Source organism: Chthoniobacterales bacterium (genome assembly GCA_035274845.1).
GTDB lineage: Bacteria > Verrucomicrobiota > Verrucomicrobiia > Chthoniobacterales > UBA10450 > AV80.
In genome coordinates, this window is sequence record DATENU010000024.1 from 1 (window position 1) to 56,797 (window position 56,797).

General features: G+C 59.4%; 55 protein-coding genes, 3 tRNA genes and 1 riboswitch (1 of these 59 cut by a window edge). Of the genes, 31 read left to right on the plus strand and 27 right to left on the minus strand.

Going from position 1 to position 56,797, the window contains the following annotated elements; all coding sequences use genetic code 11:
• Positions 1-10: 10 nt before the first annotated feature.
• From ubiE to VJU77_17970, 6 genes are all read right to left on the minus strand, one after another.
• Complete coding sequence (gene ubiE, locus VJU77_17945) at positions 11-748, minus strand: bifunctional demethylmenaquinone methyltransferase/2-methoxy-6-polyprenyl-1,4-benzoquinol methylase UbiE (GenBank protein HKP05238.1); 738 nt, start codon at positions 746-748, stop codon at positions 11-13.
• Complete coding sequence (locus VJU77_17950; GenBank protein HKP05239.1) at positions 745-1,242, minus strand: hypothetical protein; 498 nt, start codon at positions 1,240-1,242, stop codon at positions 745-747. The genes ubiE and VJU77_17950 overlap by 4 nt, the downstream gene beginning before the upstream one ends.
• 12 nt (positions 1,243-1,254) lie before the next feature.
• Complete coding sequence (locus tag VJU77_17955; protein HKP05240.1) at positions 1,255-1,989, minus strand: succinate dehydrogenase/fumarate reductase iron-sulfur subunit; 735 nt, start codon at positions 1,987-1,989, stop codon at positions 1,255-1,257.
• 98 nt (positions 1,990-2,087) lie between these two features.
• Positions 2,088-3,896, minus strand: coding sequence for a fumarate reductase/succinate dehydrogenase flavoprotein subunit (locus tag VJU77_17960; GenBank protein ID HKP05241.1), 1,809 nt, complete (start codon positions 3,894-3,896; stop codon positions 2,088-2,090).
• 73 nt (positions 3,897-3,969) lie between these two features.
• Positions 3,970-4,368: a PRC-barrel domain-containing protein gene (locus VJU77_17965; protein ID HKP05242.1), complete on the minus strand. Its 399-nt coding sequence runs from the start codon at positions 4,366-4,368 to the stop codon at positions 3,970-3,972.
• Positions 4,369-4,425: 57 nt separating this feature from the next.
• Positions 4,426-4,938: a PRC-barrel domain-containing protein gene (locus VJU77_17970; GenBank protein ID HKP05243.1), complete on the minus strand. Its 513-nt coding sequence runs from the start codon at positions 4,936-4,938 to the stop codon at positions 4,426-4,428.
• Between the two features lie 108 nt (positions 4,939-5,046).
• Between VJU77_17970 and trxA the strand changes: the two genes are divergently transcribed.
• Together trxA and VJU77_17980 are read left to right on the plus strand one after the other, a co-directional pair.
• The gene (gene trxA / locus VJU77_17975) at positions 5,047-5,514 is read left to right on the plus strand and encodes a thioredoxin (GenBank protein ID HKP05244.1); all 468 of its coding nucleotides are present in this window, start codon (positions 5,047-5,049) and stop codon (positions 5,512-5,514) included.
• Between the two features lie 7 nt (positions 5,515-5,521).
• Positions 5,522-6,325, plus strand: coding sequence for a polyphosphate kinase 2 family protein (locus VJU77_17980; GenBank protein ID HKP05245.1), 804 nt, complete (start codon positions 5,522-5,524; stop codon positions 6,323-6,325).
• Between the two features lie 63 nt (positions 6,326-6,388).
• On the opposite strand, the gene VJU77_17985 is transcribed toward VJU77_17980, so the two are convergent.
• Entirely contained in the window at positions 6,389-7,576 is a 1,188-nt protein-coding gene (locus VJU77_17985) for a LuxR C-terminal-related transcriptional regulator (GenBank protein HKP05246.1), read from the minus strand.
• Positions 7,577-7,776: 200 nt separating this feature from the next.
• Between VJU77_17985 and VJU77_17990 the strand changes: the two genes are divergently transcribed.
• Together VJU77_17990 and VJU77_17995 are read left to right on the plus strand one after the other, a co-directional pair.
• Complete coding sequence (locus VJU77_17990; protein HKP05247.1) at positions 7,777-8,193, plus strand: MerR family transcriptional regulator; 417 nt, start codon at positions 7,777-7,779, stop codon at positions 8,191-8,193.
• Entirely contained in the window at positions 8,190-8,792 is a 603-nt protein-coding gene (locus VJU77_17995; protein ID HKP05248.1) for an HdeD family acid-resistance protein, read from the plus strand. The genes VJU77_17990 and VJU77_17995 overlap by 4 nt, the downstream gene beginning before the upstream one ends.
• A gap of 19 nt (positions 8,793-8,811) precedes the next feature.
• On the opposite strand, the gene VJU77_18000 is transcribed toward VJU77_17995, so the two are convergent.
• Entirely contained in the window at positions 8,812-9,618 is an 807-nt protein-coding gene (locus VJU77_18000; protein HKP05249.1) for a hypothetical protein, read from the minus strand.
• 158 nt (positions 9,619-9,776) lie between these two features.
• On the opposite strand from VJU77_18000, the gene VJU77_18005 reads away from it, so the two are divergent.
• Together VJU77_18005 and VJU77_18010 are read left to right on the plus strand one after the other, a co-directional pair.
• Complete coding sequence (locus VJU77_18005; protein HKP05250.1) at positions 9,777-10,388, plus strand: YdeI/OmpD-associated family protein; 612 nt, start codon at positions 9,777-9,779, stop codon at positions 10,386-10,388.
• A 29-nt stretch (positions 10,389-10,417) separates the two neighbouring features.
• On the plus strand, positions 10,418-11,584 hold the full coding sequence (locus VJU77_18010; protein HKP05251.1) for a TIR domain-containing protein: 1,167 nt from the start codon (positions 10,418-10,420) through the stop codon (positions 11,582-11,584).
• Positions 11,585-11,714: 130 nt separating this feature from the next.
• Here VJU77_18010 and VJU77_18015 read toward each other — a convergent pair whose 3' ends face one another.
• Positions 11,715-12,068, minus strand: a complete 354-nt coding sequence (locus VJU77_18015) for a hypothetical protein (protein ID HKP05252.1) — start codon at positions 12,066-12,068, stop codon at positions 11,715-11,717.
• Here VJU77_18015 and VJU77_18020 point away from each other — a divergent pair.
• Positions 12,067-12,288, plus strand: a complete 222-nt coding sequence (locus tag VJU77_18020) for a hypothetical protein (protein HKP05253.1) — start codon at positions 12,067-12,069, stop codon at positions 12,286-12,288. The two genes, VJU77_18015 and VJU77_18020, sit on opposite strands and share 2 nt — an antisense overlap.
• A gap of 51 nt (positions 12,289-12,339) precedes the next feature.
• Here VJU77_18020 and VJU77_18025 read toward each other — a convergent pair.
• The 4 genes from VJU77_18025 to bamD form a co-directional block, all read right to left on the minus strand.
• Positions 12,340-12,420: transfer RNA gene (locus VJU77_18025), tRNA-Leu, on the minus strand.
• Positions 12,421-12,576: 156 nt separating this feature from the next.
• Positions 12,577-13,455: a tetratricopeptide repeat protein gene (locus VJU77_18030; GenBank protein HKP05254.1), complete on the minus strand. Its 879-nt coding sequence runs from the start codon at positions 13,453-13,455 to the stop codon at positions 12,577-12,579.
• Between the two features lie 6 nt (positions 13,456-13,461).
• Positions 13,462-13,968, minus strand: a complete 507-nt coding sequence (locus tag VJU77_18035) for an LptE family protein (protein HKP05255.1) — start codon at positions 13,966-13,968, stop codon at positions 13,462-13,464.
• A 4-nt stretch (positions 13,969-13,972) separates the two neighbouring features.
• On the minus strand, positions 13,973-15,211 hold the full coding sequence (bamD, locus tag VJU77_18040; protein ID HKP05256.1) for an outer membrane protein assembly factor BamD: 1,239 nt from the start codon (positions 15,209-15,211) through the stop codon (positions 13,973-13,975).
• Between the two features lie 83 nt (positions 15,212-15,294).
• Between bamD and VJU77_18045 the strand changes: the two genes are divergently transcribed.
• Positions 15,295-16,251: a DUF72 domain-containing protein gene (locus tag VJU77_18045; GenBank protein HKP05257.1), complete on the plus strand. Its 957-nt coding sequence runs from the start codon at positions 15,295-15,297 to the stop codon at positions 16,249-16,251.
• Between the two features lie 32 nt (positions 16,252-16,283).
• Here the strand turns inward: VJU77_18045 and serS are convergent, their stop codons facing one another.
• Together serS and VJU77_18055 are read right to left on the minus strand one after the other, a co-directional pair.
• Positions 16,284-17,552 (minus strand): serine--tRNA ligase, encoded by a 1,269-nt coding sequence (serS, locus tag VJU77_18050; protein HKP05258.1) that lies wholly within the window; start codon positions 17,550-17,552, stop codon positions 16,284-16,286.
• Between the two features lie 11 nt (positions 17,553-17,563).
• Positions 17,564-17,692 carry a hypothetical protein gene (locus tag VJU77_18055; GenBank protein ID HKP05259.1) on the minus strand — a complete coding sequence of 43 codons (129 nt, stop codon included), beginning with the start codon at positions 17,690-17,692 and terminating at the stop codon, positions 17,564-17,566.
• Between the two features lie 44 nt (positions 17,693-17,736).
• Between VJU77_18055 and VJU77_18060 the strand changes: the two genes are divergently transcribed.
• The 14 genes from VJU77_18060 to VJU77_18125 all read left to right on the plus strand — a co-directional run bounded on the left by VJU77_18060 (position 17,737) and on the right by VJU77_18125 (position 31,602).
• Positions 17,737-18,789 carry a DUF4126 domain-containing protein gene (locus tag VJU77_18060; GenBank protein HKP05260.1) on the plus strand — a complete coding sequence of 351 codons (1,053 nt, stop codon included), beginning with the start codon at positions 17,737-17,739 and terminating at the stop codon, positions 18,787-18,789.
• A gap of 162 nt (positions 18,790-18,951) precedes the next feature.
• The gene (locus VJU77_18065; protein ID HKP05261.1) at positions 18,952-20,319 is read left to right on the plus strand and encodes a DUF2851 family protein; all 1,368 of its coding nucleotides are present in this window, start codon (positions 18,952-18,954) and stop codon (positions 20,317-20,319) included.
• A complete protein-coding gene (locus VJU77_18070; GenBank protein ID HKP05262.1) occupies positions 20,316-20,900 on the plus strand; it encodes a prepilin-type N-terminal cleavage/methylation domain-containing protein in 585 nt (194 codons plus the stop codon). The genes VJU77_18065 and VJU77_18070 overlap by 4 nt, the downstream gene beginning before the upstream one ends.
• 51 nt (positions 20,901-20,951) lie before the next feature.
• Positions 20,952-21,022: transfer RNA gene (locus tag VJU77_18075), tRNA-Gly, on the plus strand.
• A gap of 128 nt (positions 21,023-21,150) precedes the next feature.
• Positions 21,151-21,729 (plus strand): hypothetical protein, encoded by a 579-nt coding sequence (locus tag VJU77_18080; GenBank protein ID HKP05263.1) that lies wholly within the window; start codon positions 21,151-21,153, stop codon positions 21,727-21,729.
• Positions 21,730-21,838: 109 nt separating this feature from the next.
• Complete coding sequence (locus VJU77_18085) at positions 21,839-22,957, plus strand: histidine kinase (GenBank protein HKP05264.1); 1,119 nt, start codon at positions 21,839-21,841, stop codon at positions 22,955-22,957.
• On the plus strand, positions 22,950-23,726 hold the full coding sequence (locus VJU77_18090) for a LytTR family DNA-binding domain-containing protein (protein ID HKP05265.1): 777 nt from the start codon (positions 22,950-22,952) through the stop codon (positions 23,724-23,726). Before VJU77_18085 ends, VJU77_18090 begins: the two co-directional genes overlap by 8 nt.
• Before the next feature lie 114 nt (positions 23,727-23,840).
• Positions 23,841-24,644 carry a hypothetical protein gene (locus tag VJU77_18095; protein HKP05266.1) on the plus strand — a complete coding sequence of 268 codons (804 nt, stop codon included), beginning with the start codon at positions 23,841-23,843 and terminating at the stop codon, positions 24,642-24,644.
• Positions 24,645-24,742: 98 nt separating this feature from the next.
• Positions 24,743-25,510, plus strand: coding sequence for a class I SAM-dependent methyltransferase (locus tag VJU77_18100; GenBank protein ID HKP05267.1), 768 nt, complete (start codon positions 24,743-24,745; stop codon positions 25,508-25,510).
• A 168-nt stretch (positions 25,511-25,678) separates the two neighbouring features.
• Positions 25,679-27,316: a hypothetical protein gene (locus VJU77_18105; GenBank protein HKP05268.1), complete on the plus strand. Its 1,638-nt coding sequence runs from the start codon at positions 25,679-25,681 to the stop codon at positions 27,314-27,316.
• A gap of 12 nt (positions 27,317-27,328) precedes the next feature.
• A complete protein-coding gene (gene serA / locus VJU77_18110; protein HKP05269.1) occupies positions 27,329-28,921 on the plus strand; it encodes a phosphoglycerate dehydrogenase in 1,593 nt (530 codons plus the stop codon).
• A gap of 149 nt (positions 28,922-29,070) precedes the next feature.
• Positions 29,071-29,334, plus strand: coding sequence for a GlsB/YeaQ/YmgE family stress response membrane protein (locus VJU77_18115; GenBank protein HKP05270.1), 264 nt, complete (start codon positions 29,071-29,073; stop codon positions 29,332-29,334).
• A 133-nt stretch (positions 29,335-29,467) separates the two neighbouring features.
• The gene (locus VJU77_18120) at positions 29,468-30,430 is read left to right on the plus strand and encodes an EamA family transporter (protein HKP05271.1); all 963 of its coding nucleotides are present in this window, start codon (positions 29,468-29,470) and stop codon (positions 30,428-30,430) included.
• Positions 30,427-31,602 (plus strand): VIT1/CCC1 transporter family protein, encoded by a 1,176-nt coding sequence (locus VJU77_18125; GenBank protein ID HKP05272.1) that lies wholly within the window; start codon positions 30,427-30,429, stop codon positions 31,600-31,602. Before VJU77_18120 ends, VJU77_18125 begins: the two co-directional genes overlap by 4 nt.
• An 18-nt stretch (positions 31,603-31,620) precedes the next feature.
• Here the strand turns inward: VJU77_18125 and VJU77_18130 are convergent, their stop codons facing one another.
• Both VJU77_18130 and VJU77_18135 read right to left on the minus strand, forming a co-directional pair.
• Positions 31,621-31,869 carry a GIY-YIG nuclease family protein gene (locus VJU77_18130; GenBank protein ID HKP05273.1) on the minus strand — a complete coding sequence of 83 codons (249 nt, stop codon included), beginning with the start codon at positions 31,867-31,869 and terminating at the stop codon, positions 31,621-31,623.
• A 228-nt stretch (positions 31,870-32,097) separates the two neighbouring features.
• Positions 32,098-32,346: a GIY-YIG nuclease family protein gene (locus tag VJU77_18135; protein HKP05274.1), complete on the minus strand. Its 249-nt coding sequence runs from the start codon at positions 32,344-32,346 to the stop codon at positions 32,098-32,100.
• 388 nt (positions 32,347-32,734) lie between these two features.
• On the opposite strand from VJU77_18135, the gene VJU77_18140 reads away from it, so the two are divergent.
• Positions 32,735-33,322: a DUF4410 domain-containing protein gene (locus VJU77_18140; protein HKP05275.1), complete on the plus strand. Its 588-nt coding sequence runs from the start codon at positions 32,735-32,737 to the stop codon at positions 33,320-33,322.
• Positions 33,323-33,372: 50 nt separating this feature from the next.
• Here VJU77_18140 and VJU77_18145 read toward each other — a convergent pair.
• Positions 33,373-33,445: transfer RNA gene (locus tag VJU77_18145), tRNA-Ala, on the minus strand.
• 57 nt (positions 33,446-33,502) lie between these two features.
• Complete coding sequence (locus tag VJU77_18150) at positions 33,503-36,805, minus strand: hypothetical protein (protein ID HKP05276.1); 3,303 nt, start codon at positions 36,803-36,805, stop codon at positions 33,503-33,505.
• Positions 36,806-37,123: 318 nt separating this feature from the next.
• On the opposite strand from VJU77_18150, the gene VJU77_18155 reads away from it, so the two are divergent.
• The 3 genes from VJU77_18155 to VJU77_18165 are packed head-to-tail and all read left to right on the plus strand — an operon-like array spanning position 37,124 to position 39,156.
• Positions 37,124-37,777, plus strand: coding sequence for a thioredoxin domain-containing protein (locus VJU77_18155; protein HKP05277.1), 654 nt, complete (start codon positions 37,124-37,126; stop codon positions 37,775-37,777).
• A 7-nt stretch (positions 37,778-37,784) separates the two neighbouring features.
• A complete protein-coding gene (locus VJU77_18160) occupies positions 37,785-38,255 on the plus strand; it encodes a vitamin K epoxide reductase family protein (protein HKP05278.1) in 471 nt (156 codons plus the stop codon).
• Between the two features lie 19 nt (positions 38,256-38,274).
• On the plus strand, positions 38,275-39,156 hold the full coding sequence (locus tag VJU77_18165) for a farnesyl diphosphate synthase (protein ID HKP05279.1): 882 nt from the start codon (positions 38,275-38,277) through the stop codon (positions 39,154-39,156).
• 23 nt (positions 39,157-39,179) lie between these two features.
• Here the strand turns inward: VJU77_18165 and tsaD are convergent, their stop codons facing one another.
• Together tsaD and VJU77_18175 are read right to left on the minus strand one after the other, a co-directional pair.
• Positions 39,180-40,223, minus strand: coding sequence for a tRNA (adenosine(37)-N6)-threonylcarbamoyltransferase complex transferase subunit TsaD (gene tsaD, locus VJU77_18170; protein ID HKP05280.1), 1,044 nt, complete (start codon positions 40,221-40,223; stop codon positions 39,180-39,182).
• Positions 40,224-40,249: 26 nt separating this feature from the next.
• Positions 40,250-41,551: a S41 family peptidase gene (locus VJU77_18175; GenBank protein HKP05281.1), complete on the minus strand. Its 1,302-nt coding sequence runs from the start codon at positions 41,549-41,551 to the stop codon at positions 40,250-40,252.
• 186 nt (positions 41,552-41,737) lie between these two features.
• Here VJU77_18175 and VJU77_18180 point away from each other — a divergent pair, with 186 nt between their 5' ends.
• On the plus strand, positions 41,738-43,741 hold the full coding sequence (locus VJU77_18180; GenBank protein HKP05282.1) for a DUF885 domain-containing protein: 2,004 nt from the start codon (positions 41,738-41,740) through the stop codon (positions 43,739-43,741).
• Between the two features lie 87 nt (positions 43,742-43,828).
• Here VJU77_18180 and rmuC read toward each other — a convergent pair whose 3' ends face one another.
• The 3 genes from rmuC to VJU77_18195 form a co-directional block, all read right to left on the minus strand.
• Entirely contained in the window at positions 43,829-45,043 is a 1,215-nt protein-coding gene (gene rmuC, locus VJU77_18185) for a DNA recombination protein RmuC (GenBank protein ID HKP05283.1), read from the minus strand.
• Positions 45,044-45,138: 95 nt separating this feature from the next.
• Complete coding sequence (locus tag VJU77_18190) at positions 45,139-48,099, minus strand: SBBP repeat-containing protein (protein ID HKP05284.1); 2,961 nt, start codon at positions 48,097-48,099, stop codon at positions 45,139-45,141.
• A gap of 188 nt (positions 48,100-48,287) precedes the next feature.
• Positions 48,288-50,180, minus strand: coding sequence for a TonB-dependent receptor (locus tag VJU77_18195; protein HKP05285.1), 1,893 nt, complete (start codon positions 50,178-50,180; stop codon positions 48,288-48,290).
• A gap of 156 nt (positions 50,181-50,336) precedes the next feature.
• Positions 50,337-50,619, minus strand: a riboswitch (cobalamin riboswitch).
• Between the two features lie 652 nt (positions 50,620-51,271).
• On the opposite strand from VJU77_18195, the gene rfaD reads away from it, so the two are divergent.
• On the plus strand, positions 51,272-52,207 hold the full coding sequence (gene rfaD, locus VJU77_18200) for an ADP-glyceromanno-heptose 6-epimerase (GenBank protein HKP05286.1): 936 nt from the start codon (positions 51,272-51,274) through the stop codon (positions 52,205-52,207).
• Between the two features lie 110 nt (positions 52,208-52,317).
• Positions 52,318-53,364: a deoxyhypusine synthase family protein gene (locus VJU77_18205; GenBank protein ID HKP05287.1), complete on the plus strand. Its 1,047-nt coding sequence runs from the start codon at positions 52,318-52,320 to the stop codon at positions 53,362-53,364.
• An 86-nt stretch (positions 53,365-53,450) separates the two neighbouring features.
• Here VJU77_18205 and VJU77_18210 read toward each other — a convergent pair whose 3' ends face one another.
• The 3 genes from VJU77_18210 to VJU77_18220 form a co-directional block, all read right to left on the minus strand.
• Positions 53,451-53,861: an OsmC family protein gene (locus tag VJU77_18210; GenBank protein ID HKP05288.1), complete on the minus strand. Its 411-nt coding sequence runs from the start codon at positions 53,859-53,861 to the stop codon at positions 53,451-53,453.
• 103 nt (positions 53,862-53,964) lie between these two features.
• Complete coding sequence (locus tag VJU77_18215) at positions 53,965-55,029, minus strand: glycosyl hydrolase (GenBank protein HKP05289.1); 1,065 nt, start codon at positions 55,027-55,029, stop codon at positions 53,965-53,967.
• Between the two features lie 188 nt (positions 55,030-55,217).
• Complete coding sequence (locus VJU77_18220) at positions 55,218-55,673, minus strand: PA2169 family four-helix-bundle protein (protein ID HKP05290.1); 456 nt, start codon at positions 55,671-55,673, stop codon at positions 55,218-55,220.
• Positions 55,674-55,759: 86 nt separating this feature from the next.
• Between VJU77_18220 and VJU77_18225 the strand changes: the two genes are divergently transcribed.
• The gene (locus VJU77_18225) at positions 55,760-56,212 is read left to right on the plus strand and encodes a DUF5069 domain-containing protein (protein HKP05291.1); all 453 of its coding nucleotides are present in this window, start codon (positions 55,760-55,762) and stop codon (positions 56,210-56,212) included.
• 193 nt (positions 56,213-56,405) lie between these two features.
• Positions 56,406-56,797, plus strand: partial view of an AarF/ABC1/UbiB kinase family protein gene (locus tag VJU77_18230; protein HKP05292.1) — the beginning only. It continues 1,273 nt past the right edge of the window; the window shows 392 of its 1,665 coding nt (coding positions 1-392); the start codon lies at positions 56,406-56,408; its stop codon lies off the right edge, out of view.

Sequence of the window (56,797 nt, forward strand, 5' to 3'; positions counted from 1 at the left end):
GGATCGCGCGCTACGTCGCGCGATGGAGGCGACTCTCATCGCGCGACGTAGCGCGCGATCCACCTGTATAAATCGTCGCAATTCCTCCCATCAGCGGCTCAGCGGTCGCGTCGGTGAATCCATTTTGCTCAATCAACTCCAGCATCGCCGGACCACTCGGAAATTTCTCGATCGAGCCGCCGAGATAATCATACGCGGCTTTTTGGCCGGTCACGACAGAGGCAAGGAGCGGCAGACAGCGATGCAAATAGAAACGATATGCGGGGCGAAGAGCGCCTATTGGAATGGAAAAATCGAGAACGAGGAGATGGCCGCCCGGTCGCAGAACCCGCGCCATTTCCGCCAGAGCGCGGTCCCAATCCGCCATGTTGCGCAATCCGAACGCGACCGTGACCGCATCGAATGACGCGCTCTCGAATGGCAATTGCAGGGCGTCTGCCACTACGGTGTTGGCCACGCTCTTTCTTCGCGCGACCTCCAGCATGTCCGGCGAGAAATCGGCGGCCACGATCTTTGTTTCCGGCAACTGGCGTTGAATCGCCAGAGCCAGATCGCCGCTGCCGGTGGCCAGATCGAGAAGATCGCGTGGCTTCCAGTCGCTCACGATTTTGGCTGCCCGGCGCCGCCACAAAAAGTCGGCGCCGCCGCTGAGCAGATGATTCGCGAGATCGTAGCGCCGCGCGATTCGGTCGAACATCGCGCGCACGGACTCGGGATCGCGCGAAACGTCAGCTTGGCCGGCAGTCACTCCAAAGGCGGCTCGAAGTGGTCTTCGTCCCGCGGAACGAGGTGATTTTTCTCGATGATCCGCGCGCAGGTGTTCCAGCGCAGAAGCGCGTCGTCATTCCCGGCGGGGCGCAACGCTTCCGCTTTCTCAAACCAGCCCATTGCTTCGCGAAAGCCATCGTGGGCGTGGAACCTCGATCCGGGAGTCCCCTGGGCGAGCTTCGCCTTGGCGCGGCGCTCGGCGAGAATACCGGCATAATACGTCCGTTCATAGTCGCCTTTTACGCGGGACAACAATTCCTTCGCCTGCGTATCGCTGACTCCGTATCCCTTTCCAAAACGATCCGTGATCGCGAGCAGGAGCGTGATCAGGGCCGTCTGGTTGCCGGGATCCGCGTGCAGGACATCAAGGCAAATGCTCTCGGCCTCGCCCGGTTCATTGAGCAACCGGTAGCGCTCGGCTTTTTCCAGCGCCGCCGGGATCGCCTCCCGCGAAAGTGGTTTCAAATCAGACATCGCTCAGCGGTTCTACTTTAGTTTCTTCCAGATCCAACCCAGCGGATCGTAGTGATCATCGACCACTCGCTCCTTCAACGGAATGATCCCGTTGTCGGTGATGTGAATCTCCTCGGGACAAACCTTCGTGCAACATTTCGTGATGTTGCAGTAACCGATGCCGTGCGCCTTCCGCAATTCCTCGAGGCGATCCTCGGTGTCGAGTGGATGCATCTCGAGCGCGGCCGTGTAAATCAGGAAACGCGGGCCGATGAATTCCTCGTGCTTCCGGTGATCGCGCAGGACGTGGCAAACGTCCTGGCACAGGAAGCACTCGATGCATTTCCGGAATTCCTGGACGCGATCGATGTCTTCCTGCGCCATGCGCCAGGTGCCGTCGGCGGCATCCGGCGGGCGCGGTTTGAAGGGCTTGATTTTTTTCTTCACCCGAAAATTCCAGGACACATCGGTGATCAGGTCTTTCTTGATCGGGAACGACTTGATCGGCTCGATCGTGACCGGCTTGTCGAGGGGGAGATCGTTGAGGCGCGACATGCACATCAATTTCGGGATGCCATTTACCTCGGCGGAACAGGAGCCGCACTTGCCGGCCTTGCAATTCCATCGGCAGGCCAGGTCGTTCGCCTGTTTCGCCTGGATGTCGTGAACGGCATCGAGCACCACCATGCCTTCGGAAACTTCCGTTGTGTAATCCTCGAAGGCGCCGCCGCTCGCGTCGCCTCGCCAGATCTTGAAAGTGGCTTGCACAGGAAAAAATTAACCGCGGATTACGCGGATACCACGGATGAATTTCGGGACATCCGCGTCATCCGAGTAATCCGCGGTAAAAGTGCTCCCTTTTCTGCTCATTTCATCTCCTCGATCACCTGCCGGAGATAATCCGGCATTTCGGGCAGCGGCTCCAGCCGAACTTCCATGGTGCCGTCAGCGCCCTGGCGCGTAATCGTGTTCACTTTCGAGAACCGTTCGTCCTTGTCCGGAAAATCTTCGCGAAATTGCGCACCGCGACTTTCCTTGCGCTCCAACGCGGCCCGCGTGACGGCCTCCGAGACGGTCAGCAGATTCTTCAAGTCGAGCGCGGTGTGCCAGCCGGGATTGAATTCCCGGTTAGCCTGGGCGGAGACTTTGGCGGCGCGTTCCCAGAGCTTTTGTAATCCAGCCAGCGCCTTCTGCATTTCCTCCTCGTTTCGGACGATGCCGACGAGTTCCTGCATCATCTCCTGCAAATCATGCTGGACCTGGTACGGGCTCTCCCCGGTGCGCTCGAATGGCTCCAGCGCCTGCCGAGCCGTCTCTTCCAGCGCTGCGTTATCAACCGCGCCTAATGAATTTTCCTTCGCGAATTTCGCGGCGTGTTCGCCCGCGCGTTTCCCAAAAACGAGCAGGTCCGAGAGCGAATTTCCGCCGAGACGATTCGCGCCGTTGATCCCGGCCGCGCATTCGCCGCAAGCGAACAATCCGGGCACCCGGGACATTTGGGTATCCGGATCGACGCGAATGCCGCCCATGACGTAGTGGGTCGTCGGGCCCACTTCCATCGGTTCCTGGGTGATGTCGATGTCGGCCAGTTGTTTGAACTGGTGATACATGCTCGGCAGCTTGCGCTTGATGTAATCCTCGCCGTTCGAGAGTTTTTTCTTGATCCAGGCGATGTCGAGAAACACCCCGCCGTGCGGACTCCCCCGCCCCGCCTTGATCTCGCGCACGATGCAGCGCGCCACGTGATCGCGCGTGAGCAACTCGGGCGGCCGGCGCGCATTCTTGTCCCCCTGGCAATAGCGCCAGCCTTCCTCTTCGCTGTCGGCGGTCTGCGATTTGTAGTTGTCCGGGATGTCTTCAAACATGAAGCGCTTCCCTTCCTTGTTCGTCAGGATCCCACCTTCGCCGCGCACACCTTCGGTCACGAGGATTCCGCGGACGCTCGGCGGCCAGACCATCCCGGTGGGATGGAACTGGATGAACTCCATGTCGATCAGCTCCGCCCCGGCCTGATACCCGAGCGAATGGCCGTCGCCGGTGTATTCCCAGCTGTTGCTCGTGATCTTATAGGCGCGCCCGATTCCGCCCGTCGCCAGCACGACGGCTTTCGCGCGGAAAATCAGGAACCGGCCCCGCTCGCGGTCGTAACCAAAAGCACCCACGACGCGGTCGTCCTCTTTGAGTAACGAAAGAATCGTCCGCTCCATGTGAACATCGATTCCCTGGTGAACACCATGGTCCTGCAACGTCCGGATCATCTCCAAGCCGGTTCGGTCGCCGACATGAGCCAGCCGCGGATACCGGTGACCGCCGAAGTTTCGTTGCAGGATGCGCCCGTCCTTGGTGCGATCGAAAACGGCGCCCCACGCTTCGAGCTCACGCACTCGATCGGGAGCTTCCTTGGCGTGCAATTCCGCCATCCGCCAATTGTTGACGTACTGCCCGCCGCGCATCGTATCGGCGAAATGGACCCGCCAGTTATCGCGATCGTCGACGTTCGCCAGCGCGGCCGCGATCCCGCCTTCAGCCATGACGGTGTGGGCCTTGCCCAGGAGCGATTTGCAGACAAGGCCGACAGAAACGCCCGCCGCCGAGGCCTCGATCGCTGCCCGCAAACCGGCGCCCCCCGCGCCGATCACCAGGACATCGTGCTGAAACGTTTCGTATTCGGTCATGCGTCGGTTGAGCGTCTAATGCATCGCACTTCTAAATGCGATCTTTAATCCGCTCAACCGCGCATCGTCTCTCCTATCGCAATGCCGGCTCTGATTCGGCCACCCACTCCACGTCCCAATAAACGAAAAGCGGTTCCGCGGCCGCGGCGGGATAAAGCCGCTCGTAATTTTTACCTTCCACCCGGGGTGCCTTTTCCAGGCGCTCCTTGCTGGCATCGAGCAAATATTTGGTCACGCCATTTGCACTCTCGATCTGGAAGGCCAGCCACGGCACTGCCACTCGCGTGGTCCCCAAACCGAGGAAGCCGCCGACGCTCAGGACAGCGAATCTGACTACGCCCGTCGCGGGCTCGACGAGAATTTCGTCGATGTCGCCAATCTCCTGATTCTGGAAGTTTGTTACTGTCGTTCCTTTGATTTCGGAAGCCGCCAACAAGGTCGCGGCCCCCGTTCTGTTTTCTGCTGTGTTCATTTATTTTTCCCTTTGTGTGGTTTTGATTTCCTGGATGATTTGTGAACGGACGTTGTCCTAGGGCGAAGTGGACGCGGACGGTGAAGCCGCAGAGGACGACGACGGAGACCGGGAAGTTACTGGCTCGATCCACGTGACCTTCCAATAAACGAAGACCGGTTCGGCATCGGCACTCGTATAAAGGCGCTCGTATCCCTTGCCTTGAATCTTCGGCGCGTTCTTGAGTTTGTCCTTGTCGGCATCAAGCACCCACTTCGGTTTGTCGCCTTCCTTGGTGAGTTGGAACGCAGTCCACGGGACGGCCACTTTGGTGGCGCCCAGCCCGAGGAAGCCTCCCACTTCGAGGATGACAAATCTCACTTGGCCCGTATCCGGCTCGATCAGGACTTCGTCGATGGCGCCGAGGTCCTGGCCCCGCAGGTTTTTGACGTGGCTGCCCTTGATCTCCGAACCCGCCATGAGCGCTGGATAATTAGTCGCTGGATTTTTCGCAGCGTCCCCGATTGAGCCGCCAAGCCCAAGCAAGGCGACGACGAGCAACGCTGCTGATGTGTTGATTCTTATCTTCATAACTCGGAAACGGCTGCACGTGCCGGAACAGATCGGTAACTTAGGTGGCCTTTTTGCGGGAACGTCAGCAAAGACTTGTTCGTTTGGTCTGAGCGCGTTTGTTGTTTCATGAACAACATCGGGACCGATGAGCGCGGCCTGCTCCTGGCCTGCCCGAACTGCGGGAAGCGCAACCGGTTGAAGTATGAAGGGCTCGGAAAAATATTTCGGTGCGCTCAGTGCAAGGATGAATTGCCGTCGCCCGGGGAGCCAGTCGATCTGGCAAGCGATCTCGTTTTCGACGCGCTGATCAGTCGCTCGGCTCTGCCCGTGTTGATTGATTTTTGGGCGCCGTGGTGCGGGCCGTGCAAGATGGTTGCGCCAGAGTTCGTCAAACTGGCCAGGGAAACCGCGGGCAAATTCGTCATCGCAAAAGTCAATACGGAAGAGGTGCCCGCCCTGTCCCAGCGCTTCCACATTACCGCGATTCCGACGATGATGATTTTCAACAACGGATTGGAAAAGGCGCGCCAGGCCGGTGCGATGCCGGCAGCGGCGATCCGGAAATTTGCCGAGCACGCTCTGGTCGAAAGATAAAGCGAAAATGAAATCGACGGCAGTTAAGGCGCGGCCCGGCCACAAGATTCGGCTTTCCAAAATCGATCCCGGCGACACTGGCGGCTTGAGCAAGGAAGAGGCGTGCTCGCGTTTTGCCGAGCTGCAAGAGGAAGCGGCCTCGCTCCAGGAGAAATTGTTCGCCGAACATCAGCGAAGTCTGTTGATCGTTTTTCAGGCGATGGATACGGGTGGAAAAGATGGCGCCTTAAAAGCACTTTGCTCCGGTTTGGATCCAAGTGGCCTGGAAATCGCCCGCTTCAAGGCGCCGACGCAGGCTGAGCTCGACCATGATTTTCTTTGGCGCGCTCACAAAGTGACCCCGAGCAAAGGCATGATCGGGCTTTGGAACCGGTCGCATTACGAGGATGTGCTGGTGGTGCGCGTCCACAAACTGGTTCCAAAGAAGGTCTGGAAGGCGCGCTACCGCCAGATCAATGCCTTCGAGAAAATCCTGAGCCAGAACGGGACGACAATCGTGAAAATCATGCTCCACATCTCGAGCGACGAGCAAAAGAAACGGCTGCAAGCGCGAGTCGAGAATCCAAAAAAACGCTGGAAGTTTTTGCCGGCCGATCTCAAAGAGCGCGGATTTTGGGACGATTACCAGGAAGCGTATGAAGTCGCGATCAATTGCTGCACGACCGATTGCGCGCCCTGGTACGTCGTTCCAGCCAACCATAAATGGGCGCGCGACCTCGCGATCGCCGAAGTGGTTTTGCGGGCGTTGAAAAAAATGAAACCGCGTTATCCCAAGCTGCGCTTCGATCCGAAAGAGGTGAAGTTCAGGTAAAGGTGAGCGGCACCCAATCCGCAAAATTTCTCGAGCAGAACTTGCGGTAGCCGCCGGCGGCGATCAGCGCATGAGCGCGATCAACCGGCTGCGGCTGGGAACTTCGAGCTTCCGGAACATGGCGTGCAGATGTTTTTTCACCATGGCCACGCTCACGGCGGCTTTGTCGGCGATTTCCTGATTACTAAAACCGTCGCAAACCAGTCGCGCCACCTGCTGTTCCCGCTGGCTCAGCCGGGCCAACTGGGGCAAGTGCGTTCCGCGTTCCCGTGCCCGCTTGCGTTCTTCGCATTCGATCAGGAAATGCGGCCGCGCGACGCCGGCGGAATGGAGTTCTTGCATGCTGACCTTCGCGCGAAGGTCGGGCATCTTCGGGTGCCGAACCATCTCCTCGTAAACAACCGGACGAAGTTCGTGGCCGCGCGACCCCGCCTTCCACCGCTCCTTCAGCGACCGGCATCCATCCAGGATCTCGAGTGGCACCGGCGCGATTAATTTCATCATCCGCGTCATTTCCGGGCCCTGTTTCCAGAGCGCGCAGAATTCCAACGCAGCCTTGTTTCGGTAGACTATCTTCAGGTTCCAGCGCAGCAAAATCGTCGGCAGCGGCAGCCGTCCGAGAAGTTCTTCAAAGACCATCCGGGCCGAGTGTTCGCGTTCCAGCGAGCGAAGGCGATTGAGCGCCGTCTGAAACTGCGGATAAAAATTACGCAGGCTCTTCATCTCCCCTTCACTCAAATCGCCTTGTCTCGCCGTCCGCATGACAATGACGACGCCAATCAGTCTTCTCGCGTCCCAGAAAAAGAGACCGATGGCGTGCTCGCATCGGGCCCGCGCCATGTATTTACGATAGAATTCCGATCTCAGCAGCTTGCTCCGGATTGGAAAAATATCGCTAATCCGGACGAACCGGCTCCGCGGATGGGCCCGCAGATAATTCTGGATTGGTTTGGCGTGGCAAAAACCATCGGCAATGGGTTCCGTCCATTTCGAGATCAAAGGCAAGACCGGACTATGCTGGAGGGTTAGTCCGATGACCGAATCCGGCATGCCGGCGTTGATGACACGCTGCACGGCCTTCCAGAATGCCGCCACATCGATTGCCGCGTGCAGCGCCAGCAATGCTTTGGCCGCCACGACATCGACGTCTGCTTTGCGAGCGGTCAACAGCGAGTCTCCCCGGTGCCGCCTGTAAGCTTCATGTTGCCAATCATCAGGCCGGCGCAGGCGGAAGACGAGCGAATGTTTCACCGCCTTTTTTAGTGAACTTAAGTTACCGCCGCGGGGCGTGTCCGGGGCGCGAAGTCTACATAAAGGGACTGCTACAGACTCGCTTTCTTCTGGTATGCCGGCGGCCGGGGGCGGAGCAAAAGTCGATCACCGCCGGCCAACCCATTTTTCATCTGACTATGATCAATCCCAGCCCAAGATCACCATCGACCCGGGCGATCATGAAAGCGCCGACGCGCGAAATCGAATTGTTCGATCCTTCTCCGAACGCGGTTTACACGATCGAAGCGGCGGCCCATCTGGTCGACACCTCGCGTCGAACCATTCTCGTTTACTGCAAGCACCGGCTGCTTTCGCCAATGAAGAATGCCGCTAATGGCGCCTACTCTTTCGATCGAAATAATATTCGCGCTCTGCGCCGAATCGAAGCGCTCCGCCGGGTCTGCGGCGACGACCTGGCCGGGATCAGGATGATCCTGGAGCTCACCGAGGCGCTGGAAAATCTGCATTCGCAGTTACGCGCGGTGTCGGCCAAACCGGCGGCGAGAGAGCCCCAGGACAAAAGCCGGCGCGATAGAGAAAAAAAATCGTCTCGAAGTATTAGACCGAAAACGAACCCTCGGAGGAAAAGAAAATGAATGAATCAAATGGAATTGGTATCGCCACCGTGGCTGACACGCTCAGCCACAATTGGTGGCTGCTTGCATTGCGCGGCCTGACCGCGGTGATCTTCGGCGTCCTGACCTTCATCTGGCCGGCGATCTCGCTCTTCGCGCTCATCATGTTGTTCGGCGCATTTGCCCTGGTGAACGGCGTCCTGTCCGTTTTCCTGGCGGCAAAAGCACCGAAAGGTTATCCGCGCTTTGGCAGCCTCTTGATCGGAGGACTGCTCGGCATTTTCACCGGGTTTCTGACGTTCTTCTGGCCCGGCCTGACCGCGCTCGGACTACTCATAATGATCGCGGCGTGGGCGATCGCGACGGGAGTGATGGAGATCGTCGCGGCAATCAAGCTCCGCAAAAAAATCAAGGGCGAATGGCTTCTCGTCCTGGCTGGAATCTGTTCGGTTGCGTTCGGTATAATGCTGCTGCTCATGCCCGGGCCGGGTGCGCTCGTCCTGGTTTTATGGATCGGGGCGTATGCCCTGGTCTCCGGCATTCTGCTCATAATCCTTGCATTCAAAATGCGGAAACTGGGGAACGAAACGGACTTTGCCACAGCCGCGGCGCGCGCCTGATACCGTCCCAAAAGATCAACTAAATCAAACGGAAGTCGTGCCAGATGCCCATTGAGCAGAGGCGCACGTAGAGATCGCTGAAGCCAACCCAAAAAAGACTAAGCCAGGCCCAGAGCATGTGGCGGCGGTTGAAACAACTGACGCAGCGATAGGCCTGGTAACAGGCAGGCGACCGCGAGAGTTGATCCCGGGCTCCGCCGACCAGGTGGCGCAGGGCATGACAACCAAACGTAAAACTGCCCAGCAGAATGACGTTCACCAAAAGCACGAGGGTGCCGATGCCGATGCCGAAAGAGGTCTTGCCCGTGGCCGGATCGGCGAACCAAAGCGCTTTCCAAACATCGATGGAAAGGAAGACGATAAAGAACAGCGCGAGATAAAGAAAATAGCGGTGCACGTTCTGCATGATCAGCGGAAACGAACGCTCGCCGAGATACGTCTTTCTCGGTTCGCCGACAGCGCACGCCGGCGGGTCGGCCCAGAACGCTTTGTAATAGGCGCCGCGATAATAATAACAGGTGAGCCGTAATCCGCCCGGCGCCCAAAGAATCAGCAGCGCCGGGGAAAACAGGAGCCAGCCGGGCCACCAAGCCGGTTTCGGCCCGAACCAGCTGTGAGGCGACTCACCAAAAAGCTCGGGCGAATAAAACGGCGAGAGATAAGGACCGAAATAATAATGGTTCCCCTGGAACGCGGCCCAGGTGGAATAAACGATAAACGCGCCCAGCCCCAGGAAGACCAGCAGCGGCTGCGTCCACCAGGCATCGGCACGCATGGTCTGGCCGAATTTGCGCGGTGCGATCGTAGAGGTTGCTGCTTCAGCCATGTGAAAGGACTCCGCCGATTAGATAGCGACGCGGCAGGCTCTTTTCAACAAAATGGTAGGGACGCCGCGCTGCGGCGTCCTTTCCTCCCGGCCTTGCGACTCGACAAAAACTTTTGCGCCCTTGTATTCTCGGATCGAACCCAACCAAAGGAGGGCCCATGGCCACCAAGGATCCCAGAGTTGACGCTTACATTGCAAAATCGGCCGACTTCGCAAAGCCGATCCTGAAGCACTTGCGCAAGATCGTTCACACCGGCTGCCCCCAAGTCGTGGAGACAATAAAATGGTCGATGCCCCATTTCGATTACAGGGGGGTGATGGCTGGCATGGGCGCGTTCAAGGAACATTGCGCTTTTGGCTTCTGGAAGTCGGAACTCATTCTTCCCCCTGACAAAAATGCGGAGAAGACTGCGATGGGCAGCTTCGGCTGCATCAAGTCGCTGGCGGATTTGCCCAGCGATAAGAGGCTCATTGGGTATGTGAAAAAAGCAGCCGCGTTAAATGACGCGGGAATCAAGGCCCCCTGGCAGACGACAAGGAAAAAGAAAGCGTCGTTTACTGTTCCCGATTATTTCACGGCGGCGTTAAAAAAGAACTCGAAGGCGCGAAAAACGTTCGAGGATTTTTCGCCAAGTCACCGGCGCGAATACGTCGAGTGGGTGGGCGAGGCGAAGCGCGAGGAGACGCGCCAGCAGCGCCTGGCTCAATCCATCGAGTGGCTCTCCGAAGGGAAGCCGCGCCATTGGAAGTACATGCCGGCCAAAAAATAGCCGGCCCGGGGGCGAACAAGGCTCGGACGATGGCGCACGACGTTTTCATTTCCCACTCGAGCAATAATCGGCCGATCGCCAACGCCGTTTGCGCCGCGCTCGAAAGTGCCGGGATCCGCTGCTGGATCGCCCCGCGCGATGTGATGCCGGGCCGATCCTATTCCGGCGAAATCACCCGCGCTATTCAGCAAAGCCGCGCCTTCATCCTGATTTTCTCCGAGCACTCGAACAACTCGGAGCAGGTCTTGCGGGAGGTGCAGCTGGCGGCGAATTCACGGCTCCACATTATCCAGTTCCGCATCGACGCCGTGGTGCCGAGCGACGACCTCGAATATTACCTGAGCGGCCCGCATTGGCTGGATGCGGTCACCCCTCCCCTGGAAAACCATCTCGATCAGCTTAAGAGCTCGACGAAAGCGCTTCTTGCTCTGCCGCGAGCGACCGAGCCGGTTGGCGCACCTCGGCCGCCGGCGCCGACCGCGCCAGCGCCCGTCGCGCCGCCGCCTCCGCCACCGGCCCCGCCCGCTGTTTCCACGCCGGCCTTCGTAACGCCGGGCCCGGCCAAACCGGGCTCTAACGCGTGGAAATGGATCGCACTCGCGATTGCCGGTTTTGCGGCGCTGGGATTGGTCGCGTTCGTCATCATTTTCGCCCTGATCCGCCCCAAGCCGCCGGTTGCGCCAACGCCGTCGTCCAGCGCGACCGCTGCACCTCAGGTCGCCGCGACCGTTCAGCCGAAACCGACTGCGGAACCCACTTCGGAACCCCGCCTCTCGGTCGCGCCGCCGGCGACGAGTCCGGTCGTGAGCGCCGAGGAAGCGGAGCGGTACGTGAAGGAGTTCAATCGCGACATGGAACGCGGCGATCTCGGGGCCACGATGGCTTATCTCGATGACACGGTGGACTACTATGCGTTTGGGCCGAAAGACAAGGCGTTCATCGGCGAGCAACTCCGCCAATACTTCGCCGCCGTGCCGGCGCGCGCCTTTGTGGTGGGCGAGGTGAAAGTGCAGCCCGGTCCGAAGCCGACCGTGGCGACCGTGATCTTCGACACCCGTTACTCCATTCGCGATGCGCTGGGCACTCGGGCGACGGGCCGGACCCGAACGGAATGGGACCTGGTGCGAAAGAGCGATGGGTTGAAGATTATTCGCTCGAATTGGATGACGTATCCGGATCCTGCGCCCTCCCCCTGAACACGAGGCTGGCGTGATTAGCGGAAACAGTGAGGGCCTGGTGGCTCGGCGTCGCCCCAAGCTGGATCGATAAGACGGGCGATAGTGGGAACTACGATCGGAATGGCGGCACGCGCTGGACCTCGCTCGCCTATGGATTCGATACCGAACCATTCTCAACACCGGCCTGGATCAGAACTCGAATTTTTCTACATCCCCTTAACCCTTTTTTATTGATTGCCCGGCCCAAAAGTTCACGATCCAAGTCGTAACCCTCAACCAGAAAGCAACCCACCATGAACAAGACATCCGTTCCCACATCCGCCTTCCTCACTCCACGAACCTTAATCGGTTTCGGTTTCTCCTCTATCGGCGTCCTGCTGGCGCTGTTTGGCTTTATCGCGTTTCCTAAGCACTCCGCCTGGGCCATACCTTCGCCGTGTACCGCCGTGGTGTACTCGGAAGCACCCTCGCAGGACATCCCGGGTGCGATCAATGTGTCCATGGAGTCCCACAATGGGGGCACCGCGACCCAATGCACGATTTACTTCACCGTAGGCGCTACAAACCCGCCCAACCCCACCCACAGTTCCACTATCTATACCGGTCCGTACGTCGTGTCATACGGCGACGCGAAGTTTTTCAAGGCGTTCGGTCATGCATTGTATGCGGAGCCGGAGGATTCGCAGATCACCGGCCACTACACGGACAACCTCGGATTCTGAACGCCTCTTAGGACCGGCATTACTGCCTGCGGCCGTCCACGTTCGAAAAGCTGCTCACGAGAGGAGTCGAACCTCCACGGGTTTCCCCATACGGTCCTGAGCCGTACGCGTCTGCCATTCCGCCACGTGAGCTTTTCGGGGAGCGGTTGCTAAGGTGCGCTCTTCCAAAATCCGCGCAAGGGCAAAGGCGGAGAGGGTGAATGGTGAGCGGTGATTGGTGAATGGCGAGTTCCATTCACTAATCACCAGTCACCATTCACAGCCCGCTTCAGATTCGGCGCCGAATTACTAAGACCGCCGCTTCTTCCGCGCCCGCTCTTCGAGCTGGTTCGCCTGCCGGGCTTTGCCTAACGAGCGCAAAAGATCGGCGTAGTTCGAGGCGACGATCTCGTAATCCTCCGGCGGTTTGTCGGTGGCCGCTTCCCAGGTCTTGATCGAGGCCCGGTAAAGCTCCGAGGCCCGGGCGTAGTCGCCGTTGGAATGGTAAACCACCGCCAGGTTGCATTTCGATTGCGCGATGTCGGGATGGGTGGGCGGATGGAATTTTTCCCGGATGGCCAACGCCCGAAGGTGGGTTTTCTCCGCCTCCGCGAAACGCCGCTCGTTCGTGTAAAAGACGGCCAGGTTATTGAGGACCGAAGCGACGTCGGGATGCTCCGGGCCGAGCTGCTTCTCGTAAATCTCCAGGGCGTGAAGATAATAAGGTTCGGCCGCTTTTTGCCGGCCCGTCTTACGATAAATCAAGGCGACGTTGTTCAGGATCGTTCCGAGATCGGAATAAGGAATATCCGGCAAACGCGCGCCGGCCTTGAAGGCTGCTTCGTAATAGGCGAGCGCGGCGTCGGTTTCGCCGAGATTATCGCAAACAAATCCGAGACGCCGGGAAGAACGAAAAAGAGCGCGATCATCGGGCGGCTCCGCTTTTTCCAGGTACGAGTGCGCCTTTACCAGGTACGGCTTGGCCGCCGCGCGGTCGCCTGCCTGGTCGTGAAGCTGGCCGAGCCTCTCCAGGCTCTCGATGTAGGATTTCTCGCCCGGTTTGAAGGCGCGCTGGGCCAGAGTGAACGCCGTCTCCGCGACGCGGATAGCCTCAGGCAACCGATTGCTGGCCCGCAACATGTCCAGCTTGTCGTTGAGAATGCTCCACAGCTTCGCGTCGCCTTTCATTCCACATCACCAACCCTCGCTCAGTTGGCTGACAAGATGCCGCGCCAGCTCTTCCGCGGCCAGAGGCATCGCCTGACGTTCGTCGGTGCTCACATCAGTCCCGACGAAAAAGCTCGTGGTGCCACTGACTGCGCCGGGATTTCCAAGGACTTTGCCATCACGCCCGAGGAGTTTGTAGCTCACGGTCATGGCGAGGTTGAATTCAGTCGTCGAAAGAACGTTCCCCCGCACCGAACGGGCCGGGTGGCGCCCGACGGAAACGATCTCGGCCTTCAGGACCGCATCGGCCTGGTCTTCGTTGGCGATGCGGTAGGTGCCGTCCTGTTGAAATTGCTTGATGACGGTTCCCGTGACGAGCACTTCAATGCGTGGGATGAGAGTGGTGTTGCCAAACGTCGGCACGGCAATGGTGTGGATGTCGCGAAGGTGATTCGGCTTCGCCGGCCCAAGCGTGTAGCCCATGCATCCGCCGAGCAGCAACGGGAGGAGTAAAGTGGCTGCCGCGCGTTTCACGGGCTTACGGCCTGGCCGATTCCTCAGGAGTCGCTGAGGCCTGGGGCGTGGCCGCGGGCGCGGGCGTCGAATCGGAAAGGGACGAGGGCGGCGCGGTAGTCGTATCCGGCAGGAGAGAAGCCGGCGGCGGCAGCGAAACATCGGTGTCGGAAGGAGGCAAAGGCGCCAATTCATTCGACGATGGGGGCGGCGCTTCCTCCGAGCGGTAACGCTCCGCAGGTGGTTTCCGGCTCTTGCGGGTAGCGGCGGCGGCCGTCACGGAGGGCGCCTGAAGTTTATCGTCGCCCACTTTTGCCCGCAGCTCGCTGATCCTCTTCTTGGCCCGCTCACCTTCGGTCGAGCCAGGCTGTTGCCGGATCACTTCGTTGTAATAAATGGCGGCGGCCTTGTATTGCTTCTGTTTGTCGTAAAACTTTGCGATCTCGTAGGCGGTGCTGGTCTGCTTGTGCTCCAGCTGCTTCAGGTTCTCCTTCGCCTGGGCTGATTTCTCGCTGTTCGGGTGGCGCGCCAGAAAATCCTCAAAGCCGGTCTTGGCGTTGCTGGCCGCCGCCGGATCGTAGGTTCCGGACTTGGACGCCTTCGCCCAGATGTAGCCAATCTGGTATTGGGCGTCGACCGCCAGCGGATCGTTCGGGAATTTCTCCACCAGCGCCTGGTAGGCCGCGATCGCCGACTCATTCGAACCCTGTTTTTCGTAAGCTCGGCCCAGATCAAATTGCGCCCGGGCGGTATACTTTCCGTAGGGAGCCGTCCGTATGATCATGGTGTAAATATCGATCGCCTGGTTCATCGAAGCCTTGAAGGGAATCCCGAGAAACTTGATTTTCTTGCCGTTGAGGTACATCTCCCCGATTCGAAAAAGGCCTTCCACCCCTTCCTCGAAGCGCTCGCTTTTCCCATACTTTTGGCAGAGGACAGCATAGCTTTGAGCGGCTCCCAAATAATCGTGAATCTGCTCCTGCAATTGGCCCATCCGGAAGCAGGCTCCGGCCGCGAGAGTATCCTTGGGATGTTTCTTGACGATGATGCGGTAAGCCTTGATCGCGTGCTTCAGATCGCCCCGTTTTTCGGCCTGTTGGGCCTGCTCGAAAAGCTGCTGGGCGGTGCCGCTCATCTGCTCTTCCCCCGGCTCCATATAATGCGCCTTTTCACCGGGCTTGAAGATGATCGACGCCAGGGCCGGCCGGCACAAAGCCAGGCAAATCAGGATCGGGACAAAAAGGATGCGAAAGGAGTATTTCATCGCGTTGCGCAGGGTAGTTAACCTTCCCGGCTAGTCAAGTTGGACCGGGACCCGCAAAGCCGATAGGGGATGCGGGATTTGGGATGCGAGATATCTTCATTTCGGACCATGGACGCCTCGGCTCGCCACTCACCTTGAACCTTTCGGCCCAGCAAAAAATCCGGCTCGGGACGTGCGCCTGGAGTTTTGAGGAATGGCGGGGCAATTTCTATCCGGCGGACCTGCCCCCGTCGCGCTGGCTGGAATTCTACGCCCGTTATTTCCCGGCGGTGGAAGTCGATTCCACCTTCTACCACGCGCCTGCGGAGGGAACCGTTCGGCGCTGGGCGGAGAACACGCCCGCATCGTTCCGTTTCGCCTGCAAACTGCCCCGCGAGATCACCCATGAGCGGGGCCTGCACGATTGCGACGATCAGCTGGTCGCCTTTCTCCGCGCCCTGGAGCCGCTGGGTTCCAAAATGCACGTCGTCCTCATCCAGTTGCCCGCTTCATTTTCGCCCAAAACGGGACGGCCGGCGCTGAGAAGGTTCGTCGAACAATTGCCGCGCGATTTCCGGTTTGCCATCGAGTTCCGGCATCCAGGCTGGCATCGGCCGCAAAATATCAGCCTGCTCGAAAAACACCGCGTTTGCTGGGTTTGGGCCGACTCGAGCCCGCTGAACGAACGCAATCTCGCGCCCTTCGAATTTCTCCCGGACACAGCCGACTTCATTTACCTGCGGCTCCTGGGCGATTACTCAACAAAATACGACGGCGACGGCCAGCATCTGCATCGCTACGGCAAGTTGCTCTGGAAACGCGAAGCCGCGCTCGAAAGCTGGACTCTCAAGATCGAGCGCCACCTCGATGAAAAGCGAAGCATTTGGGGGTTCGTGAACAACCATTTTGAAGGCTTTTCGCCCGAGACGTGCCAGCGCCTGGCCCAGCGCCTGGGCTTCGAGCTCCCCCTTCCCTCCGCCGAGGAGACCGCCTCCGCCGATCCCGGCCAGCTAGATCTCTTCGCCGGCAAAGAACGCCCTTCTCTCGAATCCCAATCGTAATCGTGCTCGTGCTCGTGCTCGTGCTCGAATGATTACCGAATCTCGGCCGCGCCAAAGTACGGCTGCAACTTCTCCGGAATCGCGATCGATCCGTCCAAACGCTGATAGCTTTCGATCAGGGCCGCGAACACTCTCGGCAGGGCCAGCCCCGATCCATTCAACGTGTGGCAGAACCGGTTCTTCCCTTCCGCGTCCTTGAATCGCAAATTCATCCGGCGGGCCTGGAAATCGCCGCAATTCGAGCAGCTCGACACTTCGAGATACGCGCCCTGCCCCGGCGACCAAACCTCGAGATCGTACGCTTTCATGGCGGCGAACCCCATATCGCCGGTGCACAGCTCGATCACGCGATAATGCAACCCGAGCAACTGCAACACGCGCTCTGCGTCCGCGGTTAGCGACTCATGCTCGGCGGCGGAGCTCTCCGGCGCCGTGATTTTGACCAGCTCGACCTTATCGAATTGGTGGACGCGAATGATCCCTCGCGTCTCGCGCCCCGCTGAACCCGCTTCCCGGCGAAAACAGGGCGTGTAGGCAGCAAACTTCTGCGGCAAATCCGATGCCGCCAGGATTTCTTCGCGATGAAAATTCGTCACCGGCACTTCCGCGGTCGGCACGAGAAAAAGCTGCTGGTCCTCGAGCCCGTACATGTCTTGCTCGAACTTCGGCAATTGCGTTGTGCCGATCATGCAGTCACGCCGGACCACGAACGGCGTGCTCATTTCGAGATAACCGTGCTCGCGCGTATGCAGATCGAGCATGAACTGGATCAGGGCGCGCTCTAGCCGTGCGCCGGCGCCGATGAAGCAAATGAACCCACTTCCGCTCAGCTTCGCCGCGCGTTCGGGATCGAAAAGCTTCAGCTTGGTTCCGAGAGCAACATGGTCGAGCGGATCTTTAATGTCCGGTTTTTCACCCCAGCTCCTGAGGACTGGGTTGTCGGCCGCCTCTTTCCCAATCGGCACTGACTCGTGCGGAAGGTTCGGGATTCCGAGGAGCAATTGACGTTGTTGCTCGTCGAACGCGGTCGTTTGTTCGCCGAGCCGGGTGATTTCGTTGCCGATCTCGCGGACCTGCGCCTCGGTATCGGCCGTCGATTCGCCTTTCGCGCGTTTGCCGCCAATCTCTTTGCTCAGCCGTTTGCGATCGGCATTGCACTGCTGGAGGGCGGTCTCCGCCTTCCGCCGCTCGGCGTCCACCCGCAACACCTCGTCGATCTTCGCCGCGTCATCCCCACCACGCGTGGCCACCCGGCTTTTCACAAAGTCGGGTTGTTCGCGAATGAGACGGATATCGAGCATGGCTTGGCATATCAGCGGGCACGCTCTCGCGCAACTTTGTCGCACGACCATCGCTCCTCGTCCTCGTACTCGTTCTCGTCCTCGTGCTCCATCTCCGCTGCGTCGAGGACGAGGACGATTACGAGGACGAGGAGGAGCACGAGGATTGAACATGACAAGCGAAACCCCGGTCTGATATTGCGCCGTGGATAAGTTGAACCTCCTGAGCATCGCGCTCGGTCTCGCCTGCCTCGCCGGCCTCAATCTTTACCTGACCGTTTTCGTCTCCGGTCTCGCCATCCACTTTCACTGGATCACGCTCTCCCCCCAATACCAGTCACTCGCCGTCCTGGGAGAGCCGTGGATCATCACCATCGCCGGGATTCTTTATTTGCTGGAATTCTTCGCCGACAAAATCCCGTGGGTCGATTCCGCGTGGGACACGGTCCACACCATCATCCGGCCAATCGGCGGCGCGTTACTCGCCATCCAGGTGCTCGGCCATCATTCGCCGTTCATGGATGTGCTGATCGTCCTGCTCGCGGGCACCACCAGCCTGGTCACCCACAGCGCAAAAGCATCGTCGCGCCTCGTCGCCAACAGTTCACCCGAGCCGCTTTCCAATATCGGTCTGAGCATTGCGGAAGACGTGGCCGTGTTCGGCGGCCTCGCGCTCATCCATTACAATCCCGTCCTGGCGTTTTCCATTTTCGCGATCGCCATCGCCGCGTTTCTTTATTTCGCGCCAAAAATTCTGCGCTCGATGAAGGCCAGGATCTGGCTGGCTCTCACGAAACTAAACGCCGCGGCCGATTTCCACCGACCCTCGACCCTGCCCATCGCGTTGCCGTCGCGCCTGGCGCCGATCTTTAGCAAACAAAACCTGCTCGGTGAAACCATCGCCTGGGCCGTGCCTTGCATCAGCGGACGCGGCCGGCGCATTCCCGCTAATCTTTTCGGCGCGCTCGTCGCCACCAACGAAGAACCGCACAAGATTGTTTTCGTCGCGCGCCGGAACTGGAAAGCCTTTTGCCAGACGATCGACCTCGAGGGCTCAACCATCGCCCGCGAACCGCAGTTCCTGTCGGAGAACCTGGTCATCGTCCCCGGCGAAGGCCGCGGACCGAAGTATTCCTTCTTGTTCACTCGCTCGCGCGCGTCGTTGGTCGAACTCATTGCCGAAGATCTGCGGGACAAGTTGCAGACGTCCGCGCCGGTTCATCAGCTGCGGGCGCCCGAACCGGTAGCCCACGTTTAGCGCGGCCATGGAGACGGCACGCCATCGTGCCGTCCGCCGCTTCGACGAGAGGATATCTCACGCTCTCTCCCCGGCCTGATGGCAGGCCGGCTCCAATAGGTTCCATTTTCGTATCGCCAAAACGAGCGGCCTCTTCCACACTTCCCTCAGTCATCCCCCCAGATGCAGTTTGCCAGCCGCTACGCCGAGCTCCGTGAGTCTGCGCGCGTTCATGAACGCGTGCTTTTCCCCGCCCTTCGCACGCCGAGCGAACTCGAGCTGCAGGCCCGCTGGTTCGCCGGCGATTTCGGGCGGCGCTTCTCCTCCGTCGCCGGAGACGAAATCGAGGTCGTCCAGTTTGGGACTTGGAACCGTGAAGCCGGCCCTGATTTTTCCGATGCGGTCATTCGCATTAACCAGGGCGACCTGATTCGCGGCACGATTGAATTCGACCTCGCCGATCGCAGCTGGGAAACGCATGGACATTCCACCAACACCGCGTTCGACGGCGCCATCCTCCACGTCTTCGTGCAACAGAGCGAACGCCTCTTTTTCACCCGCACCAATTCGCATCGCAATGTGCCGCAGGTCCGGGTCGATCCCGCCTTGTTGCCCAACAAATTCTCCCTGAATGTGCCGCTGGCGCGACCCGGCCGTTGCCAGGCGCCCCTGAAGGATTTGCCCCAGGAACGCCTCGAAAGCATTCTCACTGCTGCTTCGCAATTCCGGCTTCAGCGGAAGGCGGCGCGGATCAAAAATATCGTCGAAAGCCACGGGCGTGATGCCGCGCTCTTCCAGGAGATCGCGTCGGCGCTTGGTTATAAAAACAACAAGCTCGCCTTCGCGCTTCTGGCGCAGCGGGCGCCGCTCTCGTTCCTGCGCAAAAAATCTGACGACATCGAGGCAATACTCTTCGGCCTGGCCGGCTTTTTGGGGACTCCCGACCTCGGCGTTTATCCCGAAGCCGCTCGCGCTTACGTGCGACAACTTTGGGACCGCTGGTGGCCGCACCGCGACGATATGCTGCGCCTCGTCTTGCCCGGCAAACTCTGGCGCCTGAGCGGCGCCCGGCCGCTAAACCATCCTCAACGCCGCCTCGGCGCCCTCGCTCTTCTCGCGCATTCCTGGCCCACCTTGATCAAATCAATCGCCGGGAAAAACGCGACGACCGTCGAAAATTTTTTCCTGAACCTGAGCCACCCATTCTGGAACTTTCATTACACGCTCACCTCCGACGCGGTTCCAACCGAAATGGCCATCGTCGGCCAATCCCGCGTCGCGGAGATTCTAGCCAATGTTCTCCTCCCGCTCTTCCTCGCGGAAGGCTGCGACATTTGGCCGGATTATCAAAAGCTTCGGGCGCGCCTGACCAACCGCCGTCTGGAAACCGGAGCAACCCGGCTTTTTGGAGCCGACCCCCGCCGTCCACGCTTCACGAAAACCATCGCGCAACAGCAGGGTTTGCTTCAGATCTACGAGGATTTTTGTTTGCAGGACAACTCCGATTGCGCCCAATGCCCTTTCCCGGAGCAAATGCAAAAATGGAAATGAAAAACGAGCGCGCTTTCACCGTCATCGAACTGCTCGTCGTCATCGCGATAATCGCGGTGCTGATAAGCTGCGCCTTTCCCGTTTTTCAAACCGCGCAGAACCAGGCGAAGAAAGCGCAGGCAAAAAGCGACCTGAACCAAATCGTGGTCGCGGTGAACGCCTTTTACTCGGAATACGGGAGGTATCCGGTGGCCGTGGACGACACCCCGATGGCGGATACGAGCGAGATTTTCTATACGCTTCGGGCCATCGCAAAAGGAACGGCAAACCTGAATGACGCCGCTAATCCTCGAAAGATTGTGTTCCTCAATATTCCGGACGCCAAAGACCAGACGGCGCCCCGCTCAGGAATCAGGGTTTCCGACGGCCAATGGTACGATCCGTGGGGGCAGGCCTATCGAATCGCGATCGACGGCACCTACGATAATCAGCTGGCGAACCCGTACGGCTCGTCTGGCGGCGCCGGATCAGATCCGATCCGGGCCGGGGTCATCGCCTGGTCGCTTGGGAAAGACACGAAGCTGGGCACGAACGGAAACGGCAAGTTCACCGGCTCGGACGACGTTATCTCCTGGCAGTGACTTTGCCGCTTGCAAATCGGCATTCGAAAATCGACAATCGAAAATTCTTCTGCGGGTGTAGTTCAATGGTAGAACGCCAGCTTCCCAAGCTGGACACGAGGGTTCGATTCCCTTCACCCGCTCTCTGGCGGCCCCGCTAATGAGGGCGGCTTCACCGCGTTACTCCGCGGTTTCGGCGCCTTGCGCCCGTGAAACGGTGTTTCGCGACATTTGGGAAGCGGCTTCGATCCAAGCCGCGTAATCTCGGAGCATGAGCATTTCTTTCACTCGAAAGCGCTTTCTTATGACGAGCGCGGTTGCCGGGGCCGGCTTTCTCTTTGGGCGTAATGCCCGGTCGCAGCCCGGAGTCGCATCCCCCACTCCCGCTTCAGCGAGCACTCCAGAATCGGCCGATAATGTTCCGGATTTTCCCGAGCACGATCCCCAGCTTGAGCGCGCGCGAGTGAAACGATTCGTCATTGCGGGCCACGGCAATCTGGCCGCCGTGAAAAAGATGCTTGGGGAAGATCCGACCCTGATCAACAGCACGATCGACTGGGGGAACGGCGACTTCGAGACGGCCCTGGGTGGAGCTTCCCACATGGGCCGCCGGGACATCGCTGATTTCCTGCTCGAGCACAATGCGCGGCTCGATATTTTTGCCGCGACGATGCTCGGCAAGCTCGACATCGTGAAAGCGGCAGTGGCTGCATTCCCGGGCATTGTGCACGTGCCGGGACCGCACAAGATTCCGCTAATCGTCCACGCCCAAAAAGGAGGCGCGCCTGCCACTCAGGTCCTGGAGTTTCTGAAGCCACTTGTCGCGCAAGCGCAGCCGCCCCCGAAATGACACCGGTTTCTCTGGCGCCGTAATTCTTTGACGGGTTCGCGGATCTGCGTTGGAATGGCGCTCAATCTTCCAACCGGTGAAGGTCCTCCGAACAGGCGCGGTTACCACTATGGAAGCTAGGTCGTACTCGGCCTGGCGCGTGGCAGCTCTGCTGTTCCTTGGTTGGAGCATCGTGGGGCTTACCTTTGCCGCGGTGTCGTACACCGCCGGCATCATTGAGAACCGGGCGTTCTCACTCGCCGACGCGCTTCGGCTTAACCTGATTCAATTCTATCTTTGGGGAGCGTTTTCGCCCCTTATCTTTTGGTTCGATCGCCGGTTTACGATCGAGCTGCGACCGCTGCAGGTTCGCAGGCTCCTGGCGCATTTCGGAGCTTTGGTCCTGCTCTCCGCCATTCATCAGACCATTCATCTCGCCATCTTCTGGTCGCTGTCGCCGCGCCTCAGAGAACGTTTCCCGGCTATCATCGACTGTTACCGGGCCTACTTCGGGTTTGGTTTCTACATCGGTCTGATCATCGCCCTCCTGATCTCGATCGCGGTGCATGCTCTCCTCTACTATCGGAATTTTCGCGCGATCGAATCGCAGCAGGCCGCGACGAAGACTCAGCTGGCCCAGGCCCAGCTCAAGGCCTTGAAAATGCAGATCCATCCGCATTTCCTGTTCAATACCCTGCACTCGATCTCTTCCCTGGTGCTCGATGACCCTCCGAAGGCCAACAGCATGATCGCGCGCCTGGGCGATTTTCTTCGGCTAACTCTCGACCATTCCGACCAGCAATTGGTCACCCTGCAGCAGGAAATGGAATTCGTCCGTTGTTACCTGGAGATCGAGCAGGTCCGCTTCGGTGACAGGCTCAAGGTGGAGTACCTAGTCGAGCCGGGCACGACTTCGGCGCGCGTCCCGCACCTGATTCTGCAGCCGCTGGTCGAGAATGCCATTCAGCACGCGATCGCTCCGCGCCGCGATCGCGGCCAGATCACGATCAGTGCCAGGCAAACTGGCGATCTGCTCGAGTTGGAAATCAGAGACACCGGCGCGGGACCTGCCACGACAATCGCGCCAGGTAATGGGCACGGTCTCGGCCTTGCGAATGTGCGGGCGCGCCTCGCTGGACTCTATGGCTCAACCGCTCTCTTTGAAGCGGGCCGGGGCTCGGACAGCGGACTGACCGTTAGGATTCGGATTCCTTTCCAGGCGGAGGACGACGGGAACTTCGATGAGTAACGCGAAGCTCAGAGTTCTGGTTGCAGACGACGAACCGCTGGCCAGGAAGCTTATTCGGCGCTTCCTCAAACAAGAACCGGACGTCGAACTCCTGGCTGAATGCAGCGACGGCAAAGAAGCTGTCGCGACCATCCGAAAAACAAAGCCGGACCTTCTCTTTCTCGATATCCAGATGCCGGAGCTCGATGGTTTTGCCGTGCTCGACACCCTCGGGGCGGCGGAAATGCCGCAGGTTATCTTTACGACCGCCTACGAGTCGTATGCGATCCGGGCGTTTGAGCTCCACGCTTTGGATTACCTTCTCAAACCGTTCGACCAGGTCCGCTTCAAAGCCGCGATGCAGCATGCGAGGGAGCGCCTTCGGACTCGCCGCCCGGGCGAAGAAGGCGTCCAGATCGGCAGCTTGCTTGAAACCATTAAGGCTCAGCAACAGCATCTGGATCGTCTGATCATCAAGGCGGATGGCCGCATCACTTTTCTCAACACTCATGACATCGAGTGGATCGAAGCGGACGACAAGTATGTCTATCTGCATACTGCCAAAGGAAAGAAGATGGTCAGGCAGACTCTTTCGGGAATGGAAGCACAGCTTGATCCGAAGCGCTTCCGCCGCATTCATCGCTCGGCGATCGTGAACGTTGAGCGGATCAAGGAAATGCAGCCATTGTTCAATGGAGAGCACTCCGTTTTGATGGGCGATGGGACAAAGCTGACCCTGAGCCGGACCTACAAGGACAAGCTATTCGAGCTGCTGGGCAAGCCGCTCTAGTTCGTTCGCGCCCCCCTCTAAACGGTTCACGACATTGTAGCCGCCGCTCACGTCATTCTCATAGGCCCATTCCGCGGCGGCCCATATCGTCGTCTCATAACCAAGAGGTGTCTTATGAATACAAAACTGGCAGCAACATTATTTTTCGCCCTCTCGTTTCTCTCCGCTTTGCGAGCGGACCAGACCTCGCGCGACAGGGTAACGGAGATTGTCACGGCGATTCAACGTTCCGATTACGAAGGAAATCGGTCCGCGCTCAAGCAACAATACGATCAACTCACTCCGTTCCTCGACGACAAAGATCTCGCATCGCGTATTCGTTACTGGCGCGGGTTCGCACGGTGGCGAGATGGAATAAACGCCGGCAACGAGACGGTAGATCCAAGTGAAATGGAGAAACTGTTCCTGAGCGGCGCGGACGAATTCAAAGCGGCCCTGGCTGTCGATTCGAGCTTTGTGGACGCAAAGGTCGGCCTGATCTCGTGCCTCGGTCACGTCGTCTATTTGCATCGAAACGAAAAAGAGCGAGCGCAGGAACTGGTCGCTCAGATAATGCCTCTGGTTAAGGAAGCGAAGGATCAGGCGCCTGACAATCCGAGGCTCATCTGGGTATGCGGCCCGATCCTTTGGTACACACCGGTCTATAAAGGCGGAGGGATCGACAAGGTCATCGAGAATTACGAAAGAGGCCTGGTGGTTTGTTCCACACTCCAAGCTCCGGCAGACCCGCTCGAGCCAGCCTGGGGTAAGCCCGAGCTGTTAATGAATCTCGCCTACACCCAATTATCTAAAAACCCGCCTGAGATCGAAAAGGCGGAAGCTAACGCGCGGGCCGCGCTCGAACTTGTCCCCTACTGGCACTACGTGCGCGACATCCTTTTGCCGAAAATTGATGCGTTGAAAAACAAACCCAAGTGAAATCGGTCATTCACCCTGCGCCGGATCTCGCCGAGGCCAGAACTCTTGAGCAACCCTTTCGGGGTGATCGAGGTTCTGGGTTTCACTCCGGCCCGGACATGAGTCACGATCCAGTAGACCTGCTCTTCGGAGGAATGGAGAAACTAGGGCCGGGGAGCAACGCCGATACACGCCACGTTCTCAGCTTGCTTCCGGAGCGTCAGTTCGGGGTTGTCGTGGATGCGGGATGCGGTTCAGGCCGGCAAACGCTGGTGTTGGCTCGGGAACTCGGGACGCAGATTTACGCGATCGATTCGTCCCAGCTTTTCTTGAACGACCTGGTGCGGCGGGCTGGGGCCGCAAACCTCGGGCACCTCGTGCAGGTTCGTCGCATGAATATGAAGAATATTCCTCAAGCTTTCGATCACATCGATCTGCTTTGGTCGGAAGGCGCTGCCTACAACATCGGATTTTCCCATGCTCTGGCGGCCTGGGCGCCTGCCATAACGCCGGGCGGTTTCGCAGTCTTGAGCGAAATCTCATGGCTTGATGCGCACGCGGCGCCTCCGGCGGTATACGAATTCTTCCGGACGGCCTATCCCGCTATGCACACGGTCGAGGAGAACATCAGGGCCGCGGAAGGATCAGGTTACAAATTGATTACCACTCACACCTTGCCGCGACGAACCTGGATCGACGGCTATTACGAAATTCTCCGTCCCAGGGCCAGCGCGCTGCTCAAACATTCAGATCCTTCGGTCCGCGATTTCGCCGCCCAGACCCTGCGGGAGATCGAAGTTTTCGAATGTTCGGAAAATAGCTACGGATATGTGTTTTATGTGCTCCAACGGGCCCGCCGATTTTCAGGCGGCCTAATCTGGCTTTGAGGCGCTGGGATTTTTCCGATCGCCCTGGACTTCGCGATTATAAAGGGATCGGAGAGCTGACCGATCTTTCCTTCCGCGAGCGGAGGGGATGCGCTAACGTCGCGCGCATCGATGTCAGTTACGCGCAATCAACCTCAGAGTTCCACGTCCTCCGCGCGCGCTTTCCCGATGGAAAGCTCGATCTGGCAACGCTACGGCCTCCTCCTTGGACTGCTGGGCCTCGTGCTCTTCAAACTTTGGGTGGTGCACACGGAGGAAATGTATGGGGACTCCAGCGAGTACGACGCGCTTTGGTATGTAGGCTCCGCCAAACATTGGTATTGGGGCACGCCCTACAGTTGGACTGCATTCGTCAGGCCATGTGCTTATCCGCTCTTTATCGCCGTTCTTCACTTTCTTGGGATCCCGCTCCGCCTCGGCATTGAGCTGATGCAAATGGCCGGATACGCCGTGTTAATCCTCGCCCTTCGCAAAGCAGCCGTGCCGCGGGCCCTCTGCCTGTTTATTTTCGCCGCCATGATCCTTCACCCAGCCGCGCTCACCTTCAACAACCGCAGCATGAGCGATAGTTTCTACACGGCCATTCTTCCGCTCGCGTTGGGAGGCTCGCTTTTAACGCTCTTGACCGCGAAATGGGGCCATGCCGCCTGGACCGGCGTCGCCTACGCCGTCCTCTGGAATACGCGCGAAGAAAGTTTCCTCATCCCGGTTATTCTGGCGGTTATTCTCGTTCTGGCCCTGCTTCAGCGACGAACCGCACCCAACCGCGGGACGCATTTTGTTTTCTGGTTGAAGCGCGTCACTGTCCTGGCCGGCACTCTCCTTTTGTTGCTGGCGGCGGTGTACTCGGCCAATCACGCCGCGTTCGGGAGTTTCGCGAAATCCGACATGAGTTCGACCACGTTTGAATCTGCTTTCAAAGCGTTGCTTCGGATCAATCCGGGGGAATCGATGCGTTACATCGCGGTCAAAACCGACGCGCTGAAGATGGCTTACGAAGTTAGTCCGACCTTTGCGGAGCTTAAACCCTATTTTGAAGAGGGGCCCGGGCGTGGATGGACGGACCCTGTCTTCGATACCCTGGGCATCCGTGAGTACGGGCCCTGGTTTATGTGGGCGCTCCGAAACGTGACCGCGAAAGCCGGTTATTATCGAGATCCGCTCACCGCGAGAGGTTTTTATCGCAAGGTCGCCCGCGAGATAAATCGCGCTTGCGACGAAGGCCGAATTCCGAGCCGCTTCGTGCTTTCGAGTTTTCTCGATCCCGGAGCGCTCTCTCGAATTCAATTTTTGCCCGAATCAATTCTAAACATGGGGAAGCTGTTCCTGTTTCGGCATCAGAAGCTCATGGCCCGGGGGGACACCAACATGGTCCCGTGGATGGACAGCCTTTATCAGGAAATGGTTTTTCGTCAGCCCCAGCCGCAGCCCTCTTTCCATCCGGAAACAAACGTCGTCGTAATACCGGACACGTTGTCGGCCCGGTTGGCCGTCGCGACCCAGAACTTTATCGGTGCTAACTACGTTTATCTCGTTATCGCACTGAGCTGGGCGAGCCTTGCCGCGCTCGCCGTTGTAATCGCCCTGTTCCGGCGATGGCGCCTGAGTGATCCGCTTGTGACGATTCTTATCCTCCTCGGAACGACGATCGCCGCCCGGGTTGTATTCTTTGCCTTCCTTCAGGCTACCTGGTGGATGGGCGGCTACGAGCGTTACCTGTTCCCGGTGATGCCATTGGCTTCGTGTTTTTTCATTCTCCTGATCCACCTTGCGATCGCGCTTTGCCGGAACCGGAACGCTCTCTAGGATTCGACTGAAATGACGGCGCCGAAAGTTCTGATTGCGGATTCGATTTCCCAACGCGGGATCGAAGAGATGAGGCGCGATGGCGCGCTCGACGTCTCCGTCCAGACCGGATTGAGCGAAGCGGCCCTGATCGAAATAATTCCGGAATTCAGCGGAGTCGTCGTCCGCAGCCAGACGAAAATCACCGCCCGGATCGTGAACGCGGGGACGCGGCTGCGGGTGGTCGGGCGCGCCGGGGTCGGCATTGACAATGTGGACGTCGAGGCCGCTACCCGGCGCGGCGTTATCGTGATGAATGCGCCCGGCGGGAACACCATCTCGACCGCCGAACATGCGTTCTCGCTCCTGCTTTGCGCCGCTCGAAAAATTCCGCAGGCTGATTCGCAGCTGCGCGGCGGAAAATGGGACCGAAAAAACCTCGAGGGCGTGGAGCTTTTCAACAAGGTCCTCGGGATCGTCGGGATGGGGCGGATCGGCAGCGAGCTGAGCCGGCGCGCCATTGCCTTTGGCATGCGCGTTGCCGCCTACGACCCGTATCTCTCCGCCACGCGCGCCCGGACCCTGCAGGTAGAACTGGTCGAGGAACTCGATGATTTGCTCGCGATCGCCGACTTCATCACCCTCCACACTCCGTTGACGCCGGAGACGCACCATCTCCTCGACCACGCCCGGCTGGCCAAAACGAAGCGCGGCGTCCGCATAATCAACTGTGCCCGGGGCGGCCTCGTCGATGAAACCGCGCTCGGGGAAGCCTTGCGGTCAGGGCAGGTGGCGGCCGCCGCGCTCGACGTTTTTGAAACGGAGCCGTTGCCGCTGGATTCGCCGCTGCGTGAGTTGCCGACCCTCATTCTGACTCCGCACCTGGGCGCTTCCACGGCCGAGGCGCAGGAAAGCGTCGGTATCGAAATCGCACAATCCATCCGCGCCGCCCTGCTCGAAGGAACGATCCGCAACGCGGTGAACATGCCGAACCTGGATGCCAAGACGCTGGCGGTCGTCGGCCCACACCTGCGCTTCGGGGAAAAGCTGGCGCGCTTCCTTTCCCAGCTGGCGCCGAAACGAGTCGAAAGCCTGAACATCAACTACAGCGGAAAAGTAAACGAAGTCGATACCACCGCGATCACGCGCTCCGTCCTGAAGGGGTTTTTGCAAGGCGCCGGCGGCAGCGAGATCAACGAAGTCAACGCGCCGGCGTTTGCCGAGAGTCTCGGCCTGAAAATCACTGAAACGCGTTTGAGCGCGGCCGGCGATTACACCGATCTGCTCGAGCTTTCCGCTGTGGCCGAAGGAAAAACCGTTTCCGTGGCCGGGGCCTTTTTCGGAGCGACGCCGAGGATTGTGAATGTAAACAGCCGCCACGTCGAGGCGCGTCCTCACGGCGTGGTCCTGGTCCTGGAAAACACGGATCGCCCCGGAATCGTGGGCCGAATTGGGACAATGCTCGGAGACCATGGAGTCAACATCGCGACCATGTCGCTGAGCCGGAACCAGGCGGGCGGCACGGCGTTGACCGTGCTCAATCTCGACACCGCGCCCGATGACGTTTTGCTCGAAAAGATCCGCGCCAGCGAAGACATCCGATCCGCGCAGGTAATTGAGTTGTAGCTTCCCCTCCCCACTCTTGCTCTTGCTCTTGCTCTTGCCAAAAGCGCGTCGCGGATTCCGGCAAGAGCAAGTGTAAGAGTATGAGCAAGAGCAAAATCAGGAGATTTCAGGATTGACCGCAGGTCGGCGCGGTCGCCAAACTAGTGATTATGGACTTCGGCTCTCACTCGATTATTTGGATGTTGTTTGCAGGGCTCGTCATCGGCTTCATCGCGAAGTTACTGATGCCGGGGAAGGATCCGGGCGGTTGCATCATTACCATGCTCCTCGGCGTCGCCGGCGCTTTTGTCGGCACCTGGATTGGGCGAATGGTTTCCGGCAACGAGAACTACATGGCGCATTGGATCATGTCGATCGTCGGCGCGATGCTGCTCCTGTTGCTCTATCGGTTGATCGCCGGGCGACGCAGCTGATTCAATGTCGTAGGGACGCCGCACTGCGGCGTCCGCGGCCTGTAGAACCAACGTTGGCGGTCGGCGCAACGCGCCGACCCTACCTTTGCGAAAAGCGATTGGCGCGAATCTCGCCGCAATGACACGCTAGGCGGTGGCCGTTCCGCCAAAAAAATCCGCGATCATCCTGGCGTTCGCCGCCCTTTACCTCATCTGGGGCTCGACTTATCTCGGAATCCTCCTGGCCATTCGTTCCATCCCGCCGCTTCTCATGGCCGGAACGCGGTTTCTTTTCGCCGGGCTCATTCTTTTTCTGGCCGCGCGGCTGGGCGGCGCGACCCGGTCCAAACCGAGCGAATGGCGAACCGCGCTGATCGTAGGCGCGTGTCTGCTTCTTTGCGGGAATGGCGGGGTCACGCTCGCCGAGCAATACGTTCCCTCGGGTCTGGCCGCGTTGCTGGTCGCGACCGTTCCGCTTTACATCGCGCTCCTCAGCTGGCTTTTCGGGATCTCGGAAAAGCCGGGACTCGTCAAAGTGCTGGGTCTCGCCGGCGGCTTTGTGGGCGTGGGCATCCTCGTCGGTCCGGCGTTGCGTTTTTCGTCCAGCGGCGAATCGCCTCATGCCTGGATCGGGATGACGATCCTGCTTTGCTCTTCGCTCATCTGGTCGGCCGGCTCCCTGTATTCCCGGGCCGCCCCGCAGCCGGGCTCCCCCTTTCTTGCTGCCGGGCAACAAATGCTTTGCGGCGGCGGCTTGCTCATCGTGGCCGGTCTCGCGACCGGAGAGTTGCGGCATTTCAATCCGCGCCAGATAACCGCGGTCTCGTTAGGCGCGTTTGTCTATCTCGTCCTGATCGGGGGAATCATCGGCTACGTTTCCTACGCGTGGCTGCTCCGGCATTGCGATCCGGCAAAGGTCGCGACCTACGCCTACGTGAATCCGATCGTGGCCATCCTGCTCGGCACTTTGTTCGCCAATGAAACTCTCTCGTTGCGGACGCTCGTCGGGGCGGGATTGATTATCGGCTCGGTCGCGGTTGTAATCATGGCGCAACAGATGAAAGCAAAAGCTTCGCCGGTCCCCGCGATCATCGAACCGGCTAATTGTGCGCGATGAAAACGAGCGAGCCAGGAGAAAATCCGAAGGCCGAGACGATCGAGGTCATCAAGCGAAACTGGCGCGCGGAAGTGGAGACCGCGGAAGTTTACCGCGACCTCGCTTCTCGTGAGACAGACGAAAAACGGAAAGGGATTTTGCTGCGGATGGCCGAGGCGGAAGAACGTCACGCCCAGCGTTGGGAACAAAAGTTGAAAGACCTCGGTTTGGAAGCGCCGGTTTTGCAGGACACGATCGGCCGGCGTTTCAATCGCTGGTGGAATAAGATCGCCGGCACCGATATCGCCATCCGCCGGATGGAAGCCGCGGAAGAAAAACATGAAGCGGCGTTTCGCGACCAGCGGGATCGCGCCCTGGCCGGCGAACAGGACGTCCAGGAATTTCTGCGCGAGAGCGCGCTGGAGGAAAAGGCCCACGCCCGCGCGCTGAATGCGATGGCGCCACCGCCGGGGCCGCGCACTCTCCTCGATTCCATCCTGAAACGCGAACGCTGGCACGGGCGCGGCGGCAGCTGGGTGGCCGACGCGATCTATGGCGTGAACGACGGACTCGGGGCGGTCTTCGGCATTGTCTCCGGCGTGGCCGGCGCGACCAACAACCAGCAGCATTACGTTCTCATTTCCGGCCTGGCCGGCATGCTCGCTTCATCGCTTTCCATGGGCGCCGGCGCTTATCTCGCCGCGAAAAGCGAGGCGGAAGTTTACGAAGCGGAAATTGCCCGCGAGAAACGCGAGGTCGAAGAAAACCCGGAAGAAGAGATCGAGGAGATGTCGCTCTTCTATCAGCTTCAGGGATTCACTCCGGAAGAATCACAGCGCATGGCCGAGCGACTCGCGGAGCAGCCCGACCAGATGGTCCAGGCCATGGCGCAGCATGAGTTGGGACTTTCCGAACATCACTTTCCGAATCATTGGAAGTCCGCTGCCTCTGCCGCGATCTCGACCGCCATCGGCGCCTTCATCCCGATTATTCCCTTCTTTTTCATGAGCGGAATCGAAGCCGTGATCGCCTCATTCGTGGTCAGCATTGTGGCGCACTTTGCCGTTGGCGCGGTGAAGTCTCTGATCACGATCCGCTCATGGTGGGCTTCCGGTCTGGAGATGACGGTCGTTGGCGTTATCGAAGCCGTTGTCACCTACGGTCTCGGTCTTGCCTTCGGCGCGATGGCCTAGATCCCGAGGACGGACCCGTTACAGCCGCTTTTTTTGAAAAGCGCGCCCGGACGACGATTTCAAATACCGTTCGAGATTCCTGGCTCTATCCTCATCGGAAAGTGCGATGTACGTCTTGATCCGCCACGGCTTCCATTTTGAGGTATGCGGCACTTCGCCGCGATTGTGCCGAACCAATCTCGAACGGAGGTCGTCGGTGCATCCGGTATAGAATCGGCTTGGTTCGGTCTCGCTTTGCAACACGTACACGTAGGTAAAGCGTCCCATCTGATTAAACTGGCATGCCGAGTCGTAGCTCGCAGCAACGAATGAGCGATTCGCGCCCGCCTTCGCCAAGGCTACGGCGCGGCAGTCTTCGCGTCCCCCTTGTCTGGCGAGCGAAGACTGGTGGGCTTCCGGTCTGGAAATGACGGTCGTTGGCGTTATCGAAGCCGTTGTCACCTACGGTCTCGGTCTTGCCTTCGGCGCGATGGCCTAGATCCCGAGACGGACCCGTTACAGCCGCTTTTTTTGAAAAGCGCGCCCGGACGACGATTTCAAATACCGTTCGAAGTTCCTGGCTCTATCCTCATCGGAAAGTGCGATGTACGTCTTGATCCGCCACGGCTTCCATTTTGAGGTATGCGGCACTTCGCCGCGATTGTGCCGAACCAATCTCGAACGGAGGTCGTCGGTGCAGCCGGTGTAGAATCGGTTTGGTTCGGTCTCGCTTTGCAACACGTACACGTAGGTAAAGCGTCCCATCTGATTAAGCTGGCATGCCGAGTGGTAGCTCTCAGCAACGAATGAGCGATTCGCGCCCGCCTTCGCCAAGGCTACGGCGCGGCAGTCTTCGCGTCCCCCGTGTCTGGCGAGCGAAGACTGGTGGGCGTCGGGTTGGAAATGACGATCGTTGGCGTTATCGAAGCCGTTGTCACTTACGGTCTCGGCCTTGCCTTCGGCGCGATGGGATGACCTAGAAGGAAATCCCAAATCCCAGGGACCAAATCCCAAGTAATTCCAAACGCCCAAATTCCAACTGCGCGGCGAGGGTTCGCTTTGAAACTCATTTGGAGCTTGGGGTTTGATGGTTGAATGTCTTAAACACGCTCTCGGTCTTGCCTTTGGAGCGATGGCGTAACAGAGTCGCGGCATGAGTCGACCGCTTCCAAACGTTATCTTTTGTATCCTGGCACTCGCTGTTTGCCAACCGGCCATGGGCGCTCGCCCATCGACGGCCCCGGGCACCTATCACGATTGGCACGACGTGGATGAAGTCACGATCATTCAGCCTTTCGTCGCGGCAAGCTACAGCCAGATCGCGGTGGAATCGTTCGATACCGCCGGGGTGAAATTGCCGCCGACCAATGACAACACTTACAAAGCTGTGCAGTTGGCGCTCCAGCGAATGAAGCCCGCATTCATTCAAGGTGTCGGCGAGAAGGCAAAGAGAAAGACGTCCGGCAACGCGCCGGGAAAGACGCTGGTCATTCGCGCCCGTCTGACAAAAGTTGATCCGGGTTCGCAAGCCGCGCGCTATTTCGTCGGGTTCGGCGCCGGGGCCGTGAAAATAGCCATTGCCGGCGAAATCGTTGACCGCGCTTCGGGCAAAGTCCTTATGCGTTTCGCGCAGGAACGCCGGTCCGGTTTCGGCGCGTTCGGCGGCGGTTACAGCACGTTGTTCGAACGGACCGCGCGCCAACTGGGCGGCGACGTGGGGGAATTAATCAACGCATTCTGACGAAACACCGCGCTCCAGAAACGATCATGAGCACGATTTTTTCGAAGAAGTGGAGGTAAGGGGATTCGAACCCCTGACCTTCTCATTGCGAACGAGACGCTCTACCAACTGAGCTATACCCCCTTCCCGATCTGGCGGGCGACATGTTAACGCCGCCCGCCACCTTTTCAAGGAACGCCGCTAGTTGTCCAGCTTGTAGGCTTCGGACAGACCGATGCCGGTGGTGCCGTTCACGCCGCGGACAATGGTCGTGTAATTCCCGGCCGTGAGGGTCAGCAGAATGGCCGGTTCGCGATCGTCGGGGGGCGCGAGACCGGTAGTCTGGATTTCTGAGGCGTTCGTCGCACTACGCCAATCATCATTGGTCTGAAGCAGCGCGCCATTGCCGTCGCGGAGCTCGAGAACCGGATTTTGCAACGTTCCCGGCACTGGGACGCCGCCCACCGAAATGGATGGGCCCAGGGACCGGAAGAGAACGCGCTTCGGATTGCCGCCTCGGAGAATGATTCCATCAATCAAAACATTATCGCCAGTCTGCACATCAGCGCGGACTGAGAGGTTGCCCAGCTCGGTCGTGAAGCCCTCGGGGCCTTCCGGTCCCTTGTTCTCATGTTCGACCGATCCGACTTGTCCGAGATCGTAGATTTCGATCAGGCCGATGCCGCTTTGCCCCCCCACGCCGCGAATGATCGCCGTGTAACTCCCCGCCGGAACAGTGCGGATGATGGCTGATTCGCGATCGTCGGTCGGCGCGAGGCCGCTCGCCTGGATTTCCGCCTGCTGGGTGCTGCGCCAGTTATCGTTCGTGATGGTGGCGCCATTGCTGTCGTGCAGTTCGAGAATCGGATCCTGCAAGGTGCCGGGCACGGGCTGGCCGTTTATCTGGATCGAAGGTCCGAGAGCGCGAGCGATGAAGCGCTTGAAACCGGTTCCTTTAACGATGAACCCGCCGATGCCGACTTTGTCGCCCGGCTGAGTAACGACGCGGCCCGAAATATTGAGAAGCTCAAGGTCCACCGGGGTCGGGACCGGCGTCGCGCTTGGAGTTGCAGTTGCGGTGGGAGTGGCCGTCGGCGCGATCGTGGCCGTCACGGTAGGCGTCGCCGTGGGGGCAACGGTAGCGGTTGCCGTCGGAGTGGCAGTCGGTGGAACCGTAGCCGTCGCGGTAGGCGTCGCCGTGGGTGGAATCGTGGCCGTCGGCGTCACGCTGGGCGCAACGGTGGCCGTTGGGGTGGGTGTTGGCGGTGTCCCCGAAGGATCGAACACATATCCCTGCGCCACATCGGTGAGATTGAAAAAGGAGCCGCCAATACCGCCGAAGGGCGGAACGGTGTTCGCCGCCTCCTGAAGGGTCATGGTCGACGCCGTGACTTCATGCAGCTTATTGTCGAGTGGGTCCATTTCCGCCACCATCGACTTGGGGACGTAGATGGTGATGTTGCCATTGGCGCCCAGCGTTGAAGTGCAATTCGCGGCGGGCAATTGCGTGCTGCCGGGATAAGTCAACGCCGCGCCTCCGCCCAAAAGCATGATCGCGTTCTCCCCCACAAAGCATTGCAGAGCGGCGCCGTTCAGCGATTCGGCGTAAACGTGGAAGTTTTTTCCGCCGGTCGGATCGGTGGTCGACGGCACGAACCACTGGGTGGACCAAACCAGATCGGGGTCCGGGTCGTCGGTCGTACTTGGCGCCAGGCTGAGGTTGCTCAATTGCATGACGACCTTGTAGCATGGGGCCGCGGCCGAGCAGGGCGCGGCGATCGTCTCGCTCATGTTCGAGCCGATGATATCCAGCTGCGGCATGCTGGCGCTGCTGGTCCCGCTCACTTCATATTTCGCGTCGCCCGTTGGGTCCGTGACGGAATTGAATGGAGCGAGACCCGGAATATTGACGGGAGAACTTGCGACCAAGAGGCCGTCCCCGCCGTTCTGCTGCACGAACATGCCATGGGGGACGAGGGGTTCGTCGATGTTGTTCGAATCCGAATACGAAATGCGCGCTTCGCCCTGGGGCCCAAGCCGGATTTGAAGAAAATCGCCCAGGGTACGATCGCCGGCCTGCCCGCCGATGAGCGTGTTCATGCTGCCGCGGTGATTGAAGTGCTGGCTTGCCTGGATGGGCGCGGTGAACGTTGGACTCGCGGCGTGCCCGTTCAGAGTTTGCACCATCCAGAGACTCCAATCGCAGTTCGTGCCGCACGAATCCGGACCGGCGGATGGATGAGTCGGCTGGCCGGGCGTTCCGTACCACGCGATATCGACCCGGCCATCGTCGCCCGCCACCGGCCACACAAAAACGTTGGTGTGAAGGACGCCAAAGGGCGAACCGCTGGTGTCGATCTGGATCGGTGGCGCCCACGTGGCTCCCTGGTTAGTGGAGTAAGTGTACTTAATGACGGTGTCTCCCGTCACCATGCCACTGGCGTCGATCGGCGCCTGGCTCCAGACGGCGTAAAGGTTGCCGGCCTTGTCGATGGCCATGCTCGGAAAATTTGCGCCCGTCTTTACATTGGCGCCCAAATCCGCAACCGGGAGATCGACGCAATTGAGGCCGCTGGGATCACTGACGTTCGGGATCGGCGCACCGAAAGGGACCGGAAAGCAACGGCCGATCAGGATCTTGTTCAATTGCGCGTTGTCGTGGATGACAAAAATGTGTTTTACCGGGGCCGGCAGGGTGGCGAATCCGCCGAGGCCATCAGGCTGGCCCAGGGTGGTGGGCACCGGGCTGAGCTCGTTGTTGCCCATGATGGCTTCATCGCAGCTTCCCACCGCGCTGACGTGATTGGCGGGTCCGAACTCGATGCCCGCCGACGGGCCCAGGCCGCTTATCGGCGAGCGATACATCACGAGCACGTTGTTGCCCGTGCTATTTCCGCACATGACTCCGCCGGGCCCGATCTCGTCGTTGGCAAGATAGATGGAACCCGCGCCGGTCGGGTCGCCGTCGATCGTATACCACTGGCGGTCCACGGCGGTATCGGGCACGCCGGTATTGCTGCAGGTGAAACTCACTCCCTGGTCGTCCGAACGGCCCGTGCTGAAGTTCGCCAGGGTCAGGTCATTGAAATAAAGATGTCCCGCGGAATCGACACCCAGCTCGGTGTCGCCGCCACCATGGCAGGTCGTCACTTTCCCGGTAAGCGGAGCGCCGTTGGGGACCCATTTGAACGTCTTGCCGGCATCGAGCGAACGCCAGATCCAGCTCGTGTCGGAGGAAAGAGCGCCCGGCGCGCTCATGTAAATGCGATTGCCGTTGGAAGGATCCACGCGGATGTCGATTTCAAATCCGCTGCCACCGATCCCGGCAATGACGGGATTACCGAACGTCGGGGTCACGGTTGGGGCGGCCACGGCGCTAATTCGAGCGGGCGCGGGCCCGGCCCAACTGAACATGGCGAGCGATACGCCGGCGAGACAGAGAATGAAGGCTACAAAAACGCGGGGATTGAAAACGCCAGATTCCGAATTGTTTTTCTTTTGCATACCTGTTTTTTCTCTGGATGCCAGGGCCGGGACTCCCTGAGTTATTGGGTCATGAGTTCGAAATCACGACCCCCGCGAGCGAGGGCACGCGACGTGAACGCTTTCTGTTCGCTTTTCGCAAATCCAATGGCGGTCAGAATGACGAAAATGTAATCTCCCGAGCTTAGGCGTCGGGGGGAACCGGAGGTTCGTGACGGAAAACAGCACAATATTTCTGGCAATCCCCCCGCCAATCGTCTTCTTTCCCGGGATGTCAGCTATTTACTCAGGAGACCCGCTCCATTCCCGGGCAATCGACCCGCATCCAGGCCTGCTCTCATGAAACGCGCTCTGCCTTTCATCATTGTCGGGGCGGTGCTGTTTATTTTGTGCGGGTCGCTGGTCATGCTCTACCGGGCAAAACGGCTGCCGACTCCCACGGCAGCAACAGGCGAAGAAAACCTGGCCGGATTGCATGTGCGCGGCGAAGCCAGGGCGCCGGTCACGTTGGAGGAGTTCGGCGACTTCCAATGCCCGCCCTGCGGCAGGGTAGCCAAGGATTTGAAAGAAATTGAAAAAGACTACGGCTCTCGTCTGCGCGTGATCTTTCACCAGTTTCCTCTCGACATGCACGCCCATGCCCGCGAGGCGGCTTTCGCCTCGGAAGCGGCGGACCGGCAGCACCGCTTCTGGGAAATGCACGACATGCTCTACCAGGAGCAGGAGACTTGGAGCAAAGCGGCGGATGTCCCCGCTCTCTTCAGGGAGTACGCCGGGAAGATTGGGCTCGATCTGGAGCGATTTGAGAAAGACATAAAGGACCCGGAGGTGGCGGCGAAAGTCGATGCCGATCAAAAGGTCGGGCTGGCTCGCGGAGTGGCGAGCACGCCGACCCTGTTCATAAACAAGACCCTCGTGCCAGCCACTTCGCTGAATTCCACCGCTGTCCGTCAAGCCATCGACGAAGCGCTCAAAGAGAAACCCAAACCCTGACCTGCTGGTGAAACAAAAGCGACAAAACCCAAAGGCAGAGCCTGGCTCACGGGTCCGAACCATTCTCTACAGCATCGCCGCGTTCTGCTGTCTGGCGGGGCTGGCGGATGCGGCTTATTTGACGGTGCTGGCGTTGACCGGGGAAACCGCCGCTTGCGGAGGACAGACAGGCTGCTTCGAAGTCCTGGGGAGCGCCTACGCCCGGGTGGGTGGGATCCCCGTCGCCGCGGTTGGCGTCCTGGGTTATTTCACCGCTTTTACCTTCGCGACGTTTGCTGCGTTTAATTATGTCCGCGCCCGGACGTTCTTCGCCCTGACTGTTTGTTTGATGTTCGCGGCGACGTTGTGGCTGCTCTACGTGCAGGCCTTCCTTTTGCACGCCTTCTGCCGCTACTGCCTGTTTTCCGCCGCTCTCAGCTTCCTGCTCATGGGCCTTGTCGTCGCGAGTCCTTTGCCAGGCAGCCGGGCCGCAGAATAATCCCGGACCAACGTCGACGATGGAATTAACGAGCTACCTGAGCGCTCGCCAGAAAGAGGTGGACCGCGCGCTGGATCGTTTTCTGCCAAAGGCATCGGTTGCTCCCGCCACGATCCACAAGGCGATGCGTTACAGCTTGTTCGCCGGCGGAAAACGCCTGCGACCGGTTCTCTGCCTGGCCGCGACCGATGCTTGCGGCGGCCCGACCAGCGCTGCCCTTCCCCTGGCCTGCGCTCTGGAATGCATCCACACCTATTCGCTGATCCATGACGATCTTCCCAGCATGGACAATGACGACCTGCGCCGGGGCCGCGCGACCTGCCACAAAGTTTTCGGCGATGGGATTGCCATTCTGGCGGGAGACGCCCTGCTCACGATCGCGTTCGAGATCGCGGCGAAGGCCAAGGAAACGAAGCGTTACGATCTCCGCCAGATCTTCCAGGAAATTGCGACCGCGGCCGGCAGCCAGAAACTGATCGCCGGCCAGGTAGCCGATCTCGAAGGCGAAGGCCGCCGGATCAACCGCGCCCAGTTGCGTTACATCCACGAAAACAAGACGGCGGCGCTGTTGACCTGTTCGGTGCGCCTGGGAGCGATGGCCGCGAACGCCCGCGCCAGCGAGCTGGCGGCGATCACTGCTTTCGGCCGAGCCCTCGGACTGGCTTTCCAGGTCATAGACGACATCCTCGATGTGACCCAAACCTCCGAAAAGCTCGGCAAGAGCGCCGGAAAGGATGTCGCGGCAAAAAAGGCGACCTATCCGGCTGTGATTGGTTTGGAAAAATCGCGAGCCGAAGCGCGTCGTTTGACGGCGAAAGCGCACGGCGCGCTCGAATCACTTGGAAAAAAGGCCGGCGTGCTGCGCGCCCTCGCGGATTACCTGCTCGCGCGCGAGTATTGATTGTAGGAACGCACCACGATCGCTCAAACTAACGCCAGATTCGGGTCGATTTCCTGGGTCACCGGCGAGCTCAAACCGACGCGAAATCGCAACGACGCGGCGAACCCGATCATGGCGGCGTTATCCGTGCAAAGCAGCGGCGCGGCGGTGAGCAGCCGTAATCCCGCCTCGTTGCATGCTTCGGTCATCGCGGTCCGCAATGCCTGATTACAGCTCACTCCGCCGCTCATCGTGACCAGATTGGCTCCGCAAATCCCGGCGGCCCGCAGCGTCTTTTTCACGAGCACGTCGATCGCGGCCTGCTGAAAGGAGGCGCAAAAATCCGCCACCAGTCCGGCATCCCGGCTGTCTGATTCAAAATCCGCGAGCCGATAGCGCACGGCGGTTTTCAAACCGCTAAAGCTGAAGTTGTGATCGGCCGAGTCCAGCATGCTCCGGGGAAAATCAAAACGCGCGGGATTCCCGGAAATGGCGCGGCGCTCGATCTCCGGACCGCCCGGGTATCCGAGTCCAAGAAGCTTCGCCACCTTGTCAAAAGCCTCGCCTGCGGCGTCATCAACGGTCCGGCCGAGAAGCCGGTACTGGCCAACGCCCAGGACCTCCACCAGCAACGTATGCCCGCCACTGACGACGAGGGAGACATTTGGCTGAACCTCGAAGTCGCTCGTAAAAAAAGGCGACAGCAAATGACCTTCGAGATGATTGATTGCGAGGTAGGGCCGCCCGGCGCCGAGCGCGAGCCCCTTGGCAACCGACGCACCGATCATCAACGAGCTGGCAAGGCCCGGTCCGGAGGTGGCCGCGAAGCAATCCACTTCTTCCGGCGCAACCTGGGCGAACTCCAATGCTTTGGCCAACAAACGCGGGGCGTGGAGAAGATGATTGCGCGACGCCACTTCCGGCACCACGCCGCCATAAGTTTCGTGCTCGGTCTGCGACGAGACCTCGCTCGCCAGCAGCTCAGTCCCGCGCAGGATGGCGACGGCCGTTTCGTCGCAGGATGTCTCGATGGCGAGGATGGTCCTGGCGGATGGTGAATCGTGACTGGTGACTGGTGAATTGTGCACACCATTCACTGATCACAGATCAGCATTCACTTCTTCACCGGATCGAGCTTCGGCGCGGTTTCCTGCGCATAAACCATCACCCCTTTCAGGGCGTCGATCGCGCGCAGCAATTGCGGATCTTTCGTCTTGATCGCGGTTTTCTCTTCCTCGGGCTTAACATTGTCGGCACTCCGCAATGCGAAGAGCGCGCGTTCCTGCTCCGCGGTCATCGGCACCCGGATATTCGGGACAACGCCGTTTCCGTGAATGACCTGTTTGCTCGGCGTGTAGTACTTTGCCGTCGTAAAACGCAGTGCCGAGCCGTCCGGCAGCTGGACCACATTCTGCACCGAACCTTTCCCGAAAGTCGTCTCGCCGACTAAAACAGCCCGCTTCAAATCCTTTAATGCCCCGGCCACGATTTCCGAACCGCTCGCGCTCCCTTCGTTGACCAGCACCGCCAGGGGAAAATGCGGGCGTTCTTTCGTGCCGCTCGCGGTCGAATAATCATGTTGCTGCGAGGCGACCCGGCCCTGGGTCGAAACAACCTTCGTCCCCGGCGGCAGGAACTGCGCGCAGACATCCACCGCCACATTCAGGAGGCCGCCCGGGTTGTTCCGCAGGTCGAGCACCAGCGCCTGCATCCCCTGTTTTTGCAGTCCATCGAGCGCTTTCGCCAGCTCTTCCGCGGTTGGTTCATTGAATTGAATCAGCCGGACGTAACCGATCTTGAACGGACCGCTCAGCTCCGCGTCGAGCAGTTTCGTTCCCTTAACGCTTTGAACCTTTATCTCGGTCCGCTCGAGCGCGAAATCTTTGATCTCTTTCGTCGAGGGCCGCAAAATCGTCAGCGTCACTTTTTGGCCGGAAGTTCCCCGGAGGAAATTGACTGCGTCCTGCAAATCCATTTTTTCGGTCGAGTTGCCATTGATCCGGAGGATCTGGTCGCCCGAGAGAATCCCCGCCTTGGCGGCCGGAGTGTCCTCCATCGGCGTGATCACGGTCAGGAGCCCGCCTTTCACCGCGACCTCGATGCCGAGGCCGTTGAAGCGGCTCCGGGTATCGTCCTGCATGTCCTTGAAGTCGTTCGGGTCCATGAACTGGCTATGCGGGTCGAGCGACGCGAGCATGCCCTTCATCGCGGCGTAAATCAGGTCGTGGTAACTGGTCTTCCCGCCGTCCACGTAATCCTGCCGGAGTAGCTGGACCGCCTTGGCGAAGACCGAAATCTGGGCATAACCGCTGTCGTCATCGCCGCCAGCCGCGTAGGCGTTATAGAACCGGACTCCGAGGAGAAGGTTGAACACGAGAAGGCAGGCGAAGGTGCTGAGCAGGAGGCGGCGCTTCATGGGAATTATCGAATCCGGGAGGACGATGATCGCTCATACGGAAATTTTTGGCAACGCGCAAAGCGTCGTCTAAGGTGGCCGCAGGTGGAATTCAGTCGTCGCCGCGGCGACCTCGAGGCAAAGTCACGCGGTGAAGCCGCGTTCACTTGGCCTCGCCCGGCGGAGCGGCCGATCCCACCTCTATCCATGAGACGCTGCTCGTTTATTCTGGCACTGGCCCTGGGCCTGGCACTGTCTTGCGCCCTGGCCGCCCCCTCACCCTCGCCTTCCCCCAAGCCCACTCCTTCCGCCCCCTTGAAGCCCACCGGGCCGGTTAAGCCTCTGCCGGGAGCCTCGCCGAGCCCGTCCGAGAAACCGGCGCACACCCCGCGAGCGAAACACAAATCTTCCCCGAGCCCCTCACCCTCTTCCGATTCCGCCTCCCCTTCGCCTTCTCCCACCTCCAAGTCGTCTCCCACCTCCAAGTCGGCTTCCTCCCAAAGTTCCTCCTCCCTCAAGCCCGACGCGGAGTACGACATTGTCGCGGACGAATACATCAAAGGCCATCTCGCGGCCCGCCCGCTCCAGGCCACCGCCCTCGGTTTCCACGAATATGACGGCCGCATCAACGAGCATACCCGGCTGGCCATCGACGCCGAGCTGGCGCGCCTCCGGCGATTCGAAGATCGCCTGACGAAGTTCGACCTGGCCAAACTCAGCCCGCGCACCGCGATCGATCTCCGGCTTCTTCAGACGGCGATCAGGAAAGAACTCTTTCTCTGGCAGGACATGGGGATTTACGAGCACAACCCCATGAGTTACGCCCGCGCGATCGACGTTGGCGTTTACATGAAGCGCAAATACGCGCCGGTCGAGGATCGCGTCCGCAGCATCATCGTCGTCGAAAACCAGGCGTCGAACATCATGATCGCCGCGAAAACGAATCTCGCCGACGTCCTGCCGAAACCGTATGTCGAGCTTGCAATCCAGATTGCCCGGGGATCGTCCGAGTTCTTCAAGAAGGGCCTCGTCGAGGGACTGGCGGATTTGAAGGACGAAAACCTCCGCGCCACCTTTATGCAGTCGAATCGGCGGGCGGCTACCGCGCTGGCCGATTACGCCTCCTGGCTGGAAAAGGAAAAGCTTCCGAAGGCCATCGCCGATTTCGCCGTTGGCGAGGAAAAGTATCAGCGTTTCCTGGCCGAGAGCGAACTGGTGAATATGCCGCCGGCCAGGATCCTGGAGCTTGCGATGGCGGAATTAGCCCGGGAACAGGAAGTGTTTTCGGAGGCGGCCAGGAAGATTGACGAAACGAGACCCGCTCCGGTCGTCTTCAAGCAAATCCAAAGCGACCACCCGACGGCGGAAAACCTCATTCCCGAGGTCGCCAAACGAATGGACGCGGTGCGGAAGTTTGTGGTCGATCGCAAACTGGTCACCATTCCGTCGCAGGCTTCAGCGCAGGTGAAGGAGACGCCGCAGGACCGGCGCTCCACCAGTTTTGCTTCGATGGACACGCCCGGGCCGTTCGAAAAAAGGGCGAACGAAGCTTATTATTACGTCACCCCACCCGAGCCCGATTGGCCGGACGCCCAAAAGGAGGAATGGCTGACCTCCTTCAATTACTACATGGAGGACCTGCTCGCGATTCATGAAGTTTATCCCGGACACTACGTGCAGTTCCTCCACCTGAATGCGTCGAAGGCGACGAAGACAGAGAAGGTTTTCGGAGCCACCTCCTTCATCGAGGGATGGGCGCATTATTGTGAGAAAATGATCATCGACGAGGGGTTCGGCGTTCCCGGCGGCCCTCATCCGACGGAAGACGAACTCCAGCGCGCCGCGAAGTATCGGATGGTGCAGGCCCAGGCCGCCATCCTGCGGCTCTGCCGGCTTTGTGTTTCGGTGAAGATGCACACCCAGGGAATGACCGTGGAAGAGGCGACCCGGTTCTTCCGGGAGAACTGTTACTACGAGGAAAAACCGGCCCGGGCGGAGGCGATGCGGGGCACTTTCGATCTCAGTTACGGCAGCTACTCACTCGGCAAGCTTCAGATTGTGAAACTCCGCAACGATTACCAGATCCAGGAAGGCTCAAATTTTTCGCTCAAAAAATTCCACGACGAGATTCTCAACCACGGCCAGCTGCCGATTCGCCTCCTCCGCGAGATCATGCTCAAGGACAAGTCGAAGTGGGACGAGGTGCTCTGATTTCTGTAGCCGTCGCCCTATGGGCGACGCGAGATTGACTTCAGCTGCAATCACCGCCCCTTTCCGGCGCTTCGCACAGCGAAGCGGCTACAGCATTTCCTCCTCCTCGTCGAGTGGCAGCAATTCACGCAAGAGCGGCTGCGGATTAGAGGGAAGCGCCTCGACCTGGTTAAGGCGTTTCTCGATCGTTCTCGATTTCCGGGCGACGTCGTCGATCTGCGATGAAGCCTGGTCGAGCTTTCGCTTCACGCCATCCAGGAGAGCGCCAAATTTCCCGAATTCATTTTTCACGCTCGCGAGGAGGTTCCAAACTTCGCTGGAACTTTTTTGGATCGCCAGGGTCCGGAATCCCATCTGCAAACTGTTCAGCAACGCGGCCAGCGTCGTCGGGCCGGCGAAGATCACGCGGCACTCGCGTTGCACCTGCTCGACTAATCCAATCCGGCGGATCGCTTCCGCATACAATCCTTCCGTCGGCAAAAACATCAGTGCGAAATCTGTCGTGCGCGGCGGGTTGATGTATTTCCCGCAAATGTCTTTCGCGTTTTTCTTCAGTTGCGTCTCCAGGCCTTTCATCGCGGTCTCAATCGAATCGGCATCGCCTCGGTCCTGGGCCGCTAGCAGCCGCTGGTAATCCTCCGTCGGAAATTTGGAATCGATCGGCAACCAGACGGGCGCACCGTTTTCGTCGCCCGGCAGCTTGATCGCGAAATCGACCCGCTCCGCCGAATCGCTTCGCGTCTGGACATTGCGCGAAAACTGATCCGCGGTAAGCACCTGCTCGAGCAAACTGCCGAGCTGGACTTCCCCCCAGCCGCCGCGGGTCTTGACGTTCGCCAGCACCTTCTGCAATCCGCCCACATCGCTCGCCAGTTGCCGCATCGCCCCGAGGCCCTGGTGCACCTGTTCCAGCCGTTCGCTCACCAGCTTGAACGATTCGCCCAGCCGTTTCTCGAGCGTCCCCTGCAGTTTTTCGTCGACCGTCGCGCGCATCTTTTCCAGCTGCCCCGTGTTGTCCTCCTGCAATTGCTTCAGACGGACGTCCACAATTCCGCGCACGCTTTCGAGCGACGCCGTCAGCTCGCCGCGCTGCGTCTTGGCCGCATTCGCATTTTCTTCGCGGCTCCGCGCCATCTCTTCACGGATAAGTCGCTCACCCCGCTCTTGCGCATGTTCCAGCAGTTCCAGGCGCTTGATTAGCTCCGCGTCGTCATCCCGATTTCGCCGCGTGATGACGAAAATGATCGCCGCGATGGCCGCACCAGCGAGCAACCCGATCAAAGCGTAGATCAGCGGAGTCATCTGCCTATTGTAGCCGTCGCCCTGTGGGCGACGCAACGCATGTCCTTCGCCGTCATGTTTACACTTCGCTTAGCGAAGCGGCTACAGAAGAGCGCTTACGGCACGTTATAAAATTCCACCACTCCCACGCCAGTCGCGCCACCCTTACCGCGCAGGATCACCGTGAAATTGCCCTGCGGCAGGGAAGTCAGAAGCGCGGATTCGCGGCTGTCACTGGGCGCGAGGCCGAGCGCGGTAATCTCCGTCGGCTGGCCTTGTTGCCAGTCATCGTTTGTCATCAAGGTGGTGCCATTCGCGTTCTTTAGATCGATGATCGGATCCTGCAACGCGGCGGTGACTCCGAAAGCGCCAAGCGACGGGCCTATTCCACGCACAACTACCCGCGTATCGCCTTGCCCACTGCCTCCAATAATGAATCCGCCGATCATCACGTTGTCGCCGGTACCGACAAATCCGCGGCTGCCGAGGTTGGCCATTCTGGTATTTGACGGGTCGGAGCCCTCCAAATCGTACACTTCCACCACGCCGATACCAGTGCCGTTGTTTTGCCCCCGCAAAACAGCGGTGTAAGCGCCCGAAGACAATTCTACCACGATGGCGGACTCGCGGTCGTTAGTTGGCGGAATTCCCGTCGCTTCCACTTCCGCACGATTGGTTATCCAATCGTCGTTGCTCACGATTAGCCTCTGGTTTGAATCGAACAGGTCGAGCGTCGGGTCGGCCAGCGCTCCCTGGACGCCATTGCTGCTCAAGGATGGGCCGAGACCACGGATGATCACGCGCTTTAGATCGTTCCCGGTGATGATGAAACCTGCGATTAGTGCGCCATTTCCAGGCAGAACGCCCAGACGAGTAGAGAGATTGAGCAAGTCCGAGGGACATGGGTTGAGACCCACCGGCTGGGCCGTTTCGCTGATTTTGGTGATGAAGGCATCGGAATCACCCATCGCCAACCTGGTATCGAAAGCGCCGATCGTGGTGGGAAAGCATCTTGAGAACGTCTCCCCCGTCACATACGCGCTTCCGGCCGAGTCCACGGCGATGGCGTGTCCGGAATCGCCGCCATTACCGCCGAGATACGTGGAATAAACCAGCGCCGTGCCTGCCGGGTTGAGCTTGGTGACAAAGGCATCGCTGACTGGATCGCCTGGGCTCTGGAGAGGATTGACGGTGGGAAAGTCGGTGGAATCGGTGAAGCCCGTGACATAGGCGTTGCCGGCTAAGTCCACCGCAATTCCGGCGCCGTTCTCACTGGCGTCGCCCCCGAGATAGGTGGAATAGATCAGGGCCGATCCGGCGGAATTAAATTTTGTGACAAAGGCGTCGTCAAAACCGCTGAGCGCACTTTTGAAAGCATTGGCAGTCGGGAAATTCGTCGCGATAGTATACCCGGTGAGATAGGCGCTGCCGGTCGAATCGACGGCTATGCTTGCACCGACATCTTCGCCGTCACCGCCAAGATACGTGGAATACACCAGCGCCGAGCCCGCAGCATTGAACTTGGTGACAAAGACATCGGAATACGAATTGCTCCCGCCCGCTATCTTGTTTTGGAAAGCATTAACCGTCGGAAAATTGGCCGAACTGGTATATCCCGTCACATAGGCACTGCCCGCGCCGTCAACGGCTATGCCGTAGACAACATCCTCGCTATTACCCCCGAGATACGTGGAATAGATGAGCGCCGACCCTGTTGCATTGAACTTTGCGACAAAAGCATCGTGCCCTCCCCCGCTTGTGCTTTGGATAGCGTTGGCCGTCGGAAAGTTGGTTGAGTGGGTTGTTCCCGTGACATAAGCATTGCCCCCGGAGTCCACCGCGATGCCAGCGCCCTGATCATCGTCACTCCCGCCAAGATAAGTGGAATAGATCAGCGCCGACCCCGTCGCGCTCAGCTTTGTGACAAAGGCATCCTCTGGGAAGTTGCCGCTGCTTCCATTCATACTTTGCAACGCATTAGCGATCGGAAAATTGGTGGAAGTAGTAGTTCCTGTCACGTAGACACTGCCTCCGGAGTCCACCGCAATGCCATAGCCGAAATCAAAACCGCTTCCGCCGAGATAGGTGGAATAGACGAGCGCCGAGCCCGCCGCGTTGAACTTTGCGATAAACACATCTATCCCACGCACCGTGCTTTGAATGGCATTGGCAATCGGAAAATCGGTGGAGTTGGTAAGTCCCGCGACATAGGCACGTCCGCTCGAGTCCACTACGATACTCGTGGCTTGCTCAGAAAGCGGAACGCTCCCGCTCCCGCCCAGAAAGGTGGAATACTCCAGCACTGGATCAATAATCAGGGCCGCGCTCGCATCGTACTGACCGACCTCAAACCCCACTCGTGCGCCGTTGCGAACGACATACCGGCTCTCGATCTCACGTCGCGCGCCGCTAATTTCCTGATACGCAATCGGCTTGTGCTGCCGGAGGTTTTCCCCGCCCACCGCGATGAGTAAATCACCCGTCGCACCTTCTACTTCCACTTTGTCCGTCCCCGCAAATTCCAGGGCAATCGCGCGCGAGTCCTGGCCGGGCCCGACCACGAAGTCATACTCCAGCCGTCGCTGGTTGCCGTAATAAACCACGTCGATGCCCGGATAAACTTCCGCGTAACGCACGCGCTCGAAAGTGGGAACCTCCGTCCGCCACTTTGACGGGTCGTTGCCAATGAAATAATTCACCCGGCCCTCCAACTCATTCTGGCCCGCAGCCTTTGCCGCACCGTTCGCGCCGACGAGATTCATCCGCAGCACAGTGGACGGAGCCGCGTTCTTCGCCGAATCAGATGAAAGCTTGGAAAGCGAAAAGGCTGCTTCGGTGGGCGCGAGGGCGAGCGCGTACCCGGGACCGCGCGCCACAAAATCGACCGATTCATTCGCCTGGCCGCGGTTCTCCTCGAAACTCAATGGCAGTTTACCGTAGGCTTCCCGCGCTTGTGCCGCTGTGCGCGGTGCGGTTTGCGGTGGAGTGACCGGGTTGACGATGAGGACTGCGGAGACGGTCGAAACAATTAGCAACGCCAGAACAACCGCTTTCAGGGATGACAGATTTGATTTCATAGGGAGGCGGGTGCGATGGGTTTCCCCCGCAAGATGCGGGAAAGGTAGTCCAATGTCAGCCTTTTTCCTGTCAAATTCGCTTCCAGCGAACCTTCTTCTGTAGCCGTCGCCCTGTGGGCGACGCAAGGCATGTCTTTTCGAGGTCGCCCTCGCGCTTCGCACAGCGAAGCGGCTCCAGAAGCACTTGGTTAAAAGCGCACTTTGAATCCGGCGAATGCCGTCCTCCCCAATGCCGGGAAGCCGAACACCTCGGAATACTGCTCGTCGGTGAGATTGTTAATGCGCGCGAAAACGGAAACGCACGAGTTGATCTCGTATTCCGCCGCCAGATTCACAAACGCGTAATCCTCGATATCGATATTCGTGGGAAGAAAGTCGGGAGGCGGAAAAGTCAGCTCTTCGCGCGCGTTGACGAACTTCGCTTCGATGGTCGTCCGCAGTTTTCCGAACCAGAGATACGTGCCCGAAACATAGGCCTCGTTCCGCGGTCGACGCGGCAGGCGCGAGCCCTCCGGCTGGTTAAGGTCGGCGGCGGACGTCTTCTCCGCGTCGAGATACGTGTAGGCCGCGGTGAACTCCAGATCGCGTATCGGCCGCAGCTTCAACTCCGCTTCGATCCCCTGCGTCCGCGCCGCCCCCAGGTTCAAGGTCTGGAACAGCCCGTTAAACCCGATCACGTTCGACAGGTCGTTGTGAAAATAAGTGAGGCCCATCATCACCCGCCCCTGGCAAAACCGCTGCTCGACGCCGAGGTCCCAGCCGAGGTTTTCCTCCGGTTCCAAGCCAAAGTTCATCCCGAAAATCTTGTCCTGCGCGCTCGGCGGACTGAATCCGGTCGCGACACTGGCATGAAAATGGGTGTCGGTTTTCGCGATCCGATAACTGCCGGCGAAGCGATAGGTCCAGATATCGCCGAATTGGTTGAAATGATCGTAGCGCCCACCGGCGACGAGGTTCAGTTCTTTGAACGGCGTCACGCTCGCCTGCACGAAGAGCGACGTCTGTTCCGTCTCGTCCCCGATGAACTTGTCACCGAACAGAACGAACGGCCGCTCCTGCCCGGCGTCCACTTCGCTGTAGAAAAATCCCGACGTAAGCGTCAGCCACGAAGCGGGTTTGAGATCGTTTTGATAATCGACCGTCGCCCGGGTAAACAAGGCCCGGGTCGGGCCCACGAAACCGTCGTCGTTTGGATCATTCACCTGACGTTCTTCGTCGTAACTGAAGATCAAGCGGTGCTGCCACCACTCGACTGGCTTGTAATCGAGGTGCGGCGCGACGAGCCAGCGTTCGGTCAGGAAATTATCGCGCGGCCGCGGATCGAAAATCGTGTTGGGCAGGCCAAGGTCGGCCAGCGAATAGGTGATGAGCGCGCTCAACCGCACCTGTTCGCTCGGCGACCAACCGAGGTTCGCAATGCCGTTCCAGAGCCTATACTGGTTGTTCGGCCGTTCGTTGTCGGTGGTGAGCCCGCTCAAACCCACCGAATAATCGAACTGCTTCGCTGAGCCGGAACTGGTCAGCGTTCCCCGGATGGTCGTGTTGGACCCGCCCTCGAGGCTGAACTCGCCGCTCGGTTCGCCGCTCCCCCGTTTCGTGAAAATCTGGATCACCCCCGCCAGGGCGCGCGGCCCGTAGAGCGTGCTCTGCGGTCCACGCACGATCTCGATCCGATCGATGTTGTCCGTGGTCAGATCCCCGAAGTTGAACGCACCCTGCAAACCCTGGTTGATCGGAATACCGTCGAGCAGGACCTGCGTGTGCTCGCTCCGAAGACCACGGGTGAAGACAGAGGTCAGCGATCCAGGCGGCCCGGATTGAACGACCGAAACGCCGGGCACCTGCCGGAGCGCATCGGCAACGCGACGCGTTTGTTTGATCTCGAAGTCATTCGAACGAATGACGTCGATGGTGGCCGGTGAGTCTTCCTCAACCGTCTCGACCCGTGTCGCGCTGACAACGATCCGTTCCGATTCCGCTTCCGTGGTTTGAAGCCCAAATGAAAGCGCCTCCTGGGCGCGACTGCTGATTGGCGCGGCCGAAAGAAAGGCCACTGCCAGAAGCCATAAACGATTCCGCATAACAAGTTACCTCCAACTTTTTTGAGAGGCAGACTTGCTCCCGCCCTGGCGGAACGCCGCGTCTACAGCTCTCATTCTTCTTTTTCGCGAAGAAGTTTTTTCGAGCCGCCGGGCTGCAGATCGCCCGCGATCAACGATCGCGGCTACAGCTTCGGCTCGAATGAGGTGGAGACGGGCGAATATTCTGGCTTCTGGCTTACCGGGGAGGTTGAGAGTTCATGGTTGAGAGTTGAGAGCCGCGGAAAAGCCATTCAGCCTCTCTCAACTCTCAACTCGTAACTCTCAACTGGCCCCAACCTCTTTCCCGCCTTCACCCCCGAACAGTTTCGAAGATTGGCCCTGGGAAATCGTATCCAGTCACAGCAGCGCAACTGCTCCCGAATCTCACGGGAATTCCTCACGCCGCTCCACAACCGCAACTAACAAAGAACTAACCCGAGGTGTAGCGCCCGGCCGGTTCGCACTCAAGATTTATTTGATCCTGGCCTCGGTGAAAACGTCAAGGAGCGGCGGTGTCTACACCGCCGACCGACGGCGATTTCAAATCGCCGCTCCTTGAAGCGCCAACCGCTTTCTCGCGCCTCGGGAAGGGCGCTTTCCAAACCGCCCGCTTTCCGTCGCCCCTGTGAGGGGCTCGAGTGATTTAATCGAGCACCCGGGAGTTTCGCATCGCTTCACTCCCGGCTTTAATTCCGCCGCGCCTTTCGGCGCTGCACTCCCCCCCGAGATCTCGTCGCCCACCCGCGCCCCGCGCAGGAGACCACAGGCCGTGGCCGTCCGTCGTCCAACGCCAGAGGCCACAGGCGGAGGCCACATACGGCTCACCACCGATCGCCCCAGCGCCGGAAGCGCGAAGGACTAAAGCCCGGGGTGTAGCGCAGCGAAACCCCGGGGAACTGCGTCATAATCATTTCCCCAACCCCTGACAAGGGGTGACGGATCGGCGAGTTTGACCACATCAAGGCGAGCTTTCCAACCGCCCTCTGAATTCGTTCGGCGGTTTCAAACCGCCGCTCCTTGATGCACAAGCCGCTTGCGCTCGCCGTCTCTGGAATTATCTGTCAGGAACGCTCATCATCGCACCGTCCATTGTGTCTTCCTCTGCCAAATCCATTCTCGTAACGGGCGGCGCCGGCTTCATCGGCTCCAACCTCGTGCTCGCGCTCCAGGAACGAATGCCGGACGCGCGCCTGACCGTGATCGATGATTTTCGCTCCGGCGATTTCAAGAACCTCGCCGGATACAAAGGCGATTTCGTCGCCCAAAACCTGGCTACGCTCGATTGGAAACAACAATTCGGCGACGAACGATTCGACGCGATCTTTCATCTCGCCTCGATTACCGACACGACGCTGCACGATCAGTTCGTTCAGACGCACGACAACGTGGAAAGCTTTCGACGGTTGCTCAATTTCGCGCGCCCGAACAAGACTCGCGTGATCTACGCTTCGTCCGGCTCGACTTACGGCGCCGCGACGGAAGCTCTTACCGAAACAAGCACCGCGGCGCCGGCGAACATTTATGCCTTCTCAAAGGTGATCATGGACAATCTCGCGAACCGCGCCGCGAGCGACGTGAGCGGCTGGATCATCGTCGGCCTGCGCTACTTCAACGTTTACGGTCCGCGGGAAGCCCACAAAGGCGTCCCGGCGAGCATGATTCTTCATCTCTCGCGCCAGATCAAAGCCGGGCAACGGCCTCGCATTTTCAAGCACGGCGAACAGAAGCGGGATTTCGTTTACGTGAAGGACATCGTCGAAGGAAGCATCCGCGCGCTCGAAGCGAAGCAAAGCGGGGTTTTCAATCTCGGCACCGGCCAGGCGCGATCGTTCAACGAGCTGGTCGATATCCTCAACCGCTCGTTCGGCACCGACTTCAAACCGGACTACATCGACAACCCGCACGCGCACTACCAGAATTTCACCCAGGCTGATCTGACCAGCGTTCGAAACGGCCTCGGCTACGAGCCGCGCTATTCGCTCGAGACCGGCGTGGCTGATTACATGAAGTGGCTCTATCCCGAATGAAACCGACGATCCACACGGTAGGGACGGCGCGCTGCGCCGTCCGAGCGGCCGTCATAGCCGCGGTTGCAAGCGCGGACGCCGCAGCGCGGCGTCCCTACCACCCCTAAACGATGAAACCCAAACGGCGGTCAAAAAGCCCGGAAGAGATCAACGCCGCGCTCGCGGGAAAGAAAGGGCCGATCTCGAAATTCATCGCGAAAAATTACCGGCACTTTAACGCGGCCGCATTGCTCGACGCGGCCAAAGGATACGAGGACCACCTCGCCGCCGGCGGCAAAATGCTGATGACGGTCGCGGGCGCCATGTCGACCGCCGAGCTCGGCATTTCCCTCGCGGAGATGATTCGCCGCGACAAGGTCCACCTGATCGTCTGCACCGGCGCAAACCTCGAGGAGGACATTTTCAATCTCGTCGCGCATGACCATTACGAACGCGTGCCGCACTACCGGCAGCTCACTCCCCAGGACGAGCAAAAACTGCTCGGCCGGCACATGAATCGCGTCACCGACACTTGCATTCCGGAAATGGAAGCGATGCGGCGAATAGAAAAGGCCGTGCTCGAAGAGTGGATGGCGGCCGATCGCGCCGGAGAACATTATTTTCCGCACGAGTTCATGTATAAAATTCTGCGCAGCGGAAAGCTGAAGAAGAGTTTCCAGATCGACCCGAAGCATTCGTGGATGGTTGCGGCGTGTGAGAAAAATTTGCCGATCGTGGTCCCGGGCTGGGAGGACGCGACCCTGGGCAACATGTATGCGGCCGCGGTGATCCGCGGCGACGTGAAGAATGTCCACACCGTGCGCACCGGCATCGAGTACATGACCTGGCTCGCCGACTACTACACGAAGAACTCAAAGAAACTGCGCAACGGCGAAGGCTCGATCGGATTTTTCCAGATCGGCGGCGGCATCGCCGGCGATTTCCCAATCTGCGTCGTCCCGATGCTGCACCAGGACCTTGAACGCACCGGGGTGCCGTTGTGGGGTTATTTTTGCCAAATCAGCGACTCGACGACGAGTTACGGCAGTTACTCCGGCGCCGTGCCGAACGAGAAGATCACCTGGGGCAAGCTTGCGGCCTCGACTCCGAAGTTCGTGGTCGAAAGCGACGCGACGATTTGCGCGCCCTTAGTTTTTGCCTGGGTGCTGGGGCTGTAGCCGTCGCCCTGCGGGCGACGCATCGCGTTATTTAACCCGCGTCTCTCAACGCTTCGCATAGCGAAGCGGCTACAGAAGAACGCGAATCAGCCTTCCCAAAAAAATTTCGTCGGGCGATCGATCTCGGGCGGAAGGCTCTTGTGCACCGGGCAATTGAGCGCTGCGTTCTCAAGCAGCGCACGTTGCGGCGTGCTGGCTGGCAGCGGGATGTGAACTTCCGACGGCAACCCGACGATCCGCCGCGGTGCGTCCTTCGACATTTCTTTGCTCACGCTCACGGTCATTCCTTTGACGTCGAGCCCATGTTCCTGCGCCGCCATCGCCAGGATCGTGCTCATGCACGTCCCAAGCGCGGTCGCGACGAGATCGGTGGGCGAGAACGACTCGCCTTTCCCCTTGTTATCTGTCGGCGCGTCGGTGGCAATCGTGGAGCCGGACGGCCCGTGCGTGGCATCGCAGTGCAGATCGCCGTTGTAGGTGATGGAAACGTTGACCATGAGTGAATATGAGGACGCCCCTGCCTCCGCGCAATCCTACTCGTAATCGTGCTCGTGCTCGAAATCGAAAACCAGCCGAGCACGAGCAGGAGCACGAGCACGATTACGATGATGGTCCCATGATCTGCACCGGCTGAATCTTGTCCGCGTGTTTCGCAAGCTCCTCCCGCCAGACTTTCGTCAGCTCCGCGTCATGCAAAATATTCATGTCGGTGTTGTGCTTCCGGACGTCATCATTCTCCCACGACTCGTTCCACCAGCAGAAACCGATGACGGCCGGCCAACGACCAGAGAACAGATCGTCGAGCGCACTCTTCGCCCACGCGCTCGCGTCGACTCTCCGATGATGGAGCGCGCAGCCGAATTCTGCGATCACGATCGGTTTTCCGGCCGCGATCTTTGTCAGCCGAGGGTATGCGGTCGCCATCTTGAATCGAAAACTCTCGGTGCCGTCGACGGCCCGCGGAGTCAGGGGACCGTACGCGCTTAACGCCACCCAATCAGCGTGCGAATCGCCCGGGTAATAATTTTCGAACCGGTTCCATTTCGCTTCCGGCTGATCGAGCCAGTTCACGTGCCAGACCCATTGCAAATTGTCGGCGCCTTCGGCCCGCATCAGGTCGACGATGTGGCGATAGGCAGCCACGTATCGGGCCGGGCCTTCCTTTGCGCCACCGTTCCATTTCCCGTTCCACGAAAACCAGCTTCCGTTTGGTTCCGTTCCCCATTCCACCAGGACGGGCGAGCCGAATTGCTTCGCGTCGCGCGCCCACGTTTTGAGATCTTCGTCGAATTGCCCACCAAGGATTTTTTCCAGGGTAAACAGCTTCTCCGGCCGATCCTGTTCCGTGTCCGAGCGCAGCATCAGGCGCACATAGGGGATTTTCCCCAGACCCCGGATCCAATCGCAGGTTTCCCGCGGAAACGTTCTCGACTCAAACCAATTATTGGAAAAGAAAATCCAAGTCGTTTTCGTTCCGAGCGTCTCCTCGAAGCGCGCCACGTCGGCGGCCGTTACGTCATGTTCCGTCGGGTCGTGCCCTGCCTGCGGCTCGTCGAAGTAAAGCCCTTGATAGAGCTTGCCGGCCGGCGGTGGTGCGATGAGCTGCCCACCGCAAACCGACGACGCCGACAACGCAATTACGATTGCGCAACGGACTAGAACCATCGCGCGAACGTAGCACATCAAGGAGCGGCGGTTTGAAACCGCCGTCTTCTGTAGCCGCGGCCCTGTGGGCCGCGTTGTGCGGTGCGCTGTCATCAGCGCAACGACCATCAATCCCCTGGCGACAGCGGACGCTACAAGACCCACGCTTCGCATAGCGAAGCGGCTACAGAAGGGCAACAGCCGCTAGTTTATTTCTTCGTCGCGTCGCGCAACTCCTTGATTCGATCGTGCGCCCGCTTCACTTCGGCGTATTGCCGGGAAACGATCTCGCGGATCGGCGCAGAGAGCTCCCCCCCTTCCATCGCCTTCCTGAATTCATTTACGGCCGAATCCTCGCCCCGCTCGCATTCCGCGAGGATCGCGTGGTCGTCCCGGCTCGTGATCGCGGCCTTCAAATTGATCCAGGCCCGATGCATGGCCCCGGCCGCACTGCTCGTGTTCTCCGGATTATGTTCGCCCAAGCTGATGGCTTCGTTTTGCAGTTCGCCCGCAAATCTGGCGCGCTGAAGGGAGAACTCGCTGAAGATGGACTTCATCCGGGTGTCTTCGACCGCCTCCGACGCTTCGCGAAACCCCTTTTGTCCGTCTTTCAGCGTCTCGATCAAATCATTGATCGTGGAGATAATTTCCTTTTGTTGACTCATATACTCTCAATACGGATGTCGCGGGAAAATGGGTTGCTTTTTTGTCCTGGATTTGCGGCGAAGCGGTTCGGGCCTGATTGTTCTTCATGAACAACGATGAGAAGGGAAAAGATCTGACGAAGGAAGCGCCACGCAGTCCGCGAGTTCGCGTCGGCGGTTACGCAATTCTGGCGCGCACTTACGACAAGTGCCAGGCGTCACTATGGGGAAATCTCGGGGAATACCATTTCGATTGTCCGCTCGATAACATGCTTTTTGGGTTCAAGGGCGTGAAGGGCGACGACTTCAAGGCCGAGGTGGAGAAAGGCGCGACCGACGAAGAAATGGCGCGCTGGCTGGACAGTCACGGCGACAAGAAAACGCCGGAGGAAGTGAAAGCCTGGAGCGATGAAGTTGAGGCGACAAATCCGTATAACAATCCGGAGAAACGCGATTGGTTCGTCGAACAATTGCAACCGCACCGGCTCAATCCGCTGACGACGACGCTTTTCGATTGGCTCGAGGTGGACGACAAGGCGAGCCATCCGAAGGCGGCATAGGGTCGCGTTTTAGAGTTCCCGGGTAGGGTGGGCGTCTCGCCCGCCGGTTTTGGCATCTTGCCAAAACAATCTTGCAAGTTGGTGATCGCGAGACGCGATTACCGGCGGGCGGGACGCCCACCCTACCCGAGACAGACCAGAGGCGTGCGCCTACCAAGACCGTTCTGCGTCTGAAATCCGTTTCAGAGATGCAATGGCGATCTCACTCAAACCACAGCACCTCAACCGTTACCGCCAGATCGCGTGGCTCTTCATTAAGTATGGCCGCTCCGACCTGGTGAAGGAAAGCGGCCTCGAGGGCACGCTCGCCGCGGAGCAACGCGTCACGCCCAAGGAAGCGGCCAAGGCCGACGAGCTGGCAGCGGATCTGGAAAAGCTCGGGCCGACTTTTGTGAAGCTCGGCCAGCTGATGTCCACCCGCGTGGAGCTCCTGCCCCAGGCCTATCTGGAGGCGCTCGCCCGGTTGCAGGACAAGGTCGAGCCGTTTCCGTTCGATGACGTCGAAAAGATCGTCTGCTCCGAGCTCGGCGTCAGAATGTCGAGAGCGTTCTCGGATTTCGATGTCCAGCCGATGGCGGCGGCTTC

Coding starts and splice junctions, on each gene's coding strand:
- VJU77_18030 (HKP05254.1), bottom strand. CDS start 13,455: ATGAAAGGCGACGCGAAGCTGTGGAGCATTCTCAACGACAAGCTGGAC.
- VJU77_18180 (HKP05282.1), top strand. CDS start 41,738: ATGAGACGCTGCTCGTTTATTCTGGCACTGGCCCTGGGCCTGGCACTG.
- VJU77_18020 (HKP05253.1), top strand. CDS start 12,067: ATGGAGTCCCACAATGGGGGCACCGCGACCCAATGCACGATTTACTTC.
- rmuC (HKP05283.1), bottom strand. CDS start 45,043: ATGACTCCGCTGATCTACGCTTTGATCGGGTTGCTCGCTGGTGCGGCC.
- VJU77_17950 (HKP05239.1), bottom strand. CDS start 1,242: ATGTCTGATTTGAAACCACTTTCGCGGGAGGCGATCCCGGCGGCGCTG.
- VJU77_18165 (HKP05279.1), top strand. CDS start 38,275: ATGGAATTAACGAGCTACCTGAGCGCTCGCCAGAAAGAGGTGGACCGC.
- VJU77_18135 (HKP05274.1), bottom strand. CDS start 32,346: ATGGGACGCTTTACCTACGTGTACGTGTTGCAAAGCGAGACCGAACCA.
- VJU77_18150 (HKP05276.1), bottom strand. CDS start 36,805: ATGCAAAAGAAAAACAATTCGGAATCTGGCGTTTTCAATCCCCGCGTT.
- VJU77_18190 (HKP05284.1), bottom strand. CDS start 48,099: ATGAAATCAAATCTGTCATCCCTGAAAGCGGTTGTTCTGGCGTTGCTA.
- VJU77_18095 (HKP05266.1), top strand. CDS start 23,841: ATGAATACAAAACTGGCAGCAACATTATTTTTCGCCCTCTCGTTTCTC.
- VJU77_18225 (HKP05291.1), top strand. CDS start 55,760: ATGAACAACGATGAGAAGGGAAAAGATCTGACGAAGGAAGCGCCACGC.
- VJU77_17970 (HKP05243.1), bottom strand. CDS start 4,938: ATGAAGATAAGAATCAACACATCAGCAGCGTTGCTCGTCGTCGCCTTG.
- VJU77_18080 (HKP05263.1), top strand. CDS start 21,151: ATGAGCATTTCTTTCACTCGAAAGCGCTTTCTTATGACGAGCGCGGTT.
- VJU77_18210 (HKP05288.1), bottom strand. CDS start 53,861: ATGGTCAACGTTTCCATCACCTACAACGGCGATCTGCACTGCGATGCC.
- VJU77_17995 (HKP05248.1), top strand. CDS start 8,190: ATGAATGAATCAAATGGAATTGGTATCGCCACCGTGGCTGACACGCTC.
- VJU77_18205 (HKP05287.1), top strand. CDS start 52,318: ATGAAACCCAAACGGCGGTCAAAAAGCCCGGAAGAGATCAACGCCGCG.
- VJU77_18220 (HKP05290.1), bottom strand. CDS start 55,673: ATGAGTCAACAAAAGGAAATTATCTCCACGATCAATGATTTGATCGAG.
- VJU77_17965 (HKP05242.1), bottom strand. CDS start 4,368: ATGAACACAGCAGAAAACAGAACGGGGGCCGCGACCTTGTTGGCGGCT.
- VJU77_18000 (HKP05249.1), bottom strand. CDS start 9,618: ATGGCTGAAGCAGCAACCTCTACGATCGCACCGCGCAAATTCGGCCAG.
- bamD (HKP05256.1), bottom strand. CDS start 15,211: ATGAAATACTCCTTTCGCATCCTTTTTGTCCCGATCCTGATTTGCCTG.
- VJU77_18100 (HKP05267.1), top strand. CDS start 24,743: ATGAGTCACGATCCAGTAGACCTGCTCTTCGGAGGAATGGAGAAACTA.
- VJU77_17960 (HKP05241.1), bottom strand. CDS start 3,896: ATGACCGAATACGAAACGTTTCAGCACGATGTCCTGGTGATCGGCGCG.
- VJU77_18010 (HKP05251.1), top strand. CDS start 10,418: ATGGCGCACGACGTTTTCATTTCCCACTCGAGCAATAATCGGCCGATC.
- VJU77_18045 (HKP05257.1), top strand. CDS start 15,295: ATGCGAGATATCTTCATTTCGGACCATGGACGCCTCGGCTCGCCACTC.
- VJU77_18105 (HKP05268.1), top strand. CDS start 25,679: ATGGAAAGCTCGATCTGGCAACGCTACGGCCTCCTCCTTGGACTGCTG.
- VJU77_18070 (HKP05262.1), top strand. CDS start 20,316: ATGAAAAACGAGCGCGCTTTCACCGTCATCGAACTGCTCGTCGTCATC.
- VJU77_18015 (HKP05252.1), bottom strand. CDS start 12,068: ATGGACACATTGATCGCACCCGGGATGTCCTGCGAGGGTGCTTCCGAG.
- VJU77_18175 (HKP05281.1), bottom strand. CDS start 41,551: ATGAAGCGCCGCCTCCTGCTCAGCACCTTCGCCTGCCTTCTCGTGTTC.
- VJU77_18155 (HKP05277.1), top strand. CDS start 37,124: ATGAAACGCGCTCTGCCTTTCATCATTGTCGGGGCGGTGCTGTTTATT.
- VJU77_17980 (HKP05245.1), top strand. CDS start 5,522: ATGAAATCGACGGCAGTTAAGGCGCGGCCCGGCCACAAGATTCGGCTT.
- VJU77_18130 (HKP05273.1), bottom strand. CDS start 31,869: ATGGGACGCTTTACCTACGTGTACGTGTTGCAAAGCGAGACCGAACCA.
- serS (HKP05258.1), bottom strand. CDS start 17,552: ATGCTCGATATCCGTCTCATTCGCGAACAACCCGACTTTGTGAAAAGC.
- VJU77_18140 (HKP05275.1), top strand. CDS start 32,735: ATGAGTCGACCGCTTCCAAACGTTATCTTTTGTATCCTGGCACTCGCT.
- VJU77_18215 (HKP05289.1), bottom strand. CDS start 55,029: ATGGTTCTAGTCCGTTGCGCAATCGTAATTGCGTTGTCGGCGTCGTCG.
- VJU77_18195 (HKP05285.1), bottom strand. CDS start 50,180: ATGCGGAATCGTTTATGGCTTCTGGCAGTGGCCTTTCTTTCGGCCGCG.
- trxA (HKP05244.1), top strand. CDS start 5,047: ATGAACAACATCGGGACCGATGAGCGCGGCCTGCTCCTGGCCTGCCCG.
- VJU77_18085 (HKP05264.1), top strand. CDS start 21,839: ATGGAAGCTAGGTCGTACTCGGCCTGGCGCGTGGCAGCTCTGCTGTTC.
- VJU77_18065 (HKP05261.1), top strand. CDS start 18,952: ATGCAGTTTGCCAGCCGCTACGCCGAGCTCCGTGAGTCTGCGCGCGTT.
- VJU77_18005 (HKP05250.1), top strand. CDS start 9,777: ATGGCCACCAAGGATCCCAGAGTTGACGCTTACATTGCAAAATCGGCC.
- VJU77_17990 (HKP05247.1), top strand. CDS start 7,777: ATGAAAGCGCCGACGCGCGAAATCGAATTGTTCGATCCTTCTCCGAAC.
- VJU77_18115 (HKP05270.1), top strand. CDS start 29,071: ATGGACTTCGGCTCTCACTCGATTATTTGGATGTTGTTTGCAGGGCTC.
- VJU77_18090 (HKP05265.1), top strand. CDS start 22,950: ATGAGTAACGCGAAGCTCAGAGTTCTGGTTGCAGACGACGAACCGCTG.
- serA (HKP05269.1), top strand. CDS start 27,329: ATGACGGCGCCGAAAGTTCTGATTGCGGATTCGATTTCCCAACGCGGG.
- VJU77_18125 (HKP05272.1), top strand. CDS start 30,427: ATGAAAACGAGCGAGCCAGGAGAAAATCCGAAGGCCGAGACGATCGAG.